Here is a 57,671-nt window from a genome sequence, read left to right as displayed (position 1 = left end):
AGATACTACACAACCAGCACCTCGTTCGCATCCAAGCATTTCCGTGGCACTTCACTCCCCACCGTCTACGGTTCATTCGGAACTAACCTCAACTGGAAAGGTCTCTCCGTGAGCGCCCTCTTCACCTATCGCCTCGGTGGCAAGACCCTCAACACCGTCTACAGCAGCATGCTCAGCCCCAGTGCCGGCAAATCACTCCACGAAGATGCCATCAGCAACTCTTGGACTCCTGACATGGCTGCCGGTATCGGTGAAAACGACGCAAACCGCATCAACCGTGGCATCCGTCCGCAGATCAACACCATCAATGCCAACAACAACAACGCGACCAGCGACCGCTTCCTCATCTCAAGCAACTATCTCGCGTTCAAGAACCTCAACATCACCTACGACATTCCACGCAAGTGGGTGGCTCCGCTCAGCCTCCGTGGTCTCAGCGCAGGTCTCTCTATCGACAACGTGAAGCTCTTCACCAAAATGCAGGGCATGAACCCCACTTACAACAACAGTGGTGGTCAGGGCGACTACTTCGTTCCATCACGCGTATATTCTTTCGAGATCACAGCTCGTTTCTAAACCCCACACAAATAAAACAGATATAAAGTATGAAAAATAGATATATTATCGGTGGTCTGGCAGTGGCACTGATGACACCGGCATTAGTTTCATGCGGCGACGACTTCCTCAACGAGGAACCTATAACAAATATCTCCTCTGTGACCGTGAATACTTCCGAGGAGGGAGCCAACGCGGCTGTAACCGGCCTTGTACGCCAGATGCAGCGCCAGTTCGACGACCTGAAGAACGGCAACCTCAACGCTTCAGGCGAAACATTCTTTGCCAATATCTACGGTGAGGCCCTCGGCCCTGACAACAACGTGGGAGAGGCTACAAACTATATGCGTACAGGCATCAAGCCTGCCAACTTCCGTTACGCGATAGGTTGGTGGCCATCATGGATGTATAAATACTGCTATTCCATAATCGGCTCGGCAAATTCCATCCTGACCAATCTTTCTGAAGACCCGACCAACGACAACGAGCTTTGGCTGAAAGCCTCCGCACTTACCATGCGTGCCCACGCCTACACTCGCCTCATGCAAGTCTATGCTCCACGCTGGATCGACTCGAACAACGGTGAGAAACATTGCATCGTGTTACGCATCAAGTCAGGCGAACCAAACGAAAAACAGTTCAGCACCTGCAACGAGGTCTATGACCAGCTCTACAGAGACCTCAACGATGCAATCGCCTACTTCGAGAAATCGTCCAAGAAACGCGGCAACCAACTCTTCTTTGTCGACGAGAATGTGGCCCGTGGTATCTACGCACGTCTCGCCCTTCTGAAAGATGACTATAAGACGGCACAGAAGATGGCTCACGACGCACGTCAGGACTACACCATCATGTCGGAAAAAGATTATCTGTCGGGCTTCTCCACTGAAAACGACGAATGGATGTGGGCCCCGGCTATGGATCCCTTAGGCATATATTACTGGGGCTTTGGTGCTCACTACGCATGCAACGGACATTATGTCAAGAGCTGGGGCTACACCAGTTCGATGCAGTATTCGCTCTACAAGCACTTCAGCGAGACCGACGTCCGCTCTCAGCTCTACTTCGGACCTCTCTGCGTAAAGCACGCTCCTGAAATAGCAGCCAAATATGGTGTCACCGAAGAAGACTTCTTCAATCCGAACAACTATTCTAATCAGACATACGGCATCTCAATCACCGGCTCTGGCTCAAGCCCCAAAGGCAAGAACAAGGCTATGTGGGATTTTATAAAGGAATACGGCAAACGTTTCGCATCACTGCGTCCCGAGGATATCAAGGGAATCTACCCCACCAACAGCAAGGGTCTCTCGATCGGTATCCAGTACAAGTTCCAAGGTCTGCCTGACGGCTATACTTCATGCTGGCCTCCCTACATGCGCGCAGGTGAAATGCTTCTCATCGAAGCCGAGGCAGCCTACCACAACAGTGATTACAGCACAACCGTAAGCTGTCTGACAGAACTGATGGCCAAACGCGACCCCAACTACACCATCCCCGCCACTTCAGGAGAGGCTCTTCTTGACGAAGTGAAACTCCAGCGCCGCCTCGAGCTCTGGGGCGAAGGCTTCAACTGGTTTGACTACAAACGCTGGAACGAGGTTATCGAATACAAAGCCTTTGACAAAGACAATATCGAGAACATGGGCAGCTATCCGACTACCGTTGCCGCCACATATCAGCCCGACTTCATGAACGGCTGGCGAGCAGCAATACCTCAGGCAGAGTTCACCTATAACAAGATGGCCGATCCAACCCTCGTAGGTCAATAATCCACACGGGCCGGCAACGGCTTCAACACTATAGTGGCTGTGTCATTTGGCACAGCCACTTTTTTTGCACTATTTTAACAGCTTAAGCCTAAGAAAATGTTTAAACCAACATAATTTACACCCCTTTTAGCATTATATTGATATTAATTTCGTAATTTTGCAGACATTTTATCATTTCATAATTTATTACACATACAAAACAGTTAGATGAACAATGATCAGATAAAGGTGATATTTGCCGAAGAGGAGCATGCAAAGTATGCCGAGCAGATTGTCACCCTCATCTATGAATCAGCCCTTCAGCGCGGTACGGGTATCGCCCGGCGCACACCGGAATACATCGCCCAGAAAATCCGCGGGGGAAAGGCTGTCGTCGCTCTCTGTGATGACCGTCTCATCGGCTTCAGTTACATTGAGAGCTGGGAACATGGTGATTATGTGGCCACTTCAGGCCTTATCGTGGACCCGGAATTCCGACGATTGGGGCTCGCCGCGCGTATTAAAACAAAGACATTCGAACTTGCGCGTCTGCGTTTCCCCTTTGCCAAACTGTTCAGTATCACGACATCACTCCCGGTCATGAAACTCAACTCCCAGATGGGCTACAAACCGGTGACTTTTTCAGAACTTACTGACGACGAGGAATTTTGGGCCGGTTGCAAGGGCTGTGTCAACTACGACATTCTCCAGCGCAACAACCGACGCATGTGCCTGTGCACAGGAATGCTCTACGATCCCAAAGCGAAACTTGAACGCCCCTCGAAACGTGCGCCCTACATGATGTGGGCCCACAACCGTATCAAAAAACTCCTTCATCTTAAATAGAGCCCGGAGTCACCCTATTCACAAAGCCAGTGGGAAACCGGCATATCACGTGCCTCTTACAGCTCCCTGAACCATTTGCCGGACTCCGGCCTTAAAAAATTACACAAACAAAAAAACATCAGTAATAATGGAAAAGAAGAAAAAAGTTGTCCTCGCCTTCAGTGGTGGCCTTGACACATCATTTGCAGCAAAATATCTCTCAGAAGACCTCGGCTATGAAGTACACACCGCCATCGCCAACACCGGCGGTTTCTCACCTGAGGAATTAAAGTCTATTGAAGAAAAAGCCATCAAGCTCGGCGCGGCCTCTCACGCCACACTCGATGTCACAAGCGACTACTACGACAAAAGCATCAAATATATGATTGCGGGCAATGTGCTCCGCAATGGCACATACCCCATCTCCGTCTCTTCAGAACGCATTTTCCAAGCAATCGCCATCATCGAATATGCAAAGAAAATCGGTGCTGACGCCGTGGCCCACGGCTCGACAGGCGCAGGAAACGATCAGGTGCGCTTCGACCTCACTTTCCAGATTCTCGCCCCGGAGATTGAAATCATCACCCCGACCCGCGACATGACGCTCACACGCGAATATGAAATAGACTATCTGAAGAAACACGGCATCGAAGCCGATTTCAAAAAGATGGAATATTCAATCAACAAGGGTCTCTGGGGCACAAGCATCGGCGGAAAAGAAACACTCCACTCCGAACAGACCCTCCCCGAAAGCGCATATCCCAGTCAGGTGACAGCGCAGGGCGAGGAGAAAATGACAATCGGTTTTGAAAAAGGCGAGATTGTCAGCGTCAACGGCAAGCGCTACGACAACAAAGTCGACGCTATCCGCGAAGTCGAGCGCCTCGGCTCTCGCTACGGCATCGGCCGCGACATGCACATCGGCGACACCATCATCGGCATCAAAGGCCGCGTAGGTTTCGAGGCCGCAGGTCCGATCCTCATCATCGCCGCCCACAAGATGCTCGAAAAGCACACTCTCACCAAGTGGCAGCAGTATTGGAAAGACCAGATCGGCACATGGTATGGCATGTTCCTCCACGAGTCGCAGTATCTCGAACCAGTGATGCGCGACATGGAAGCATTCCTCGAAAGCTCTCAGGCCAATGTGACCGGAACAGTCGAAGTGACACTCCGCCCCTACTCCTACACACTCGTTGGCGTTGATTCACCCTTCGACCTCATGAAGACCGATTTCGGTGAATACGGCGAAGTCAACAAGGCTTGGAGCGCCGACGATGTCAAGGGATTCACCAAAATCCTCGGCAATCAGATGAAGATTTACCACAACGTGCAGAAGCGCAACGGCAAGGAGTAAGCTGAAAATGGCAAAAATAGGTATCATAGGAGGCGCCGGCTATACAGCCGGCGAACTCCTCCGTCTCCTTATCAACCATCCCGAGGCGGAAATAGTGTTTGTCCACTCATCGAGCAACGCCGGAAAACCAGTCAGCGAAATCCACGAAGGACTTATCGGCGACACCGACCTGCGTTTTGCCGAGACATTTGACCTCTCGGCTATCGACGTGCTTTTCCTCTGTCAGGGCCACGGTTTCAGCCAAAAATTCTGGGAAGAAAACGAGATGCCCGAAAATCTGAAAATCGTAGACCTCGCACAGGACTACCGCGACGAAAGCTGCGGATATGTCTACGGTCTTCCCGAGGCAAAACGCGAAACAATCCGCAAAGCCACCAAGGTAGCCAATCCGGGATGCTTCGCCACCGCTCTCCAGCTGGCTCTCCTCCCGCTTGCAGCTGCCGGCAAACTTGACAGCGAGGTGCATGTGACAGCCGTTACAGGCTCGACCGGCGCAGGCGTAAAACCCGGTGCTACGACACATTTCAGCTGGCGCAACGACAATCTGTCGGTCTACAAGGCATTCGGCCATCAGCATCTTGCCGAAATCCGCCAGACCCTCGCGCAGTTGCAACCCGGATTCGACGCAGAAATCAGCTTCGTTCCCGTGCGCGGCGACTTCCCCCGCGGAATATTCGCAATGAGCTATATCGACACCGACCTCTCTATCGAGGAAGCCGTGAAGCTCTACAAGGATTTCTATGCCGACGCTCCCTTCACACATGTGTCTGACCGTCCAGTCGATCTGAAGCAGGTGGTCAACACCAACAAGGCCGTCATCTCACTCGAAAAACACGGACGTAAACTGCTCATACTCTCGGCTATCGACAATCTGCTCAAGGGAGCATCCGGTCAGGCCGTACAGAATTTCAACCTCATCTGCGGACTCCCCGAAGACATGGGTCTACGTCTAAAACCGTCAGCGTTTTAGCACTTAATGCTAAGTGCTAAGTACTAAGGATTAAGTATTAAGGATTAAGTTCTTTGCTTGAAGGATTAATCAATCCTGATTGCAAAACGTTTACACTTCACACTCTGACTTAATCCTTAATACTCAACACTTTACACTTAACACCTAATACTTAACACTTAATACTTAATACTTAATACTAAATGAATCTCTTTGACGTATATTCATTATATGATATAGAACCCGTACGCGGACTCGGCAACCACGTCTACACCGCAGACGGGACAGAATATCTTGACCTCTATGGAGGCCATGCCGTGATTTCGATCGGTCACGCCCACCACACATATGTGACAGCCATAGCCGAACAGGTATCGAAACTCGGATTCTACTCGAATTCCGTCCAGAACTCACTCCAACAGAAACTGGCCGACCGTCTTGGCCGTCTGTCAGGCTACAACGACTACGCCCTTTTCCTCTGCAACTCAGGCGCGGAGGCAAATGAAAACGCGATGAAACTTGCGTCGTTCCACACCGGCAAGAGCAAGATTCTCGCCTTCGACAAGGCGTTCCACGGACGCACATCGGGCGCAGTAGCAGCGACTGACAATCCCAAAATCCAAGCACCGTTCAACTCAACTGAAAACGTAGAGTTCGCACCCCTCAACGACATCGAAGCCGTCGAAGCCAAACTTTCGACCGGCGAATTCGCAGCTGTCATCATCGAGGGGATTCAGGGTGTAGCCGGCATACGCATGGTCGACGACAAATTCATGCAGGAACTGCGCAAACTCTGCAACAAATATGGAGTTTTGCTGATTCTTGATGAAATCCAGTCAGGCTACGGACGCACAGGCCGCTTCTTCTCCCACCAGTACACAGGCGTGCGCCCCGACATCATCACCTGCGCCAAAGGCATCGCCAACGGTTTCCCGATGGGTGCAGTCCTGATAGCACCTCACATCAAGGCTGTCAAAGGCATGCTCGGCACAACCTTCGGCGGCAACCATCTTGCCTGCGCAGCAGCAATAGCCGTGCTCGATGTGATGGAGACCGAAAACATGATAGCCAATGCCGCCGCTGTCGGTGAATACCTGCTTGAAGAGCTCCACCATCTTGCAGCCACAAATCCCGAAATCACTGAAATCCGCGGACGTGGACTGATGATCGGAATTGAAATCAAAGGCTCTGCCTCACAGCTCCGCAAAAAACTGCTTTTCGACAAGCACATCTTCACAGGTGGCGCAGGCGAACATACCGTGCGCCTTCTTCCTCCGCTGTCGCTCCCGCGTTCCCACGCCAAGCGCTTCATCGAATCGTTCAAGGAAGTCCTCGCCGAAGTGCAGGAATAATCATACCCCAAATTTAAATTCTCTTCTTAAAATCAATTTCTCCCAAACCAGCTATGCGTAACTTCACCAACGTAAAAGATATCGGTCCTCTTGACCTCGCAGTCAAAGAAGCCCTTGAAGTCAAGGCCAACCGCTTTGCCTATCAGCATCTCGGCAAAAACAAGACCCTGATGATGATTTTTTTCAACTCCAGCCTGCGCACACGCCTCAGCACACAGAAAGCAGCCATGAATCTCGGCATGAACGTAATCGTTCTCGACGTAAATCAGGGCGCTTGGAAACTCGAGACCGAACGTGGCGTCATCATGGACGGCGATAAGGCCGAACATCTCCTTGAAGCAATCCCCGTGATGGGTTCATATTGCGACGTCATCGGTGTCCGTGCATTTGCAGGACTCAAAAACAAGGCCGAGGACTACGAAGAGCGCGTCATCAACCAGTTCATCCGCTACTCAGGCCGTCCGGTGTTCAGCATGGAAGCTGCAACCCGCCATCCGCTCCAGAGCTTTGCCGACCTCATCACCATCGAGGAGTTCAAGACAAAAGAGCGTCCCAAGGTAGTCATGACATGGGCTCCCCATCCCTCAGCACTTCCTCAGGCCGTTCCCAACTCATTCGCGGAATGGATGAACGCCACTGACTATGATTTCGTCATCACACATCCCCACGGCTATGAGCTCGCACCCGAGTTCGTAGGCAAAGCCCGTGTCGAATACGACCAGCGTAAAGCTCTCGAAGGCGCAGATTTCGTTTATGCGAAAAACTGGAGTGCATTCGCCGACCCCAACTACGGCAAAATCCTCTCGAAAGACCGCGACTGGACTGTAGATACAGAGAAGATGGCTCTCACCGACAACGCATTTTTCATGCACTGTCTGCCTGTACGCCGCAACATGATCGTGACCGACGATGTGATTGAATCGGAGCGCAGCATCGTTATCCCCGAAGCTGCAAACCGCGAGATTTCAGCACAGGTGGTGCTCAAACGCATCCTCGAAAGCCTCTGATTTCCGACAGACCGATATGGAGACTATCAAAGTTATAAAAATCGGAGGCAACGTCGTCGACAATCCCGACGCACTCGCCCGTTTCGTCAATGATTTCGTCAAGCTTCCCGGCAAAAAGATTCTGGTTCACGGAGGTGGCAAGGAAGCCACCCGCATGAGCGCGCGTCTCGACATACCCACAACCATGATTGAGGGACGACGCGTCACCACACGCGAGACACTCGATGTGGTCACCATGGTCTACGCCGGACTGGTCAACAAGCGCATCGTCTCAATGCTTCAGGCAGCCGGATGCAATGCCATCGGTCTCACCGGTGCTGACGGCAACGCCATAAAAGCCACCCGCCGTAATCCCGAACCAATCGACTACGGCTTTGTGGGCGACATAAAGCCCGAGGGAGTCAATTCATCCCTCATCGCATCCCTACTCGAAGCCGGTATCACGCCTGTCTACTGCGCGATTACCCACGACGGCAACGGCACACTTCTCAACTGCAATGCCGACACCATCGCATCATCGGTGGCAATCGGCGCGTCAAGGGTCGCACCTGCCGAACTCATCTTCTGTTTCGAGCAACCGGGTGTAATGGAGGATCTCGACCGTCCCGATTCGCTCATCAGCCTGATTACACCCGAAATCTACGCTGACCTGCGAGCCAGAAATATTGTCAACAAGGGCATGATTCCGAAAATCGACAATGCCTTTGCTGCAATTGATGCCGGTGTCAGCAGTGTCACCATCAAGCACTCCGACGCTCTCACCACCGACCGTGGTACTGTGATAAGAAAATAACTTCCGCAACGATGAACCACCCCGATGCCGTAAGCCTTCTGTCAGAGCTGATAGCCACTCAGTCTCTTTCACGTCAGGAAGAAGACACAGCCGCCATTATATATGACCGACTGCAAAGCAGAGGCGCTTCGCCAATGCGCTTCCGAAACAACATATATGCCTTGTCGGACGGATTTGACAATTCCCGCCCGACGCTCATGCTCAACTCCCATCACGACACTGTGAAGCCGGCGGCAACATATACACGCGACCCCTTCACACCGTCGATTGAAGGCGACAGGCTCTATGGACTCGGAAGCAATGACGCAGGCGCATCGGCTGTGGCGCTGATGGAAGTCTTCCTTGAATTGCGTAATGCACCCCTGCCGTTCAATCTGCTTCTGGCGATTACCGCAGAGGAAGAGGTCGGAGGCGAAAACGGCATGCGTGCCTTTCTCCCTCATCTCAAAGAGCAGGGAATCACCGTCAGCTGTGCCATTGTCGGAGAGCCGACAGGGATGCAGGCGGCTATTGCCGAACGCGGCCTCGTCGTGCTCGACTGCGAGACAGCAGGTGTGACAGGTCACGCCGCGCGTGGCGAAGGCATCAATGCCATTTACCGTGCTATGTCCGATATCGAACGGATGCGCGCTTTCCGTTTCCCAAAGGAATCATCAATCCTCGGACCGATAAGCGTCAATATCACCCAGATAAACGCCGGATGGCAGCACAATGCCATCCCTGACAAATGCAATTGGGTGGTCGACATTCGCACTACAGATGCTTTCAGCAATGAGGAGACCGTCGGCCTACTGCGCGAAACGGTGGAATACTCCACCCTGACACCTCGTTCGACCCGCGTACGCGCATCAGTCATCGACGAAAGCCATCCTCTCGTCAGGGCTGCGACCGCACTCGGGTGTGAGACCTTCGTCTCACCGACTACAAGCGACATGTCGCTCATGTATGACTTCCCGTCGCTTAAAATCGGACCGGGCCAGTCATCTCGAAGCCATTCAGCCGATGAATTCGTGCTGATTTCCGAAATAGAGACAGCCATCCCGCTATACCGCCGTCTCATTGAATCACTATCATTATAATAAGAATTAAAAACATCCCCACATATATTATACAATGAAACTTTGGAGCAAGGGATTCGAACCCGATAAAATGATTGAGGAATTCACCGTCGGCAACGACCGCGAACTTGACCTCCGTCTGGCACGCTATGATGTCCAAGGCTCTATGGCACATATCAAAATGCTTGAAAGCATCGGACTCCTTTCAGCCGATGAGCTCGAAGTCCTGCTCAAGGCTCTCGGAGAAATCGCCGAAGTCATTGAGCGCGGTGAGTTCACCATCGAACCCGGAGTTGAGGATGTACATTCCCAAGTCGAATTCATGCTCACCGCCAAGTTAGGTGATGTAGGGAAAAAGATTCATTCCGGACGCTCACGCAACGATCAGGTGCTGGTCGACCTCAAACTCTTCATGCGCGACGAACTCAAGAACCTTGCCGAAGCCGTCAAAAGGCTCTTCGACCGTCTGCAGTCGCTCAGCGAGGAATATAAGGATGTACTCATGCCGGGCTACACCCATCTGCAAGTGGCAATGCCGTCGTCGTTCGGACTGTGGTTCGGCGCATATGCAGAGTCGCTCGTGGATGATATGCAGATGCTTGTGGCTGCCTACAATGTCGCCAACCAGAATCCCCTCGGTTCAGCTGCCGGCTACGGCTCGTCGTTTCCCCTCGACCGCGAGATGACAACCCGCCTGCTTGGATTCGAGACTCTCCACTACAACGTTGTTGCAGCCCAGATGTCGCGCGGAAAAACAGAGCGTGCGGCCTCGATGGCAATCAGCGCCATCGCATCGACACTCGGACATCTGGCAATGGATGTGTGCATGTGGATGTGTCAGAACTTCGGTTTTATCTCGTTCCCCGACGAGCTAACCACAGGGTCGTCAATCATGCCCCACAAGAAAAACCCCGACGTGTTTGAAATCATGCGCGGAAAATGCAACCGTCTTCAGTCAATCCAAAATGAAATCGCACTTCTGACGGCCAATCTCCCCCTCGGCTACAACCGCGATCTGCAATTGCTCAAAGACATCATCTTCCCGGCCACAACCGAGATGACACAATGTCTGGACATGGCTGATTTCATGCTCCAACACATCCGTGTGAAACGCGACATCATCGACGATCCGCGCTATGACTACCTCTTCACCGTCGAGGAAGTCAACCGTCTCGTCCTCTCCGGCATGCCATTCCGCGAAGCATACAAGAAAGTAGGGCTCGAAGTACAAAACGGTACATACAAACCTGTGCGCGATGTCCACCACACCCATGTCGGTTCAATCAACAATCTCTGCACAGCTGAAATCGCACTTAAATTCCAGAAGCTTTACGATAAGATCGGCCGATAAATACAGCTTCGTTGTAAAAAACTTTCACCTCGAGGATTTGTTTCTTACAAAAAGTCTGTATTTTTGCCTTTCGAAATTCTAACCGCATAAATCATTATTTCGTATGCTAAACACTAAAGTTCAGGATGCCATCAACGCTCAGATCAATGCTGAGTTCTGGAGCGCATATCTTTATCTCTCAATGGCCCTTCATTTTGAAGCCGAAGGTATGCCCGGCGTTGCCAACTGGTTCAAAATCCAATTTCAGGAAGAACAGGCCCATGCCACAATCTTCATGAACTATGTCAACCAGCGTGGTGGCCGTGTCGTCCTCAAACCTATTGATGCAGTACCCACCACATGGGCATCTCCTCTTGAAGCATTCAAGGCTACACTTGAACATGAGAAGAAAGTAACCGCTCTTATCAACGACCTCTATTCACTCGCTGAAGCCGAAAAGGACTACGCTACCCGCGACCGTCTCAACTGGTTCGTCAGCGAACAGGTGGAAGAGGAAGACAACTGCCGCACCCTCATCGACAAGTTCTCTCTTATCGGTGACAACGGCATGGGTCTCTATATGCTCGATCAGGAGCTTGGAGCGCGTACATATACCGCCCCGGCTGCCCTCGCCGAATAAATCGGATAAAACTACCGGCATTATAAAAGAAACGCCTCGCAGACAATCTGCAAGGCGTTTCTTTTTTATAATGCTATATGGCTATCAACCTTTGAGAGCGGCAATCGTAGCCTCGATAGACTCGATTTTAGAAGTCGCATCTGCGAGCTTCTTACGTTCGCCATCGACAACGGCTGCAGGCGCATTGTTGACAAAACGCTCATTGGAGAGCTTCTTCTCAACCGACGTGCGGAAACCGCGGAGGTAATCGAGTTCCTTGGTGAGCTTGGCAATCTCAGCCTCGACATCCATGTTATTCAGCAAGGGGATGTTGAATTCAGTCGTACCGACAAGGAATGAAGCCGCTGCAGGGTCTTTTTCCGTCACGGTCGCTATACCTGAAAGATTGCCGAGCTTAACGGCCACAGCCTCCATCGGAATTGACGAGCCGACGATGTTGAGCTGAAGAGCGTCGCGCGAAGGGATGTTGCGCTGCGCACGGACACCGCGGACACCGTTGATCACTTCCTTGACCATCTCCATATCGGCAAGAATCTTTGCGTCCGCCACACCTGCCACCGGCATCGAGGCATACATGATTGACTCACCCTCGCGACGTTCACCGAGATGCTGCCAGAGCTCTTCGGTGATAAACGGCATGTAGGGGTGGAGCAGGCGGAGGAGCGAATCGAAGAATCCGATTGTGGCCTCATAGCCGGCACGGTCGATAGGCTTCTGATAGTCCGGCTTGACCATCTCAAGATACCAAGACGAGAATTCGTCGCGGAAGAGACGATAGGTGGTCATGAGCGCCTCGGATATGCGGAACTTGTCAAACGAATCGTTGATTTCAGCCACGGCCTCCGACAACTTCGAGTTGAACCACTCGACGGCCTTGCGTGAGCTTTCGGGCTGTTCGATTGTATCGTCAACCTCCCAGCCCTTGACGAGACGGAAGGCATTCCAGATTTTGTTGCAGAAGTTACGTCCGTTCTCGCAGAGTTTCTTGTCGAAGAAAATATCGTTGCCGGCAGGAGCTGAAAGCATGATGCCCATGCGGACACCGTCAGCGCCATAGTCAGCGATGAGTTCAAGAGGATCGGGCGAATTGCCGAACTGTTTCGACATCTTACGGCCGATTTCGTCGCGGACAATACCGGTGAAGTAGACATTGTTGAACGGCTGCTTACCCATGCACTCATATCCTGCCATAATCATGCGGGCTACCCAGAAGAAGATGATGTCAGGACCGGTCACGAGGTCAGCAGTCGGATAGTAGTATTTGATTTCCTCGTTGTCAGGTTCAAGAACACCGTTGAACAGCGAGATAGGCCAGAGCCATGACGAGAACCAAGTGTCGAGGCAATCCTCGTCCTGACGGAGATCAGCAGCAGTGAGAGCCGCATCCTTTTCACGGGCAAGCGACAGAGCCTCGTCGGCGGTCTCGGCTACGACAAACGAACCGTCGGGGAGATACCAAGCGGGCACACGGTGACCCCACCAGAGCTGACGCGAGATACACCAGTCGCGGATATCGATAAGCCAGCGGTCGTAGGTGGTCTTGAATTTATCGGGCACAAACTTAATCACGCCTTCATCCACAGCCTTCAGCGCAGGCTCGGCAAGCGATTCCATCTTCAAGAACCACTGGTCGCTCAGACGCGGCTCGGTAGCGGTGTCGGGGTTGCGCTCGGAATATCCGACCTTATTCTCATATTCCTCGATTTTTTCGATAAGTCCGGCTTCTGCAAGATCCTTTGCAATCTGCTCACGCACGGCAAAACGGTCCATGCCGACATACATACCGGCAGCCTCGCTGACAGTTGCGTCATCGTTGAAGATGTCGATGGTTTCAAGACCATGTTTCTCACCGAGCATATTGTCGTTCATATCGTGGGCCGGGGTGACCTTCAGGCAGCCTGTACCGAAGTCAATCTCCACGTAATCATCCTCGATGACAGGGATTTCACGGTTGACAAGGGGCACGATGACCTTCTTGCCGCGAAGATGCTGGTTCTTCGGGTCGTTGGGGTTGATACACATTGCAGTGTCACCCATGATTGTCTCAGGGCGGGTTGTGGCCACAACGGCATATCCGTCCTCACCGACAATCCTGTAGCGGAGATAGTAGAGCTTCGAATGCTCCTCCTTATATATCACTTCGATGTCCGAAAGAGCGGTCTTGGCCTTGGGGTCCCAGTTGACCATACGCTTGCCACGATAGATGAGACCCTTGCGGTAGAGATCGACGAACACCTTGATGACGCTGCGCGAACGGATGTCGTCCATGGTGAACGCTGTGCGCTCCCAGTCACATGAAGCACCGAGCTTCTTGAGCTGTTCAAGAATGATGCCGCCGTGCTTCTCTTTCCATTCCCACGCATGGCTGAGGAACTCTTCGCGCGAAAGGTCGCTCTTCTTTATGCCTTCCTGCGCAAGCTTGTTGACCACCTTAGCCTCAGTGGCAATTGCAGCGTGGTCAGTGCCGGGAACCCACAGGGCGTTTTTGCCCATGAGACGAGCACGGCGCACAAGGATGTCCTGAATTGTATTGTTAAGCATGTGACCCATGTGGAGTATACCGGTCACATTTGGTGGTGGGATTACGATTGTATATGGTTCACGTGCATCAGGTTCGGAATGAAACAGACGGTGCTGCATCCAGTAGGCATACCATTTGTCTTCCACGGCACGAGGATCATACTTCGTAGCTAATTCTTCCATAAAAGCTTGTAATATGAAGGGTTATTTTTCAGAATAATGGTGCAAAATTACAAAAAATAGCCGAACCCACTGAGAGTTAGCATGGATTTTTTGTAATTTTGCACGCCTGACAAATGGCTCATATCAAATTCGAAATGACAGACACTGCAATTCAATATCACACTCTCCCCAACGGCATGCGCATCGTGGCATCCACAACCCGACTCCCGGTCGAACACTGCGGAGTGGTAATCAACGCCGGCAGCCGCGACGAGAGTCCTGAAATACATGGACTTGCCCATTTTGTAGAGCATACCATATTCAAAGGGACCGGCAGCCACCGCGCGGCATTCGTGCGCGACCGCATGGAGCTTGTCGGAGGAGAGCTAAACGCCTACACGACCAAAGAGGAAACAGCCATCTATTCGACCTTTCCTGCCGGACATCTTGAAAGGGCGCTGTCGCTTATTGCAGAAATGGTTATCGATGCAAATTTCCCTGAAGCGGAACTCGCAAAAGAAAAGCTTGTCGTAGGCGAAGAAATCGACACTTATCTCGACACCCCGGCCGATGCCATTTTCGATGATTTTGAAGATATAATATATGAAGGCTCATCGCTGTCACACAACATACTCGGCACACGCGAATCACTCAGCCGTTTTGACAGTTCGACCTGCAGGAAATGGCTCGAAGATCGTTTCACCCCGGGGCGGACAGTCTTTTTCTATTCAGGGCCGACCGCACCTGAGAAGGTGTTTTCACTTGCTGAAAAACATTTCAAGGGATTCACCCGCCACGACAAACCTTTAGACCGCGAAATCCCGCGCATCAACCCGACTTTCTCACGCACAAACGACAGCCGGGAATCATTTCAGGCCCACACAGTCATCGGCACACGGATACCCGGCCTTCTCTCCCCCAACCGTCTCGACCTGTCACTTCTGGCCAATATAATCGGCGGTCCGGGAATGAACTCATTGCTCAACGTAGCCTTGCGCGAACGCCACGGACTTGTCTACACGATTGACGCATCGACATCAATGATGAGCGACAACGGTTTGCTCACCATCTATTTCGGGTGTGACCCCGACGATGTGAAACGCTGCCTCCGGCTCATCGACCGTGTCATCCTTCCACTTGTCGACACACCGTTCAGCCAGCGCAAACTCGAAGCGGCCAAACGCCAGTTTATCGGCCAGCTTACGGTAGGGTCGGTCAACTCCGAGCAGGTGGCAATCTCTATGGGCCGGAACATGCTCTACCGTGGCACTACGCGCACACTTCGTGAAACCATTGAAGCCGTCCAAGCAATCACCCCTGAAAGCATCCTCGCCGCAGCCCGTCCACTTGCCGAAAGCTCACGGCTGACGCTGAAATAAGCACATGTCTCAAATCGTTATCCATCTGTAACATTCAAATCCCAAATCCCACGGGGTGTTTTCGTGTTGGAATGCCAATATATATCTTTGCATATACTTAACATCTGAAGTATTCATCACAACAACACCCATGAAAAAAATTTTGTCATGCGTTTTCGGTACGCTTCTATGCTCCGCGAATGCTTTTGGCACACCGTTCACTGTGTGCGATTTTGAGAATTACGAGATAGGACATGCTTTCCGGGTATGGAATTTCTACGGAGGCGAATCGCCATCGACGGCCATAGTGGAAGCCGACCCCGCAAATCCGGCCAACAAAGTGCTCCACATCACGCTCAAGGGCTGGAATGACTATGTCGAATTCACGCTTCCCGATGAATATGCGGGAGCACGGCTGACCGACACTTTCGCGTCAGTAAGCCTCATGGTCTATCGCGATGCCAACGACCCCTGCGAGGAATGGAAACACTTTGACGCAATCCTCGGAAACGACAAGCTCTATGAGGATGACGGATGGCCGTCCCAAGGGCCCAAGGCAACATGGATGGAAAAGAGCTATGCACTATCTGCACCCTCGGAGGGAAACACCTCGACGGCGCTAAGGCTTGGATACAATTCGGAGAACACCGACTATTATATAGACAACGTGGTACTCACGTCGAAATATGACGATTTCATAATCCATGAGAGCGGCGAGCTGAATTTCAGCGATCCATCCAGCACATCGTCAAACTACACCCGCTACTCCACCCCAATCAATATACCCAAGGACCGGCATCTCAACGTCTACACCTCGCGCTACACTTACTGGACATCCGACCTCATGGGCGAAGGCCGCCTGAATCTCCACTGCGGAGGCGAACGCTCCTATCTCGGAAACGAAAAGGGAGCGATGCACCCCGACTGGAGTGAATATACCGGTGACATACACATTTACCCTTATCCCGATGTCAACCCGTCGGTCAAGGCCGGTTTCTATGGTCTGATTCTCGCCCACGGCGGAAAGAAATTCGACTCCGACAACATCTCTGAATCAATCTCACGCAACAACATCACAACCATCTGGGAAAACAATTCGGTGACACTTCACGACGGAGCTACACTCTCGGCCGAGTCAAACAACACCGCCAGAGGCTACCGCATAGGCACTCTCACCACTGAAAAAGGCAGCAACATCACAGGATATTACAAAAACAGCTCCTATCGTGTCTATTATGCCGTCGGACACTCTGGCTATGACTCCGAACTTGCCGGACAGATTTCCGCCACAGGCAACTCCAAAGTGGGAATCATAAAGGAAGGAAAAGGGACATACACCATAACCGGAAACACCAACAATATCACCGGCGCGCTGTCGGTCATCGATGGCAAGGTCATCATCGGCAATGACGTGGACGAAGCTAAAGCCAAAGGTCTCTCAGGAGCTATCGGATGCGCGTCAAACTCGTCGGCGGCTGTCACCGTCTATCCCGGGGCATGTCTCGGAGGCTCGGGCAACATCGCCGGTTTGACTGACATCTACGGTATTCTCGCACCGGGCACAGACAACCCCGCAACACTTTACATCGCCGATTTTACAGGTGTCAACAAACCCGACCTGCGCCTGCGTCCAACATCAAGGCTAAAAATGAAAATCGAAGGCGGTGACAGTTCTGACTGCATCGACATCGCCGGAAATATAAGCTACTACAACATCACCGCTTCATTCCAGCCATCGGACAAAACTCCTGTCATCGAACTCATCGTACCTGAAAACCATTCGCTCAGACAGGGCGACAGCTTTACTCTCATAAAGGCAGCCGGAAAGACATCTCTCAACGACATCGAATGGACCTTCCGTATACAGTATCCCAAAGTGTGCAGCTGGAAAGTGGATGAGGAAATCACCGACGGAATCTACACTCTGAAAGCAACCGTCACTTCCACAAACTACTCCGGTCAGGGGGACAAGGAGATTGACGATGACAGCGAGGACAATACCGACAACACGGACTACTATGTCAACTACGAACCCGACTACAACGACCCGACTCCGCTGTGTGAATATGCACGGCAGGCCGGCAAACGTATCGGTGTGGCTGCTTCAGTGTGGCGCTACGACATCAACGATGAAAACAGCCCGAAGGTAAAGGCAATGGCCGAACAGTTCAACATGCTTGTCGCCGAGAACGAGATGAAATTCGAGACCATACAGCCAGAAAGAGGCCGCTTTGATTTCAGTGGCGCAGACCGGATTGTGGATTTTGCCGAAAAACACTCCATGTATATGCGCGGCCACACCCTCGTATGGCACTCCCAGTGCCCGAAATGGGTGTCGTCAGACGGCAAGAAGAATGACCGCAACTATTCGCGCGAGGAACTCCTTGCCATAATGGAAAACCATATCGAAACCGTGGCCGGCCACTACAAGGGACGCGTCGACGAATGGGACGTGGTCAACGAGATGCTCTCTGACGACCAGAGCGCCGTGCGCGTCGATCCGGACGCATTCACTCTGCGCACTTCCGTTTGGGAAACAGCCATCGGCAGCGATTTCATCGAAAAGGCATTCAAATACGCCCACCGGACCGATCCGGAGGCAAAGCTCTTTATCAACGAATATGGTGCGGAGTTCATGGGCGAGCCTAAATCCGAAGCCCTCTATAACCTTGCCAAATATCTACTTTCAAAGGGTGTGCCCCTCCACGGAGTCGGACTGCAATGCCATTTCACTACAGGCGAACTGAAAATCGACAAGCTCGTGGCTAATATCCGCCGCTATCAGGAGCTCGGACTTGAATGTGCCATCACCGAACTTGACATCGCGCAGGCCGACCCGAAATCTCCTGATGCAGCCAAGATTCAGGCCACAGACTTCGGTGCGCTCGTCAACGGTGCGCTCATGCAGACCAACTGTCAGTCAGTGCTTCTCTGGGGAATCTCCGACCCGGATTCATGGAGAGACAACAACCCGCTGATCTACGACGGACAGATGCGTCCCAAAGAAGCATACTATGCCGTACATGCCGCACTGCGCATGCAGTCTGAAAATAAGTCGGCAATCGAAGACATCGAGACCGGCTATGACACAGAGGTCGTAAACTGCGAATACTACAACATTCAGGGAATGCGTGTCACGGCTGACTACAAAGGGCTCGTCATCAAACGTGAACTTCACTCTGACGGCACTATCATCAATTCAAAGGAAATCCGCAGATAAAAGACCTGTCAAGTCACCCACGTAGCACCCGCGCATAAATCAGCCGTCCTGTCAGAACCACGTAAATGCCGTAGGTTCTGACAGGACGGTTGATTTGTCGGCAACACAGCTATGACAGAAATATCCCAGCCATGAACCAATACACAGCATAAATGCTAAAAAATTTCAGCCACATCGACCTTTTTATCATACAGGAAGTGGATTTTTTGCGATTTATATGTAAATTTGTAATTGCAAAATTTATTTTAATCCTAAAGATAAGAAACTCTTAATGAATCTAAAACGTCTGTTATTCGGTCTCCTTCTCCTGTTAGGCATAAGCGCAGGGGCAAAGGCAGACACATATTTCCCCTATCCGATCATCCCTGACTCCATCGGGATGTTTCAGAAACGATGCGACTATCTCGCGCGCCATTTCTGGGATTTCTGCGACCTGAAAAAGGCTTTCTCAGCCAAAGCCAAGATGGCACAGGAATTCAACGTCTACATTTCAATTCTCAAAAACGCCAACCCGGATTCGGCGATAGCCTCCGTGGTCCGTTTTAACAAAAAGCTCGAAAAGCAGCCTGCCGATCAGCTTTTCATGGCTGAATGTGCCGAAAATCTCCTTTATGGCGACACAGCAGAAATGTGGATTGACGAACTTTATCTTCCATTCGCTCACGCTGTAGCCTCCAACAAGCGAATCGACAAGGCCACAAAGGCACGTTTCGCGCATCAGGAGAAAATACTGAAAAACTCACTGGCCCGTTTCCCGGCTCCCTCGCTCCCCTACACCACCCGCGAAGGCACAGCCGGAAATCTCGACAATGACTCAGCCGATGTAGTCGTTGTGTTCTTCAATGATCCCGACTGCGACGACTGCAACCTTGCCAAACTGCGACTCGACGCAGACATCTCCACCACGCAACTCATCGCGGAGGGCAAATTAAAGGTCGTTTCAATCTCACTCTCCGAACCCACGCCGGAGTGGAAAGAAGCCGTAGCCTCCTACCCCTCGACATGGAGAGTCGGAGCGAATCCCGACGCCGACATGACAATCGACCTGCGCGCAGGGACTCCGGAATTCTATATCCTCGACCGCAACCACAACATACGCTTCAAACACCTCTCGATAGATCAGGTGCTCGATGTGACCCGGCAGCTGAAAAAGCGATAGAAACTTAAAAACCGATAAAACAATGAGCTGGTATTATTCAGCGCCCGTCAACTGGTTTGTAAAGTTATCGGGCTACACATATTCAAACCTTGCACGCCTGTTCATGAGGCTATTCGTCGGGGTGATGTTTCTCCAGTTCGGCATCCGCCATCTGGTCAACTACAGCGAGCTGTGCAATTCATTTCCGACCGTGCTCAACATGTCGTCGGAATGTTCGCTCATAATCATGATTATAATCGAACTCGTGTGCTCGCTTCTGATTATGGCCGGATTCCTGACGCGTCTTAGCGTAATCCCGCCGATATGCACCATGATTGCCGCCGAATATTATATCCTCCACAATATGCTCCCGAATCTCCCTGTCTATGGACTCGACAGCACAGATCCGGGCTACCTGCCAATCATGTTTATCGGCATTTATATCTATCTCCTCATCGCCGGTCCGGGCAAGATATCGCTCGACTACTTCATTTCGCTCTACATCATCAGCCAGAAAGGCAAGTATGAAGAAGAGGAGCTTGAAGACGTATAGATGACAAAAATTACGATAATACCGATATGAAAATAGCAGTTCTCATATCAGGCGGTGTGGACAGTGCAGTCGCTGTACACCAGCTGCTTGAACAGGGCTACGACCTACACCTATTTTATATACGCATCGGCCTTGACAACGGCGAGGGCGATTGCTCTGCAGAGGAAGACATCGAAATGTGCACCTACATCGCACGTCACTATGGACTTCCGTTTGATGTCGTGTCGCTCCATCAGGAATATTGGGACAACGTGATGGACTATGCGTTACGCACCGTCCGCGAAGGTCTGACCCCGAATCCCGACATCATGTGCAACAAAATGATAAAGTTCGGATTTTTCGAAGAACGCTGGGGACACGAATTCGACAAGACAGCGACCGGGCACTATGCCACGACTCATGAAATCGACGGCCTCGTATGGCTCGGGACAGGAGTCGACCGCGTAAAGGACCAGACAGATTTCCTGTGTCGCATTTCCTACAAGCAGCTGAGCCATCTCATCTTCCCTATCGGGACCCTCCCGAAGGCAAAAGTGCGTGAGATTGCAGTGGAGACCCGTATGCCGAACGCCTACCGTCGCGACAGCCAAGGCATCTGTTTCCTCGGAAAGATAAACTACAATGATTTCATCCGCCGTCATCTCGGCGAAAAGCCCGGCCCTATCATCGAACTCGAAACAGGGCGCAAACTCGGCGAACACCGCGGATTCTGGTTCCACACAATCGGTCAGCGGAAAGGCCTCGGCCTCAGCGGAGGTCCGTGGTATGTAGTCAAGAAAAACGTACACGACAACGTCATATACGTATCGCAGGGCTACGACACTGAAAAGCAATATGGCAAACTTCTGCATCTCGACGAGATGCACTGGATCACACGCGACCCTTGGCCGGATGATTGCCGCGAAGTCGAAATCACCTTCAAAAACCGCCACTCACCCGATTTCCTGCCCGCCCGTCTGAGCCGGGTAGAAGGCAGCGAATACATCATAGAGTCTGAAGTCCCTGTCCAAGGAATAGCGCCGGGACAGTTCGGAGTCATCTATGACCGTGATGCTAAATTATGTTACGGAAGCGGAATCATCACCGGCCGTGACGTTATGAAACTATAGTGTCTTGACATAAACACAATCCGATGGCAGAAAACGACGACAGAATAAGGCTTAAAGTCATGGGCCTGTCATACAGTCAGATTCAGACTGGGGCCTATGCGCTCATTCTCGCACAAGTCGGCGGCCCTTACCGCATCCCGGTGGTAATCGGCGCGGCCGAAGCCCAGTCCATAGCAATCAAGATGGAGAGCATCACGCCTCCCCGTCCCATGACCCACGACATATTTGTCAGTTTCGCCCATGCTTTCGGAGTGAAACTCATCGAAGTGTTCATATACCGGTTTGAGGACGGCATATTTTCATCGGAAATGACCTTCTCGGACGGAGACCGCACCATTTCCATCGACTCCCGGACAAGCGACGCCATAGCCATCGCAATGCGGACGGGCGCGCCGATTTTCACCACTCCCGAGATTCTCAACGAGACCGGTTTTGAAATGGAGCTGAAAGAGGAAGGCGACACCGACGACGATTCCGGACAGGAGACCTTAGACGAAGATTGCGTTCGAGAGCCGAAACTTGAGAATTATGCCGTCGAAGAACTGGAAAAGACTCTCCAGAAGTTGATTGACCGCGAAGAATATGAGGAAGCTGCCCGAGTGGCTGAAATACTCAAACGCAAACGTGACGAAAACCAACCCTGAAAAACTATTCCAAACATAAAAACCGCCTGCATATGCGCAGGCATCCTGAATCTAACCTCTAACAAAAAACTAAACAGACATGATTAAAATCCGACCCATAGAACTCCGCCTTGCGCTGATGAACTTTCTGGAGTTCGGTGTCTGGGGCGCATATCTAATCTCCCTCGGCAATTTTCTTTATTCCATCGGCCTTGAAAAACAAATCGGATGGTTCTACACTGTCCAAGGTATCGTATCGCTCTTCATGCCGGCTGTCATCGGCATTATTGCCGACCGCTACGTCCAAGCACAACGCATGCTGAGCCTGTGTCATCTTCTTGCAGGATGTTTCATGGCCGCCGCCGGACTCTACTGCCTCACCACATCACAGGTCGAGTTCGGTCCGCTGTTCACCCTCTACACTCTATCCGTCGCATTTTTCATGCCGACAATCGGCCTTGGCAATTCCGTGGCGTTCAACGCCCTCAACCGTGCCGGACTCGACACGATCAAACACTTTCCCCCGATACGTGTGTTCGGCACAGTCGGTTTCATCTGCTCGATGCTGTTTGTCAACTTCACACAATTCCAGACCAACGCATGGCAGCTCATAACCTCTGCCGTACTCAGTTTCATTCTTGCCGGATATGCTCTGTCACTACCGTCATGTCCGACAAAAAAAGAGGCTGCAAGCTCGATTGCAGACGTGCTCGGACTCAAAGCCTTCAAACTCTTCAAGCAGAAACGGATGGCCATATTCTTCCTGTTCAGCATGTTTCTCGGTGTATCACTTCAGATTACAAACAGCTACGGCAACACCTTCATAACCTCATTTTCTGAAATAGCCGAATATGCCGACACATGGGGCGCACACAATGCCAATGCCCTTATCTCTCTGTCGCAGATGAGCGAGACACTGTGTATACTCCTCATTCCCTTCTGTCTGAAAAAACTTGGAATCAAAGGCGTCATGCTGATGTCGATGTTCGCATGGGTGCTCCGTTTCGGATTTTTCGGACTTGGAAACACCGGTGACGGCCTTTGGCTTCTTGTCATCTCATGTATAGTCTACGGCATCGCATTCGATTTCTTCAATGTCTCAGGCGGTCTTTACGTCGATCAGGAAACCTCGACCGATATCCGCAGCAGCGCACAAGGCCTCTTCATGATCATGACCAACGGCATAGGCGCAACCATCGGCACTCTTTGCGCACAGGGAATCGTGAATCACTTCGTATTCTCCCAGACCACTCCTGAAGCACAGCATGCCGGATGGGAAACTTCATGGTTTATCTTCGCGGCATATGCCCTTGTGATAGCTATATTATTCATGTTCATTTTTAAAGACAGTAAACAACCGTCGGCCTCGGCAGTAAAAGCCAATATCGATGAGGCAAACTCGGGCGCGGACGGAATGATTGACGAATGATACAGTTTTTTGCCCCCGACATCAAGGAAACCCTTGAACTACCCGAAAGCGACTCGCGCCACGCAGTCAAAGTGCTGCGTATGCGCGAGGGCGACGAACTTCAGGTCATAGACGGACGCGGGACGGCATACACCTGCCGTCTTGCCGATGCCCACCATAAGCATGCAGCAGTCGAAATTATCTCATCAGCGCCAATGCCTCTGCCGTGGAAACAGCAGCTGGCCGTGGCCGTAGCTCCGACCAAGCACATGGACCGCATGGAATGGCTTGTCGAAAAGATGACCGAAGTAGGTGTCAACACAATCATACCTCTGCTCTGTGACCGCAGTGAAAGGCGTGAAATAAAGACCGAACGGCTCGAAAAGATTGCTGTCTCGGCTATGAAGCAGTCGCTGAAAGCCACACTACCCGCCATAATGGAAATGACCCCGTTGCGCGAAGTCATCAAAATGATGCCCGACGCGCAGAGAGTCGTGGCCTACTGCGATCCGACTCTTCCTCGCGTCGACTTCGCACAGAGCTACGAGGCCGGACGCGACACCCTAATCCTCATCGGGCCCGAGGGCGACTTCTCTCCTTCGGAAATCAGCCAGACACTTGAGGCCGGTTTCCGGCCGGTGACGCTCGGCGACAACCGTCTCCGCACAGAGACCGCAGCCCTCTATGCCCTCTCTGCATGCCACATACTCGATGCTAAAATTAATTCATAGTGAATAATTAAAGCATCGTGAATAATTCCCATAGACTTACACTTAATACTTAACACCTAATCCTTAATACTTTAACAAGAAAAATGTTTTCTTTCGAAGAATACTCATCACAGCCAATGTTTTTTCTCCTTGCCGGACCATGCGTCATCGAAGGGGAAAAAATGGCTCTCGACATAGCCGAAAAACTTGCGGAAACCACCTCGCGTCTCGGCATTCCATTCGTCTTCAAAGGCTCATACCGTAAAGCCAACCGTTCGCGCCTCGATTCATTCACCGGCATAGGCGACATTGAGGCCCTCGGCATACTCAAAAAGGTGCGCGACACGTTCGGTGTTCCCGTCGTTACCGATATCCATGCCGCCGAAGAGGCCGCTATGGCCGCAGAATTTGTCGACGTGTTGCAGATTCCCGCCTTCCTTTGCCGTCAGACCGACCTTCTCGTCGCCGCAGCCCGCACAGGACGCGCGGTAAACATCAAGAAAGGCCAGTTCCTTTCCCCCGATTCCATGCAATTCGCGCTCCAGAAGGTGCGCGATGCCGGAAACGACAACGTGGCACTGACGGAACGAGGCGTCACCTTCGGCTATCAGGATCTCGTGGTCGACTATCGCGGAATCCCTGAGATGCAAAAATTCGGAGCACCGGTGATTCTCGACATCACCCACTCATTGCAGCAGCCAAATCAGGCTGCCGGTGTGACAGGAGGACGTCCCGACCTCATCGAACCCATAGCCCGCGCCGGAGTGGCAGTCGGAGTCGACGGCCTTTTCATGGAAACTCATCCTGATCCATCCAGAGCAAAAAGCGACGGAGCCAACATGCTCCCGCTCGACCGTATGCCGGAGCTCCTGCGCCGCCTGTGCATCATCCGCGAGGCGGTCAACAATCTGTGACTCTTTCCTCGACCAACCGAATGACATAAACATTCCACCATTACAGAGATTGTAAAAATATTTTACACTTTTACATTTTGAGCGGCAAGGCAACACCCTGCTGCTCTTTATTTTACAGCCACGCCGCAAAAAACCGCGCTAACTTTGCATAGTAAACACTCACCATTATAATTTATTCTCACTGTGAAACTCTACTATGTCATCCACTCAATGCTCACTCAGAAGGCTGCCAACGCCATCAAAATCATTTCAGTTGCGGTCGGACTGCTTGTGAGCACGCTTGTATTCGGACGACTCGACTACAACTACAATTATGATACCTGCTTCCCCGACCGTGACAATCTGTATCAGATCTGGATGTCATACGACATCAACGGCGAGAAGTTCGGACCGTTTAACTCATGCCCCGGAAAACTCGCGGAATGCGCCATGGAAGCATTGGGAAACGATGTCATATCTGCTACAGCCGTCGGTAGTCACTCACTTCCTCCTCTATTTCTCGGTGACCGCCGTATCGACATTCCGAAATTGGCTGTCGATTCCATGTTTTTCAAGACTATGGGACTTGAAGTGTTAACCGGAAACCCGTCCGCTGACATGGCCGTACCCGATATAATCTATCTCAGCGAATCGACAGCCAGCAATCTTTACGGCGAAGAAAACCCTATTGGGAAGACCCTTTCTCTTGACCGCGAAACCACCGTCATGGTCAAAGGCGTGTTCAAAGATTTGCCTAAAAATGTAACTATCGAACCTTTCAAGGCCCTGCTGTCGCAACCGACATGGCGAAGCTACCAACGCTACCAAGAATGGAGCGGAGCTGACAACTGGCTTATCTATTTCAGATTAAAACCCGACAGCGAGTTAAAAGACGGAGATATAGAACGCAAACTCAATCAGACCTATCAATCACACGTTCCGGACACCGACTCGTATAGCAGCGTGGTTGCGTGCAACCCGATAAGCCGGACATACCTGCAATATGACTCTGTCAAAAGAATCAATCTTGTGATGTGGATTCTCGGTGTCTCACTGTTGTTGATGACCACTCTTAACTACGCACTTCTGACAATAGCCTCCCTGTCACGCCGCTCAAAAGCAATCGGAATACATAAATGCTCAGGCGCAGGAAACATCACTATTATGCGCATGTTTCTATGCGAAACCATCATTGTGCTCATGAGCGCATGCGTGGTGATGGTCATCCTGATATTTGCATTTGAAAAACTGATTTCAGATACTCTCTCGCTCTCTCCGGACGACATCTTCGCCACTTCTCGATTGTGGATTCCATTCTCAGTCCTGACATTTTTCTTCCTGCTCGGTGGGCTCTTGCCGGGACGGATATTTTCGAGAATACCGGTTACACAGGTGTTCCGACGTTTCACCGAACGCAATAGTGCGTGGAAACGCACACTCCTTTTCATCCAGATAGGCGGTGTGGCCTTCGTCGGGACACTGATGACTGTTGTCAGCGCACAATACGGTGAAATCACAAACCGCGACATGGGGTTCTCCATCGAACGCATGGCAAAAATCGACATCCCCTATCAGCTCGACAATGAAGCTTTGAAATCAACCCTCAAGCAACTGCCATATATAGAAAAAATGACTGCATCGGCTTCCGACCCATTATGGGGCTACAGCGGACAGCACTTATATGACGAGGCCGGAAATATCATTTTCAATACCCGTATCGAATGGATTGACGAAAACTTCCTTGATGCGATGGAAATCGGAATTGTGGCCGGCAGAGGCATCGAACGCGATGGCGAAGTCGTCATATCCGAAGAATTCGGACGGCGCATGAACCTTACCACCGATGACATCGGAAAGTTGTATTCCAACAAAGGCTTCGGGGTTTCGCTCAAACTTGTAGGCATAGCAAAAGACTATCAGTTAGGCGGATTTGTCGAGGAACTTCGTCCTATATGCCTTATCTACGGTGGTTTCTCGGGAAATTCATATCTGAAAATAAAAGAACCGTTCGACCAAAACTTCACAAAACTTGTCGATTTTCTGTCCGGGACTTTTCCTGCCTATGATTTCGCACCTGTAAAAATGCCCGAAGAAGCCATCGAAATCTACTCCGATGTGCGCATGTTCCGAAACTCGGCCCTCATCGCCTCTGTCGCATTGATTTTCATTTCACTGATGGGCCTGATTGGATTCGCACGCGACGAAGTGCAGCGACGCAGCAAAGAGATAGCCATCCGCAAAGTCAACGGAGCTGAAGCCTCCGATATTGTCAGCCTTATTATCGCCGATGTGGCTCGTATCGCCATTCCTGCCATCATTCTCGGAGTGCTATGCGCAGCCTATATCGGACATATATGGCTCAGCAACTTCTCGGTCACAGCCCCACACATCGGCCTATGGTATATACTTGCCGGTCTGACAGTCCTCATGCTCGTGGTGGCGTGTGTCATAGCCGTCACCTACCGCATCGCCAACGAAAATCCTGTCAACAGACTCAAATCAGAGTAAAATATGATGTGTGACGACGTTTCAAACTTCAACCTCCTCCCTATAATTCACCTTTTATACCCACGCTCCTTAACCATTTAAACAATAAAAAAGATGATTAAAACAACGGCTCTTTCAAAATATTTCCGCACTGACGAAATCGAAACCGTAGCGCTCAACGGAGTCAACCTCGACATCGCCCCCGGTGAATTTATCGCCATTATGGGCCCAAGCGGATGCGGAAAATCGACCCTGCTCAACATCATCGGACTCCTTGACTCACCGACAGCCGGAAGCTATAAGCTAAACGGACGTGAAGTATCAAACCTGAAGGAAAAAGAACGCGGACAGATGCGTAAAGGCCATATCGGCTTCGTGTTTCAGAGCTTCAACCTCATTGACGAAATCGACGTGGCCCACAACGTCGAACTCCCGCTCACCTATCTCGGTCTCAGCCGCAGCGAGCGCCGCAAACGCGTCGACGAAATGCTGACCAAAGTCAACATGAGCCACCGCTCCACCCATCTCCCGCAACAGCTTTCAGGCGGACAGCAGCAGCGCGTAGCCATAGCCCGCGCCCTCGTCACCCGTCCGGAGCTGATTCTCGCCGACGAACCGACCGGAAATCTCGACTCCAAAAACGGACGCGAAATAATGGAACTGCTCTCCGAACTCAACCGTGAAGGCACGACAATCGTCATGGTGACACACTCCGACCGCGACGCAGCCTACGCCTCACGCATAGTCCATCTCTTCGACGGATCTATCGTTGGCGAAGTCCATAAAAAGTAGTAGATTTGCAGTCACATAAACCCACCCAAACCTTAATACTTCGTACTTACTACTTAATACTTCATACTTAATACTTAAACAAAATGACCCTCCTCGTTGTCGACGACAACCGCTCGGTGCTTTCCGCCGTCAGACTTCTCGCAGAAATAAAGTTTGACCGGGTAGCGACCACAACCTCGCCCTCACGCATCCCACAGCTGCTGCGCGAGGAAAACCCCGACTGTGTGTTGCTCGACATGAACTTCTCATCGCCTGTGACCAACGGCAACGAAGGACTCTACTGGCTGAGCGAAATCCGCCGCCTATCGCCTGCCACACCCGTGGTACTGTTCACCGCCTACGCCGAAATAGAGCTTGCCGTGCAAGGGCTGAAAGAAGGCGCGGCCGACTTCGTCAGCAAGCCGTGGAGCAATGCACGCCTGCTCCAGACACTCATTCATGCAGCCACCCAACACCTCTCGCCGCAAAGTTCCGAAAAGGCATACGACATGCCGGAAACCTCTCGCCATTCATCCCCTATAACCCTCGAACAGATGGAGCGACAGATGATTTCCGAAGCCCTTGCCGACAACGGAGGAAACCTGTCGGCCACAGCTACGCAACTCGGCATCACACGACAGACTCTCTACAATAAGCTAAAGCGACATCACCTACAATAAGACTCTGAACAGTGACAACAGCACAGACTGTCATACTGACAATCATCGGAATTCTCCTCATTGCATGGGGGGCACACATGTCGTACCGCTACATGACCCGTACACGCCGTAGACTCAGGCTGCTGCTCGAAGCGATTGAATCGGCCGACACTTCGATACGATTCCCTGCCAATTCCGACCATGATGTCAACGCCACTCTCAACCGCATCGCACAAAGTCTTTCAGCACTCCGGGCACGAATATCCGAAACAGAGAAATACTACGAATCGATAACCGACAACGTGGCTACTGGCGTGATGGTCATCAACCAGACCGGCCACATCATCCTTGCAAACCCCGCAGCCCTCAGGCTGCTCGGACGACCGGCACTCACTCATCTGTCATCGCTCTCCGGCTCATGGCCGGAGCTGACAGAGCTGCTTTCCGGCTCACAATCAGGGATTAACACCACAATACGAAATCTCGCCGTAAAAAGTTCTGCCTTCACGCGCCACGACGGCCGGCGACTGCTCATAGTCACACTCGACGACATCTCCATACAGCTTGAAAACTCGACCGTAGAGACATGGTCGGAAATGAGCCGCGTCCTGACCCACGAAATCATGAACGGCATAGCCCCCGTAGTTTCCATAGCCGAAACCCTCAGGATGCGCTACGACGGCGACAACGACTACATGACCCGTGGACTCGATGTGATAAGCCGGTCGACACGCGGTCTGAAAGATTTCGTCGTGAACTACAGACGCATATCCACACTCCCCTTACCTGAAAAATCAATCTTCGACCTACGTCCCCTGATTGAAGACGCTATAAGCCTGTCGCGCGCAGGAGCAGAATGCAAGCCAGACATTTATCATGACGCAGCCCTCACTGCCACCCCCGGCGACATCGACTTCAGCCTGTCGCTCCCGGCCGGCAGTCTCACCGTCTATGCCGACCGCGACCAGCTCCGGCAGGTAATGGTCAATCTTCTTAAAAATGCCGTCGAAGCCGGGGCGACACTCATCACAATCCGCCTATCCATAACCGACACGACAATCCGCATCGAAATCGAGAACGACGGCCTCCCGATCGCCACCGACATCGCACCAAGGATTTTCACACCATTCTTCACCACCCGCCCACAAGGCTCAGGCATAGGACTGAGCCTCAGCCGACGTTTAATCATCGCAAATGGCGGCTCACTTTCACTAAGCTCTACCCCCGACACGATTCCGACACGATTCACACTGACACTGCCGACGAAAAACTCATGAAACAATAAGACCCATTTGGTTTCGGACAATAAGATACCCCTCTAAATCAACATCTTTTTGGTCATTTTGTCCCCTAAACGGACACAATATGACCGATTTCGGACATTTTTCTAACTTTTTAGTCTAAAACTGTTGTCCGATTCAAAAAAATTTACCTACATTTGCCATTGTTTACCAAAATTACCTTAAATAACTTTTATCGGTATTTAATCGTAGTCAATAAATTTTACACTCAATCTTATATTTAACCAGCATCATGAAAAGAAACTCCAAGGCTCCTGTGTCAGGGCTCAACGCCGTGACCGACAGGAAGTTGGCATGCACAGCGCTTGCTTTATGCCTTATGGGTGGTGCAGCTCAGACTGTTCAGGCATCTGACAGTAGGGGAAATCAACCCGCTGAAACACAACAAGTTGCAACAACACAGCGCGTTACAGGCGTGGTTCTTGACGAAAACGGCGAACCCATGATTGGCGTTTCCGTCATTGAAGAAGGAACAAAAGTCGGTGTCGCAACAGATTTCGACGGTCAGTTCACTCTCAACGTCCATCCCGGCGCAACTCTCCATTTCTCTTACATCGGCTACAAACCGCAGTCAGTCAAAGTCGACGGACGCAGCTCTATCGAAGTCAAAATGGAGCTAGACTCCAATGTCCTCGACGAAGTTGTGGCAATCGGCTACGGTACAGTAAAAAAACGTGACCTCACAGGTGCTGTTGCATCGGTGAAAAACGAAGACATAACCCTCTCACCCACAGCAAATGCCATGGACGCACTCCAAGGCAAGGTGGCAGGTCTCGACATCACACGTGCATCAGGTCAGGCAGGAGCCACACCGAAAGTTCAGCTACGAGGCAACCGTTCGTTCACAGCGTCCGGAGACCCCACTTATATCATCGATGGCATGCCCGGCGACATCAACACCATCAACCCCAATGACATCGAAAGCATCGAGGTGCTAAAAGACGCATCATCGACTGCAATCTACGGTTCGTCAGGAGCCAACGGTATTATCATCGTTACCACAAAGAGCGGCAAAGAAGGTAAGACAACAGTCAATTTCAATGCTTACGTCGGTGTCAACGGATGGTCTACCGTTCCCAAGGTCTACAACTCACGCGGATTCTACGAACTTCGCAAGCAGGCAATCACCGCCGGCGGTGGCCCGACCGATCCGACTGACATCCTCGGCAGTGCAGCATTAGCCTATCAGGGCGCGCTCGACCTCAATCCGAATCTCACAGTCGACTCTTGGCTTGGCGCTAACTCCATTGACTGGGCCGACGCGCTGCTGCAGACCGGCGTGACACAGAACTACTCTGTTTCTGTCAGTGGCGGCACAGAGAAGACCAAAGCCTACTTCTCGCTCAACTTCTCTGACGAGGAAGGACAGTACTCCAACGACAACAACAAGATTTACTCGACCAACATCCGCATCGACCACAAGGTGCGCAGCTGGCTCGACCTCGGTGTCAATCTGCAGGGCAGCTACACCTACCGCAACTCAGCCTACGCCAAACTTGACCGAATGCTCATCCAAAGCCCGATCGGTTCGCTCTACGACGAAGAAGGTAACGTGAACCGCACACCGGTAGCAGGCAGTCAGGACGCAAGCCTCCTGCTCAACAACCGCAGCAACTACCGCAACAACTACCAGCAGACACGCATCTACTTCAATCCCTACATCCGTGTCACCCCCCTCAAGGGTCTCACATGGGAGAGCCGCCTAAATGCGTCAATCCACTACAACACCCACAACTACTTCCAGGGTGAAGGCTCATATAACTACTATACCGACAGCCAATCAACCACTGTAGAAGGAACAAACGCCCACGTAAAGGCTTACGTTGACCAGGATAATTACGTCAACTACAAGTGGGAAAACATCCTCACCTATAATTTCACCCTTAATAGAGACCATAATTTCACCGTCACCGGTGTTACATCGTGGAACCACAACCGCATGTCAGGTATCTACGGCGAGGGTACAAATCTTTCATCAAACTCCTATCTGTGGCACAACCTCAGCGAAAAAGAAGCTAACATTGCAAACACTTTGGCCAAATCGGAATATGTAATGTCAAAGGGTCTCGGTTTCGTAGGTCGTATCAACTACTCATTCGCCGGCAAATATCTCGCAAGCGTATCTGTCCGCCACGACGGTTCGTCACGCCTCGCCGACGGCAACCGCTGGGACACATTCCCCGCATTCTCGCTCGGATGGCGCATCTCCGACGAACCCTTCATGAGCAAACTGCGCGACAACTGGCTTGACAACCTCAAGCTCCGCTTAGGATACGGTGTGACAGGTACAGCCTCTATCGACCCCTATTCAAGCTTCTCGTCACTCATCCCGGGTATGACCATCCTCGGTGGCGGACTCGCCAATACAAGCTACTTCACCGAGAATATCGCCAACCTCTCGCTCACATGGGAGAAGTCAAAGAGCTGGAACTTCGGTATTGACGCAAGCGTGCTCAAAGGACGCATCGACCTCACCGCCGACTACTACCGCACCAAGACCGAAGGCGTGATCTACAGCCGCCTCCTGCCTGTCAACAATGGTTCGTTCAACGCCTCGACACAGTATAAGACCAATCTCAATATCTGCGAGACCCTCAACCACGGTATCGAGCTCGCAGTGACAGGCCGTCCGTTCATCGAACGTCGTCCCGGCGACTTCTCATGGACAATCAATGGCACATTCACAGCCAACCATGAGGAAATCACACGACTCATGACCCCCGACCAGGAATACATGACCAACGGTGATGGCGGTAATGTCTACTACAAAGGACATCCGGTCAACTCATATTACCACTACAAGCTTCAGGGCACATGGAAGACTTCTGAGGCCGAAGATGCCGCCGTATTCGGTTGCAAGCCCGGCGACCTCAAGGTCTACGTCCCCGGCATGATTCATGACGGCCCCGGTCAGTTCTCGCGCTGGGAAGATGTCGAAGGCGAAAACGGAGTGATTGAGCGCAAGCTTGTGCACTACGACGCCGACAACAGATACACCGTCAGCGGCAACGACTATCAGGTACTCGGCCACAACTCACCCGACTGGACTCTCGGTCTGAAGAACACCTTCACCTACAAGAACTTCGACCTATCGGTATATATGTATATGCGTTTCGGCCAGACAATCAAATACGACATGCTCGGCTCATACGATCCCGCAGTGGCAGGAAACTTCCCGACCTACTTTGACTACTGGACTGAGGCTACCGGCGATCAGAACCACTACTTCCCCGCTCTCAACAGTAGCCGAGGAATCACCGACTATACAGGATACTACGCACTTGCGTTTGTCAACGGCTCATACTTCAAGATTAAGAACATAACCCTCGGTTACACTCTGCCTGAAAACCTCATGAAGCGTGCAGGTATCAGCAAGCTCCGCGTCTATACCACACTCACCAACCCGCTTGTAATCGCAAAGAGCGACCTGCTCAAAGACTACGATCCTGAAATGAACGGCAGCCTCAACTACCCCCTTACCAAGCAATTTGTTTTCGGTCTTAATCTCACATTCTAAAAACAACCTCAGCAACAACAATGAAAAATTTTCTCAAATATACATTAGTGGCTCTCGCGGGTTCCACTCTCGGCCTGACTTCATGCGGTCTCGACGAGTATAACCCCTCGGCCGGCAATGAGACCGTCAACTCATTCGAGACTTGGAAGGGTCTTGCCACTTACTGCTACTCACCGCTCGCCACACAGCTCTATAGCGTCTATGACTTCCTGAGCGTGGCCGAAGGCGGAACTGACATGTGGCTCTGCCCCTCGGGTAATCGCGACTATGCGAAACAGCTCATCTACTACGACGGACTCACCACCAACACCAACGCCTCCAACAAGCTCTTCAAGCAGGCATATACCACAATTCCGTCCTGTAACTCTGTGATAGCCAATGCCGACAAGGTAGTGGGTGGCACAGAGGAAGAAAAAGCCAAAATCGTGGCCGAGGCCAAGACTCTCCGCGCTTTCTACAATCTCCTTCTTGTCACCTACTACGGACCCGTGACCCTCACCAATCAGGAGGTAGGCAACATCAACACAAGCCCTGTCCGAAGCACAGTTGAGGATTTCTATAAATCCATCACAACAGACCTAAAGGAGGCTGCCGAAGCCCTCGACAATACTCCCGTCGACGGCAACTATGCCCGTGTCACCAAGAAGACCGCCCTCGGCATTCTGGCCCGTGCCTACGCACAGGGCGCTGGCGAAGGTCTTCAGGAGGACGGCAAATCATACTGGCTGCGTGCCCGTGAGGTTGCCGAGGATATCATCAACAATTCCTCTGCCTACAACGTCTATCTCTATGACAACATCGACGACCTCTGGGCGCAGGAAAACAACCGAAACAACAAGGAGGCTCTCTTCATTGCATCGGGAGCCAACGCCACGCTTTCGGAGATGAAAAACTACTATGTGAAGAACAACCTCTTCACATACACAATCTGTAACCCCAACAAGCTCACCGACCTCTACACAAGGAGCGATAAGGGTAACTACTATCTCGGACGCACAAACAACAATACATTCGCACCCTCGAAGTATTCGATTGATGTGTTCGACCCCTCATGGGACCGCCGTTGGGAAAACACTTTCATGACTGCCTTCGGCATGTTCTCCATGACAGACCCCGCCCACCAGTGGGTAGGCCCGTATGCCGGCACTTGCGTCACAATCACTCCTCCCATTGTCAAGAAGTATGGCATCAACTCCAAATTTACCGGCAAGAAAATCTATCCGTACATCGATATGAAAGTGGTCGAGGGCGGAGCCTACAACCAGTATGTACCCTCAGGCGTGTGGCCAAAGGGTGAGACCTCCGGCAACCCCGACAAGCTCTTGCAGGTCAAGAACGCCTATGTTATTGACTATCCCGTGGCTCTCGACGACAACCGTTTTGCTATCGTGATGTCAAAAGAACCCCGTACTCCCGAAGAGAAGGCCCAGAGCCAGTATTTCACTCTCAATATCGATGACCTCTACGGCAGCAGCGAATACTCGACCGAATTCAAGACCGAGCAGTTTGACGGCACAAACTCTTATCAGCTCTATCCCTCGCTGATCAAGTTCAACTGGTGCTACGACGGTTCATGGGGCAGCGCTCTCAATACAAAGAACGGCGACATGATGATTATGCGTACAGCCGAAATCTATCTGATTGCAGCAGAGGCTTGCCAGCAGCTCGGCGATCCGTCAGCGGCTGCAAGATATCTTGAGCCCCTGCGCATACGCGCTACCCGCCCCGGAGCAACCACTCCCGCACTCGGAAATGTCACCGAAGATGTCATCTTCGATGAATACGCACGCGAAATGGCCGGCGAGCTCAACCGCTGGGCACTCCTCAAGCGCCACCATGCTTTCGAAGCCCGTCTGGCTAAATATAACGAACGTGCTGCCAGATTCTTCAACCCGGACAGACACTATCTCCGCCCGATTTCGGCTGACTTCCTCAACCAGATTGACAACAAGAACCAGTACGGTGACAACGGCTACGGCACTATTCCCGGCAAAGGTTTCTAAATCCAACCAGACAACTATAAAAATCCCCGGCCTTTCGGCCGGGGACTTATAAACCGATAATAGCTTATAATTCCTAATAAAAAATTACTATGAAGAAAATTTTACTCTTCTCAGCTGCGTCAGCCTTGGCTATCGCCGCTACCGCCCAAACCGTTATTGTTCCTCCTACACTCGCTGATGCTCAGGCAGCAGGCTACGAAGCTCTCTGGGGTGACTACAAGTACGGCTATGTACTCCCCAATGAAACTCAGCTGGTTGACAACGAAGCTATCAAAGTCGTTATGAACAACGCAAGCTCAGCCAAACCCGGAGCAAATATCAGCATGTCAGGCATCAACACCACTTTGTTTGACCGTTCGTTCCAAATGGGTTCTGCCGCAGGTTATGGCTCAGCCGATCCCATCTATGCCCTTGAAGCTCTTTCTGAAGGCATCAAGCAGCCCTATGCTATCTTTACAGTAGAGGCTAAAATCGGTGGCGAACTGGCATTGTTCTCAAACCGTGGCTCGAACAAGTACACCATGTATGTATGGGATGCCACTGTTAATGAAGAAGTCGGAGCATACGTCCTCGCAAGCTCATCGCACATAACTGACACTAAGACCATTATCAGCAAGGCCACTGTCGGTCTGACCGAAGGTCACAAATACTATATTTTCGGCTCTGAGACAGGTGCTAATATCAACCTCTATGAGATGGTATATACCCCCTACTCATCAGAAAAATACTCAGTAACTGAATTTGACGCATCAAAGTTCTCAACCGTTATTGTTCCTCCGACTCTGGACGACGCTAAGGCTGCAGGCTATGAAGCACTCTGGGGTGACTATAAGTACGGCTATGTAATGCCTAACGAAACAGTGGTTGCCGACTCTGAAGACCTGAAAGTAGTGATGAACAACGCCAGCACTGCCAAGCCGGGCGCAAATGTCAGCATGACAGGTATCAATACCACACTCTTTGACAGAGCCTTCCAGATGGGTTCTGCCGCAGGTTATGGTTCTGCCGATCCCATCTACGCTATTGAGGCTCTCTCTGAAGGCATCAAGCAGCCCTATGCTATCTTTACCGTAGAAGCAAAGAAAGGTGGCGAACTGACATTGTTCTCAAACCGTGGTTCAAACAAATACACCATGTATGTGTGGGATGCCACTGTTAACGAAGAAGTCGGAGCATACGTCCTCGCAAGCTCATCGCACATAACTGACACCAAGACTCTTGTCAGCAAGGCCATTGTCGGTCTGACCGAAGGTCACAAATACTATATTTTCGGCTCTGAGACAGGCGCTAACATCAACCTCTACGCTATGGGCTATAACAACTACAGCTCACCCAACTACGGTTACAACGGCAACTCAGAGACAAGCGGAATTTCCGACGTGATTATCGACGCTAATCCTCAGTCAGATGTAATCTACAACGTTCTTGGCCAGAAAGTCGACGAAAACTACAAGGGTCTCGTCATAAAGAACGGCAAGAAATACATCCAGCGATAACAAACGGCAAGGATGAATATCTTCGGATGAAAAATCCGAATTCAGGTCTTGAAAACATCGATAAAGATGCCACACCTGAAAACTAATCAGATATCAAAATCAATTCTCTTAATATTTACATGACGTAATAATGAGTATCCCCCGCCACTGCGTGAGCAGCGACGGGGGATTTTCTTACCCTCAGGCAAGCAAAACGACAATCAATAAAAGTTTATCTCTAAAATAAGGGATAGAGTAGCCCGGATTGAAGTATGCACCCTACGTATATCCTGATTTCATCTCCTATCGCAATTCCATCGGCTCTGAATTTCTCAAAATTCAATTCATTTTTTTGTTTTTTCACCAAATTTTATCTTATAATTTGGATTTCACAAACTTTAATGACTAATTTTGCAACATAAACAATAATCACCTATAAGGTCTGAGACAATATGCAGTCCGTCACGACAACTGTTGACAGTGTGGTCATCATACCCACCTATAACGAGAGGGAAAATGTTGCCGCCATCATCGAGGCAGTCTTCAGACTGCCCCGAAAATTTGACGTTTTGATTATTGATGACAATTCGCCGGACGGCACGGCGGATATTGTCAAGGAACTACAGCTTACACACACCGGCCGTCTGCACATGATTCAGCGCAAGGGCAAACTCGGACTCGGGACTGCCTATATCGCCGGCTTCAAATGGGCGCTTGAAAACGGCTACGAATACATCTTCGAGATGGACGCCGATTTCTCCCACAACCCCGACGACCTTCTGAAACTCTACGAGGCCTGCGCCGTCAACGGTGCGGATGTCGCCGTCGGCTCACGCTATGTCACGGGGGTCAACGTGGTCAACTGGCCTATGGGCCGTGTGCTCATGTCGTTCTACGCATCGCGCTATGTCCGCATCGTCACAGGAATGCCGATCAACGACGCCACAGCCGGTTTCGTATGCTACCGCCGCAAAGTGCTCGAAACTCTCCCGCTCGACCATATACGCTTCAAAGGCTACGCATTCCAGATCGAGATGAAATTTCTCGCCTATAAATACGGATTCAAGATTGTCGAAGTTCCAATAATCTTCGTAAACCGTGTGCTCGGCACATCAAAGATGAGCTCCGGAATATTCAGCGAAGGCTTTTTCGGAGTCCTCAGACTGAAATGGTCAAGCCTATTCAACAAATACGAACGCAAGGACTGACATACTTAATACTTAATCCTTTGTACTTGATACTCTGTACTTTGTACTTGATAATTGCTCCTTAATACTTGATATCCATGGCAGCCACCCTGCTCCATAACGCCGAAATCGTCAACGAAGGCCGACGCTACAGAGGATATGTCCTTACCGACGGCCAACTTATAGTCCGCACGGGCGAAGAATCAACCCTCCCGGCCGACGGCCCGGACTCGCTCTCTGCACTCCGACAGAAAGCCGACACAGTGATCGACTGCCGTGGAGGCATGCTGCTGCCCGGAGTAATAGACACCCACGTCCATTTCCGCGATCCGGGACTTACCGAAAAAGGCGACATCGAGACCGAAAGCCGCGCAGCAGTGGCAGGAGGTGTCACATCATACATCGACATGCCCAACACGCGGCCTGCAACTGTCAGCCGCCAGGCCGTCAACGACAAAATCAGACGCGCATCGGAGGTCTCGGCCGCCAACTTCGGATTTTTCATCGGTGCGACCAACGACAACATCTCCGAGCTGCTGTCCGCCGACTACTCGCGCGTGGCAGGCGTGAAACTTTTCCTCGGCTCATCGACCGGCAATATGCTTGTCGATGATAACTCGACACTCACTGAGCTGTTCGACAAATCGCCTGCCCTCATCGCCGTCCATGCTGAAGACGAAGCCATCATCCGCGCTTCGCGCGACCGCCTGCTCGACGAATGCGGAGGCACGATTCCTGTAGAGCGCCATCCCGATGTCCGCCCGCGTCAGGCATGCATCGAAGCCACACGCAGAGCCTTCGGACTCGCACGCAAAACCGGCGCGCATCTCCACATCTGCCACATCTCCACAGCCGACGAGCTAAGCCTCATCAAAGAGGCCAAGGCTGAAGGCGTAAACGTCACAGCCGAGACCTGTCCGCAATACCTCCTATTTGACCGCAACGACTTCGACCGCCTCGGAGCACGCATCAAGTGCAACCCGGCAATCAAAGAAGCCTCCGACCGCATAGCGCTCCTGCGCGAACTCCTTCCCGGAGGATGTATCGACACCATAGCCACCGACCATGCTCCCCACCTCCTCGCGCAGAAAGAGGGCGACGCACTGACGGCCGCCTCCGGCATGCCGATGGTGCAGTTCTCACTCCGCGCCATGCTCGAACTGCTCGACACCGACCCCGAACTCGAATCCGTAGGGCCTGAACGCATCGTCGAGCTAATGAGCCACAATCCGGCACGGCTGCTCGGCATCGACCGCCGCGGATTCATCCGTGAAGGCTACTATGCCGACCTCGTAGTCCTCAACCCGGACAATCCCTCGGACCGACCTGTCAAAGTCACTGACAGCGATGTCGCAGGCCGATGTGGATGGACTCCACTCGCAGGCGTGTGCCTGAGCCGTAAAATACGCATGACCATGGTTAACGGCATCCCGGCCTACAGCGAAGGCATCTTCGCTGAGCCCCACGGACAACCACTCCGCTTTGACGGAGCGGAAAAAGACTGAGCCACGCCAAGGCTCGGGACCTACAACCGGTGATTTTTTTCAACCATGAATAACATATAGAAAACCTTGTAAATTTAACTTCACACATTATGTTAGACAAGACCAATGTCAAGACCCTCGACAAAGTTGTTGTCCGCTTCTCCGGTGACTCCGGCGACGGCATGCAGCTTGCAGGCAACATTTTCACAAATGTATCCGCAGGGTTAGGAAACAAAGTGTCAACCTTCCCCGACTATCCGGCCGAAGTACGCGCACCCCAAGGCTCACTCAGCGGTGTGTCAGGCTTTCAGGTAAGTGTCGGAGTCGATGTCCACACTCCGGGCGACCTCTGCGACGTACTTATCGCCATGAATCCTGCCGCACTCAAGCAGAACATCCGTTTCCTCAAGCCCGGCGGAGTCGTGATAGTCGACATCGACTCGTTCAAGGAGGCCGATCTCAAGAAAGCACTCTTCGAGACCCTCGACCCCTTCAAGGAACTCGACATCAAGGCTCAGGTAGTGGAAGTGCCCGTCACCTCGATGACCAAAGCCGCACTCGCCGAGTCAGGACTCGACAACAAGAGCATCCTCAAATGCCGCAACATCTTTGCGCTCGGCCTCGTCTGCTGGCTCTTTGACCGTCCGCTCGAAGGCGCACTCCGCATGCTCAAAGGCAAGTTTGCCAAGAAACCAGCCATCTATGAAGCCAACGCCAAGGTTATCGAGGCCGGCTACAACTATGGCAACAACATACACGCCACCGTCTCGACCTACCGCATCGAGACCGAAGAAGCCGTCCCCGGTGTCTACACCGACATCAACGGCAACACCGCCACCGCATGGGGCTTCATCGCCGCATCGGAGAAGAGCGGACGCCCCCTCTTCCTCGGCAGCTACCCCATCACCCCTGCGACCGACATCCTTCAGGAACTTGCAAAGCGCAAGGACCTCGGCGTGAAAGCTGTCCAGATGGAAGACGAAATCGCAGGTGTCTGCTCGGCAATCGGAGCATCGTTTGCCGGACACCTCGCCGTAACCTCCACATCAGGCCCCGGTCTCGCGCTTAAGAGCGAAGGCATCGGCCTCGCGGTGATCGCCGAACTTCCGCTGGTCATCGTCGACGTGCAGCGCGGCGGTCCCTCGACCGGCCTCCCCACCAAGACCGAGCAGACCGACCTCATGCAGGCGCTCTATGGCCGCAACGGCGAATCGCCCCTTGCAGTCGTGGCAGCCTCCACTCCGACCGACTGCTTCACCATGGCATTTGAGGCAGCCCGCATCGCCATGGAACACATGACCCCCGTCATCCTCCTCACCGACGCTTTCATCGGCAACGGCTCGAGCGCATGGCGCGTCCCCGAGGCTTCGGAACTCCCCGAAATACATCCTCCGCTGCTCGCCCCCAACGCGGTCGACGAAGCATGGCAGCCATACACCCGCAAGGACGAAGACCTCGTGCGCTACTGGGCCATCCCCGGCACTGAAGGTGCGATGCACCGCGTCGGCGGTCTTGAAAAAGACTACAACACAGGCGCAATCTCTACCGACCCCATCAACCACGAAAAGATGGTCATGGCCCGTCGCGAAAAGATTGCCCGCATCGCCAACGACATCCCCGCTCTCGAAGTCCTCGACCCGAAGAATGCCGACACCATCCTCGTCGGCTGGGGCGGAACATACGGACATCTCCGCACTGCCGCCGGCGAGCTCTGCGCCGATGGCAAGCCCGTGGCCTTCGCTCACTTCAACTACATCAACCCGCTTCCCGCCAACACCGAGGAAGTGCTCAGCAACTACAAGACCGTAATCGTAGCCGAGCTCAACACAGGCATGTTCGCCGACTATCTGCAGGCACGCTTCCTCGGTCTCAACATCAAACGCATCAACAAGATCCAAGGCCAGCCCTTCCTTGTGAGCGAAGTAGTCAAAGGTGTAACTAAAATCATGGAGGACTAATAATCATGGAACAGACACAGTATACCCCCGCCAACTATAAGAGCAGCCAGTCAGTGCGCTGGTGTCCCGGCTGCGGCGACCACGCCATCCTCAACTCACTCCACAAGGCCATGGCCACAGTGGGCGTGCCTCCCCACATGACAGCCGTCATCTCAGGTATCGGCTGTAGCTCACGTCTCCCCTACTACATGAACACCTATGGCTTCCACACCATCCACGGACGTGCGGCAGCCATCGCCACAGGCTTCAAGGTAGCGCGCCCCGACATGACCGTATGGCAGATTTCAGGCGACGGCGACGGTCTCGCAATCGGCGGTAACCACTTCATCCATGCAGTGCGCCGCAACATCGACATCAACATGCTTCTCTTCAACAACAAGATCTATGGTCTCACCAAGGGTCAGTATTCCCCGACCAGCGACCGTGGTTTTGTGTCGAAGTCTTCGCCCTATGGCACAACTGAAGATCCGTTCATCCCGGCCGAACTCGTATTCGGCGCACGCGGCAACTTCTTTGCACGCAGCATCGACGTGGAGCTTCAGATTTCGCAGGAAGTGCTCGTAGCCGCTGCCCGCCACAAGGGTGCGTCGGTTGTCGAAATCCTCCAGAACTGTGTGATTTTCAATCACGGCATCCACAACTTCATCACTGACAAGGAGCACCGTGCAGAGCGCACAATCCATCTCGTCCACGGCGAGAAGATGCTCTTCGGCAAGGATAAGGAAATGGGTCTCGTCCGCGACGGTTTCCTCCTGAAAGCAGTCAAGGTCGGTGAAGAGGGCTACACAATGGACGATGTGCTCGTGCACGACGCCCACACTCAGTCAAACTTCCTCCACCAGCAGCTTGCCATGATGGACGGTCATGACCTCCCGCTTGCACTCGGCGTAATCCGCGACGTTGACTCTCCCGCCTACGATCAGGCTGTAGAGGAACAGGTGGCCGAAGTCCGTGCCCGCAAGAACTTCAGCTCGCTCCGCGACATGGTCCTCGCCGGCGAAACTTGGACAGTGGAATAATCCGCCCATATTCCGCCCGTTAACAATCCCACTATAAACACACTCCCCGGTAGCATACTTTAAAGCTACCGGGGAGTGTGTGGTATTTATACGGATATTTTACCTGAAAAGGTGCAAGAGGCTCATTGTCAAATTCTATCGACAAGTCGAATGGTAATAGGGGACGGAGTTGCCACGTTAACATCTATTATATATTACAGGGCGATTTAGGGTTGAATTTAGTCTTTATTTGCTATATAGCGCTTTATTAAATGATTTTTCACAAATCATGTGGAATTTTTAAATAAAAATTATTTCACATTCGAAAAAATAGCAGTACTTTTGGGGGCTGAAATGCGACGCACACTTTCATCACAAACCACAGTGCGGGCATCCTAAGTCAGAAATAATTAAATATAACCTTAATAATTTACTATCAATTAGTAAGTAAACAACCATCATGACTAAATCTACTGTAAAACCCGCCAACGGTAAGCTTGGCGTACTCGTAGTAGGACTTGGAGCAGTTACCTCCACCTTCATGACCGGCGTCCTCATGGCCCGCAAAGGTCTCGCAAAACCTGTCGGCTCAATGACCCAATACGACAAGATCCGTGTCGGCAAGGGAGCAGACAAAAAATATCTCCACTATAAGGACATCGTTCCTATGGCCGATCTCAACGACATCGTGTTCGGCGCATGGGACGTTTATCCCGCCAACGCCTACCAGAGCGCTATCTATGCTAAAGTGCTTCAGGAAAAGGACATCGAACCCGTGAAGGACGAACTCGAAAAGATCGTCCCCATGAAGGCCGCTTTCGACAAGAACTATGCAAAGCGTCTCGACGGTGACAACGTGATGGGCGACAAGACCCGCTGGGAAATGGCCGAACAGCTCCGCGAAGACATCCGTAACTTCAAGAAAGAAAACGGAGTTGACCGCGTGGTTGTCCTCTGGGCCGCTTCAACCGAAGTCTATGTTCCGGTTGACGAAAAAACCCACGGCACACTCGAAGCTCTCGAAGCTGCAATGAAGGCTGACGACAAGGAACACATCGCACCTTCGATGTGCTACGCATACGCAGCCCTCAAGGAAGGCGCACCCTTCATCATGGGCGCACCCAACACCACTGTTGACATCCCCGCAATGTGGGAACTCAGCGAGCAGACCGGCATGCCTATCGCCGGCAAGGACTTCAAGACCGGCCAGACTCTCGTGAAGTCAGGTTTCGCTCCCATCATCGGCACTCGCTGCCTCGGCCTCAACGGATGGTTCTCAACCAACATCCTCGGCAACCGCGACGGTCTCGTGCTTGACGAACCCGCCAACTTCCGCACCAAGGAAGTTTCAAAGCTTTCAACCCTCGAATCAATCCTCGTACCCGAAGACCAGCCCGACCTCTACAACGCAAACTGCGGCGGTGCTGAGGAAGGCGGCCACCAAGGCTACTACCACAAGGTACGTATCAACTACTATCCCCCGCGCAACGACAGCAAGGAAGGCTGGGACAACATCGATATCTTCGGATGGATGAGCTATCCCATGCAGATCAAGATCAACTTCCTCTGCCGCGACTCAATCCTTGCAGCTCCCCTCTGTCTTGACCTCGTGCTTCTGAGCGACCTCGCAGCACGCGCCGGCCGTCACGGAATCCAGCGCTTCCTCAGCTTCTTCCTCAAGAGCCCGATGCACGACTACACCAAGGGTGAAGTGCCTGTCAACCACCTCTTCCAGCAGTATACTATGCTGAAAAACGCTATCCGCGAAATGGGTGGCTATGAGGCTGACGAAGAAATCGACTAAACATCTATTCATCCATATTTGGCAATAAAAAAGCTAAACCGTAATGAAAAAATAACGGGCTGTCGCGATGACAGTCCGTTATTTTTATATCATTTAGAAGATTACATCATTGATAATTGCTTTCAATCTCAACGAAAGAGTCAACTGTAGGAGACCCGAATTCAATGGCTCCCATTTCTTCGTTGGCATTTATGACCATATTGTATATGTAGTGGCAACCCGGAATCCAGTTTGTCAGCTTGCTTGTCGAGAGCGGGAATTTCATCAGGCCATCACGGTTTGTACTACCCTCAGAAATATTTTCAGGAGGAGTATTTTCATTAGGCCAAAGCTTGTCACCGGTCTTTGCATCATAGATTGACCCCATGACTGTAATATATGTATCATTTCCACTTCCGTTTGATCTCCATACAAGAGGCTGAGGCATCATGTATTGCGAGCCAATTCCATCGCCATGCAAAGTAATGTCAATCGGGGTACTGGTCAACTCAATAATCTCACCTTGATCCTGAGACATGTGCAAAATATAGCCCGTACGCGTATTCTGGTCTGTCCATTTCCCAATACTATTTTCCGATACAGCTCCGGGGGTAGTCGTTTCCGATGGAATTGTCTGCGAAGTAGAGACCTTTGGGAAATTAAAATTACCACGACTCATTATATTAGTCAGTACGACGTTTGTTACTTTAACCTTCAAGTTTTCATTCGTAGAACTCATTTTAACCGTCACCTTTGATAATGCATGTCGGAAATTAAATACCACTTGAGCATTGGGTGCATCTGTATTACCTGTAAGATCAGGGCTAACAGCATAGACAATATCTTCATCTCCCGGGTAATTATAATACGGGACCGGTTTTAGAGGGCCTGATTCCCCTACCCACGCAGGAGCAAAAGCGTAGAAATCCACAGTCTGATCTGCAGGCCAATACTTTATGGGCGAATAGGTCCATGTGTTATTATCGCTTTTGGAAACGGTCACATTGTCCATAAAAAGCTCGGGCACACCATCTGTCCTGGTATAGGCATATACGTAGAAGTCCTTCAGGGTGTTGGTCGTAATATCACCGGCACGGGACGCAAGCTCCGTGTTAGCGGCAAAACGGATGGCATTTGATGCTGAGACGGAGGAGTCAATGCCTGGCGCATCATTATCAGAGCAAGAGCAAAAACCTAATACGGAGATGCCCATAGCAGCCATGAGATAGAAATGTTTATTCTTCATATAAGTAAAAATTTAAATCCGATATAACAAAACCGAGAGCTACCCTCAGGCAATGACGGAATCAGTGTTAATGTCAATAATTATTTCGTGCCATCCATCGACACCGACATCAATACCGACATCGTCGTCAGATGAAGGTGGCAGATCATCGTCGGGTATCTCCAGTCCGTCTACTACAATAGTAACATTCCGAGGATTGGAACTGTTCAGCACCTGAGAGGAAACATCAAAACGCTTGGCAAAAGTCTTCCCGTCGGTGCGGGTGACGGTTACGGTCAGCCAATATTCAAACTCTCCTTTAATCGAACCGAAGCCTGTCGTGACACCGCTCATCTCAGGCTGCTGCCCGAGAGTGGATAGCTGCAAAGATTCGCCGACAGTATGGCCTGTAGATTCATTGCTGACAAGCTTCATCGCCGACGCAATACCGTCAATAGTAGCCGAGGCCGAACGGACAAGCGACATGCCGTCAATATCGCGAACAATAACATTGTAGATTGTCGATTCAAGTCTGGGGTAGCATCTTATGAGTCCTTGCGGACAATTCTTATCACAGCCCTCATAATCGAGATATTCAACTCCGCAGACTGTCACATCGACGAAATCGACCGTCGCGACATAGAGCAGCCCCGGAGCATATACCAAAGTTTTTCCGGCAAAGCGAGCATTGGCCGTGAAACCTTCATAGGAGTCTGTATCCGAATAGTCAATCCTCGGCAAGTCATTATTGAAGGCAAGAAGGCGATAAGAACCATAAGGCAACTCCACCTTGCCTCCGTCGCGCCCGGCAATGTCAAACCGCCATATACGCCCGTCGGAATTCACAGGAAAAAAATAGAGTGTCATTCCATCAGGCATAGCATCCTCGGCCTCGTCCCACATAAATTTCACATTCAACACCCGGCTTCCCCCCTCAGGACAAATTATAGCAGAATGACGGCAGGACTGCAATATCAATGAGACGACTATTGCAGCCATGACAATGCTCCCCAGGACTGACAGTCGAGGAATCAAACAGTTAGAAGCATAAGCAAGAGCCCGATAAATAATATGGCGGAAACGCGGTTTCAAAATGCAACAGTTATTTACATTTAATAAACAATGTCATCTGCAATTAAGTTTCCGACCGCTATGAGGATTATACTCATCCATATTCTGCCGCAGCGTCAAAACATGGACATGCCTTGGGTGCAAATTCATAGTGGGAATGGACTGTAGCACCGGGGAAGCGTGATTTAAGAGTGGCTATGAGGCGTTTAAGAGCAGCCTTCTGCGCCTGCGTACGTGTGTCGGCCGGAGACCCGTCGGCCGCAGAGAGCCCACCGACATAAACGACCCCGATGCTACAGGAGTTCTGACCGTAGCAATGCGCTCCGGCCTCAGACTCATCTCTCCCGACAAGAATCCGGCCGTCAAGACTGACTACATAGTGATAGCCTATGGTGCGGAATCCACGGGCTTTATGCCACAGGGTGATTTCAGCGACAGAAACTTCCCTGCCGGCATGGGTCGCGGTGCAATGAACGATGATTTTTGTGATTTTTCTCATAGTCTTCTTTTCGTAGTATCAGATTATTGCACAAAAATACGCACCTTTCCGACGCGGAAAGGTGCGATAATGCAAAATATAGCCTTAAGATTTCTATCTTACGATTTCAATACCAAGCTGCTCTATGCCCTGAAGAGTGTCGACACGCATAATATGCCGCACATCAACATGACGGGTAAGATCAATCACCGTCTGCGGACTGACCGTCACCTCCCGCTGATAGGAGGCTCCAAATCCGCTTCCCAGCCATCGGCCATAGACATCGGCAAGCCGTATGTCGAGCGTGTCACGCACAAGACGGTTATTGGCTGTATGGTATGTAAGCTCAAGCCATATATTGGAATAGCGGTAGGCATTGCTGTGGCGCAGAGCCACTTTAAGCGCGGCGTTGACAAGCGAGTCATTGTCAAGAAGGGAGGTATCGGCCGGCAAAAGGGAGACTGTATCGGCATAGACCCAGCCTTCAGGAGAGATGTTTGCCCAACGGCTGTAGTCACGCTGTCCTCCCTCACAGCCTGCAAGGAAGAGAATGACAAACGAAGCTATGCAAAATAGAAGCGAGCGCATTATTCCTTAGTGTCATTATTCTCACGGAAAGCCTTTGGAATGCGGCCGGACCGCTGGCCGGAGTCAGATGGCTGCTGAGGTTTCGGCTGCTGCGATGGCTGTTCCTTGGGTTGGCGCTGTGGCTGTCCGTTGGCGGAGCTTGAAGCATCGCGTTTGCGATCGTCGGATGGCTGTTGCGGCTGTTGCGGCTTTTTCGGCTTGTTTTTCGGACGAGGCTTACGTTCGCCACCGGCATCCTGTCCGGCTTGAGCGGACGAATTTTTGGCAGATTCCGATTTTGAAGGCTGAGCCTCTTTTGGCTGCCGCTGCTCCTTGGGTCTGTCGCCCTTAGGCTGATTGGGCTGCTGAGAGGCTTCAGGCGCAGAAGCCGATGACGATGACTTCTTTTTACGCTTTTTCTTCTTAGCTTTGTCGAAACGGGTCAGGTCGTCTTGCGATGCGAGATCAATCGGACGCCCCTTTGCTCCGGGCTTCTCGTCGCCTTCACGCATGAGAGTTTCCGGTTTCTCTCCGCGACGGTTCATATCGATTACCTCAAACGCACGCGCAGCATCAATGGTCACGAGATTGGCAGCAAGCTGCTTGTCGGTGGAATAGGTTATCTCTTTCTTGAAAATATCAGTCTTGAAATGATAATAGGTATTGTCAAGCGTTTCAAGACGTATTTCACGTCCGGGCATCTGCTTGGCGCTTTCCACATAAGTGTCCACTTCGAAATTGAGGCAGCATTTAAGCTTGGCACATTGCCCGGCAAGTTTCTGGGGATTAAGCGAGATGTCCTGATAACGGGCGGCGCTTGTGCCGACCGAAACAAAGTTGGTCATCCAGCTCGCACAACAGAGCGGACGGCCACAAGATCCGATGCCACCGATGCGTCCGGCTTCCTGACGCGCACCGATCTGCTTCATCTCGATCCTCACCTTGAATGTATCGGCGAGAACCTTGATGAGCTGACGGAAATCCACGCGCTCATCGGCTATATAGTAGAATATAGCCTTGTTGCCGTCGCCCTGATACTCCACATCGCCAATTTTCATGTTGAGATGGAGCGATTCGGCTATTTTGCGTGCACGGATCATCGTGTCGTTCTCGCGAGCCTTGGCCTCCTCATATTTATCAAGATCCGCAGGCTTGGCCTTACGGAATACACGGCGAATCTCGGCATCGGGCTTCACATTGACCCTGCGCATCTGGAGGGCGACAAGTTTGCCGGTGAGTGTCACCGTCCCGATATCGTGGCCGGGAGAAGCCTCGACAGCCACCACATCGCCCGGGGCAAGGTCGAGATTGGTCGAATTACGATAGAAACCCTTGCGGGTGTTCTTGAACTGCACTTCGACAATATCGAAGTCAGTCATGCCTCCGGGAATATCCTCCAGCCAGTTGAAGCAATGAAGCTTTCCCCGGGGGCAACGGCGGTCTTTATCTTCCATTACGCAAGCCCTCCTTACTTAGCAAAGCTGACGGAGCGGGTCTCGCGGATGACGGTGATTTTGACCTGTCCGGGATATGTCATCTCGTCCTGAATGCGGCGCGCAATCTCGCTCGAGAGTTTTTCGGTCTCGACATCATCAATCTTGTCGGCTCCTACAATCACACGCAGTTCACGACCGGCCTGAATTGCATAGGTCTTGATTACACCGGGATATGACAGAGCGAGCTGTTCAAGATCGTTAAGGCGCTTGATATAGGCCTCGACAATTTCACGGCGTGCGCCGGGACGCGCACCTGAAATGGCATCACACACCTGAACGATTGGTGCAAGAAGCGATGTCTGCTCGATTTCGTCGTGGTGAGCACCGATGGCGTTGCAAATCTCGGGTTTCTCCTTATATTTTTCGGCAAGTTTCATGCCCAGGAGTGCATGGGGCAGCTCGGGCTCTTCGTCGGGAACTTTGCCTATGTCGTGGAGCAGTCCTGCACGACGGGCCTTCTTCGGATTGAGGCCAAGCTCGGAAGCCATGATTGCACAGAGGTTTGCTGTCTCGCGCGAGTGCTGAAGAAGGTTCTGGCCGTAGCTTGAACGATATTTCATCTTGCCGACCATACGGATAAGATCGGGATGGAGGCCGTGGATACCAAGGTCGATAGCCGTACGCTTACCTGTCTCGACAATCTCTTCCTCTATCTGCTTGCGCACTTTGGCCACCACTTCTTCAATACGAGCGGGATGTATGCGGCCGTCAGCCACAAGCTGATGGAGCGCAAGGCGGGCAATCTCTCTGCGGACGGGGTCGAAACCAGACAGCACGATGGCTTCGGGGGTATCGTCTACAATAATTTCGATACCTGTAGCGGCTTCAAGAGCACGGATATTACGACCCTCGCGACCGATGATGCGGCCTTTGATCTCGTCGCTGTCGATGTGGAAAACCGTAACAGAATTTTCAATCGCCGTTTCGGTTGCAAGGCGCTGAATCGACTGGACCACAATGCGTTTCGCCTCCTTGTTGGCAGTCATCTTTGCCTCGTCCATTATATCATTGATATAGGCGCTTGCGGCAGTTTTGGCTTCGTCCTTAAGCGAATCGATGAGCTTTTCCTTTGCCTCCTCGCTTGAAAGCCCGGAGATGTGTTCAAGAGTGTCCTGAGCAGTGCGGCGCAGACGGTCAAGTTCTTCCTTGCGCTGCTCGACCACCACCATCTGGGCCTCAAGATTCTGACGGGTCTGTTCGTTTTCGTTTCGTGCACGTGCGTTTTCGCTCTGCTGCTGATTGAGCTGAGCCTGACGCTGCTTGATTTTGGACTCTTCGCTCTGTATGCGGGAAAGACGCTGATTGGCCTGCTTTTCGGCCTCAGTCTTGATTTTCAGTTCCTGCTCACGAGCTTCGAGAAGCTTGTCTTTCATGATGACCTCGGCTTCACGGTTGGCATCGTCGATTATAGTCTTGGCGCGAGAGCGGGCTGTGGCACGCTGCACAGCGACCATTATCGCAATTCCGATGGCCGCTCCGATGAGCGCCGCACAAATGTAGAATAATATATCCATAAGTTAGGAATACGGAATAAAATATGTGATAATATAAATAAAAAGCACGGCCATACACCCGGCTTCTCCCTACCGCGGCATCCCGCAGTGTGATGACAGCCTCAAAGAGTGTTGAGCGTGCGTGAATTCGTCTTTTCAGCAAGGGAACTGCCAAAACAGAATCCCCTTTTATCGTAGTTTAGGCCAACAGAGGTTACTAAGGCACTCTTGCCACATTGCCACTGTCGGGAGTGAGTTCAAAAAGCATCTTGTCGAGGCTTTTTTCCAGTCCGGATAAGGTTTTGTCAACCCTATCCGACATTTCCATCGCACTGAAATAAAGCTGGGCAAACCTGAATGTCACCATCGCAAGTATCTCAGAAGAGGACTTGTCTTTGAAATCATCCATAGCAGACCACTTCCGCCATAACTCATTGATATTGGCTTCGGCCCGTCTGACCACCTCCTCCTGACTGGCGGGAATGCGCAGCTGCATGCGAGGTTGGTCGGCTATACGGATTGATATATTAAGAATCTTATCAGTCATCAAAGGCTTAACTGGTTGATGCACTTGTCGATTTCGCGCACTAATTCAGCAAGCACGGCACGTGTGGCTTCAACGTCGCGATGGTCAGGGGTGAGAACTGACGCTACTTTCAGATATTCTATCTGCCGGTCACGTTCCTGAAGCTCCCGTTTCTGCCGGGCAATCACAGCCTCAAGGTCGTCAATGCGCTTAAGCGCATCGGCAAGAGCACCGCGCATGTGGCCGTAGCGTTCAACCATCAGGGCTGCTTTGGCCTCTATCTTATTTATTCTTTCTTGAAGGTTGGCAGCCATGCTTGTCTAAATTTTCACACAAAAGTAATAATTTATTCAGTAATCACGTTCATAGACATGCGAAAATTTAATCGGGACGAAGTTTGTTTAACATATTTTAAACATTAATTTCGCAATCGACCTCCATCTATCACGACAGGCCGAAGCGTACCCTCGACGAGTTAAATTTTTATAAAATAGTTTACTCGTAGAACTATTGTATAAAACATTGAAAATTACTATCTTTGCACCAAATTTGCATCCCTTAACGCGCAATGCAGCTATATGGGGGGTTATTTACACAACAACAACCTTATGAAAATCAAACCTTTTCTTTTTACGTTGCTTATGCTTGCCGGGGCTATGTGGGCTTCGGCGGCTATGACCGACGACCAAGTAGTTCAATATGTCAAGGCACAAATGGCCCTCGGCAAATCAGAGCAGCAGATTGGGCACGAACTCGTTGCCAAAGGTGTCACACCCGAACAGGTGAAGCGCCTCAAAGCCAAGTATGACGCCGGCACTCTTGAGACCGGCGACCAACCAGTCACAGCAGGCGAAGGCCGCTCACGCGCTCAACGCACTACCGGAGAGACAAGCGTGGTGTTCGAGGATGTAATCCAGAATCCCGAAGCAAACGCATCAGAGCCGACCAGCGTAAGCAAAATATTCGGCCACAAGGTGTTCAATTCAAGAAACCTGACCTTTGAGCCGAACGAAAACGTAGCCACACCGCAGGACTACCGCCTTGGCCCGGGCGACGAGGTCGTGATTGACATCTGGGGTGTCAGCGAGGACCACCTCCGCCGCACTATTTCACCTGAAGGAAGCATTATGATCGCCCAGCTCGGCCCGATCTACCTGAACGGCATGACAATCAATCAGGCAAACGATCATATCCGCTCGGCCTTCTCATCGAAATATTCAGGAGTTGACAACGAAGCGACCGATATCGCCGTGACACTTGGCCAGATGCGAACCATTCAGGTAAACATCATGGGTGAGGTTTCAACCCCCGGCACATATCGCCTCTCTCCGTTCTCGACAGTCTTCCATGCGCTCTATAACGCCGGCGGCATCAACGACATCGGTTCACTCCGTAACGTCGAAGTGCGCCGCAACGGCCGCAAGGTCGCAGATGTCGACATCTATGACTTCCTGTTCAACGGCAATCAGAAAGGCAACATCCGCCTGCAGGAAGGCGACATCATCATGGTTCCGCCCTATACCCAGTTGGTAAACGTAACAGGCAATGTCAAGCGTCCGATGTTCTATGAGCTAAAGCCGTCTGAAACCCTTGGCAAAGCAATCGAATTTGCCGGAGGCTTCTCAGGCGACGCTTATACTGAAATGGTACGCGTAGCCCGCCAGTCAGGAAAAGAGAAGGAACTCTACAACATCGCTCAAGCTGAATATGACAGCTACCGCCTTACAGACGGCGACATCGTAACCGTCGGAACTATCCTTGACCGCTACAGCAATCAGGTTGAACTCCGTGGTGCAGCGATGCGTCCCGGCCTCTTCTCGCTCGGTTCAGGCATCTCCACAATCCGCGACCTCATCCGCAGCGCCGATGGACTTGCCGAAGACGCTTACACCTCTCGTGCGATGCTCTATCGCGAAGCTCCCGACCTGACACTGGTCGCCGAATCAGTAGACCTCGGAGCTATCCTGAACGGAACCGCACCCGACGTGACTCTTAAGCGCAATGACGTGCTTATCATTTCAAGCGTAAGAGAAATCTTCGACCGTGGAGGATTCTCTATCAGAGGTAGCGTAGCAAACCCCGGCACATATCCCTATGCCGAAAACACCTCTATCGAGGACCTCATTCTCACAGCAGGCGGTCTTCTCGAAGGCGCATCGTATGCCAAAGTTGATGTGTCACGCCGAATTATCGACCCCATGTCGGTTACTTCTGACGCTCAAATCGCACGTACATATACATTCTCGCTGAAAGACGGCCTGCTTCTTGGCGATGACAACGAGTTTGTTCTCCAGCCTTACGACATTGTTGAAGTTCGCCGCAGCCCCAACTATGTTCCGCAGCAGTTCATTCAAATCGCAGGCGAAGTGACATTTGCCGGCGGATATGTACTTCAGGAACGCAACGAACGCATCAGCAGCTTCATAAAGCGTGCCGGCGGCCTCACTGCTGAGGCATATGTTCGTGGAGCAAGCCTCATGCGTAAGATGACCGAAGAAGAAAAAGTCGCTCGCGACGAGACACTGCGCCTTGCAAGAGGCTCGGCCGGTGAAGACTCTATCTCAATCGGTAAACTTCAGGTTTCAGATTACTACTCTGTCGGTATCGACCTTGAAAAAGCTCTTGCAAATCCCGGCAGCAACGACGACATTGTGCTCCGCGCCGATGACCGCCTATTCGTCCCGGAACAGATAAGTACAGTAAAGATTTCAGGCGATGTGATGGTTCCAAATACCGTTACCTACAAGCCGGGACTAAAAATCAAGGACTATATCAACCTTGCCGGTGGTTATGGCGACCGCGCCAATAAGAAAAGAGCCTTCATTGTATATATGAACGGTATGGTTGCACGAGCAAAAAAGAATACACCAATCGAACCCGGATGCCAGATTATCATCCCGTCGAAACCCGACAAGCAGGGATTCGACTGGACAAAGGCTCTCGCAATCGCATCGACACTCGGCTCGCTCGGCACAATGAGTGCAGCAGTCGCGACTATGTTTAAATAAAATTTCCACCTCTCATTATCCAATTATATTATGAGCAATGAAAATGATGCGCTTGTTCGCACCGATCACGACGAAGAAGAAATAGATCTCCTTGAAATCGCTGCGAAATTGTGGAAATCACGTCGTACCATATTTAAATATGCAGGAATTGGAGCTATTGTCGGACTTGTAGTAGCCTTCAGCATACCCAAAGAATACACTACGACCATCAAAATAGCGCCGGAACTTAGCGGAAACGCCACAGGAGGAGCAGGAAAACTGGGCTCCCTTGCAGCAATGGCCGGCATCAATCTCAACAGCGCAAGTGCAGGCGCAGATGCCGTTATGCCTCCGCTCTATCCTGATGTATTGTCTTCAGGTCCATTTCTTGTAGGGCTTTTTGACGTACCTGTGACAGAAAGCAAGACCGATTCCACCTATACCGTATATTCCTATATAGAGGATCACACATCCGGTACATGGTGGGGCTATCTTTTCAGCCTTCCAATTAAAGCTATCGGAGGAGTAGTTTCATTCTTCCGTGATGAAGAGGAGGGAGGAGACGGCAAAACCAATCCATTCCGCCTGACAAAAGACCAGCAGGAAGTCAAAGAAGCTCTGGCAGAACGCATCGTGTGTTCTTATGATGAAGAGACAGGCGTGAACACAATTTCTGTAACCATGCAGAATCCGCTTGTATCGGCTCTGCTTGCCGACACTGTGGCTGCACACCTTCAGGCCTTCATCACCGACTATAGAACATCAAAGGCTCGTCAGGATCTCGCATATGCCAACCAGCTTAACGAGGAGGCTCGCAAAGACTATTACGATGCTCAGCAACGCCTTGCCGACTACCTTGACCGCAACCAAGGCCTTAGCCTCCATTCGGCTCAAGTCACCCGTGAACGTCTTACAAACGAAGCTAATCTTGCGTTCAGCCTGTTCAACCAGACTTCACAGCAACTTCAGATGGCCAAGGCCAAGGTTCAGGAGACAACACCGGTTTATGCTACAGTCGAGCCGGCTACAGTCCCCATCAAACCGTCAAAGCCGTCAAAGCCAATGATTCTTATCGGATTCGTATTCCTTGGAGCGGTCATGGCTTGTGCCAAGATACTTTTCTCCGACACTATTGATTCGGTAAAGAAAATCATCACGCAATAACATCCCGCATCACACATCTATAATCGTGAACTTGAATCTTCAATCTTCACTATTACTTATCACGCTCGCAGCCACACCGGTTGCGAGCGCTGATATTGTAGTATTTGGGAATGACACCGTCGTCACCGACACCATCCCTCTCCAGCCGTCTGATTTTGACAAAATAATTTCAGCCATGACTGAATCTGTCACGCAGCAGGACACACAGGTTCTGAATACAACCCTCGACTACATGGGAAGCCTCTTTGATTCCGGCTTCATCGGCTTTAATAAAGCAGGCGCCCTATTCAGTAAAGGGAAAGCTCCTGACAGCGATGTGCATATAAACGTAAGCGAATTTGTCATGCCGGCAAGAGGTCCTATCACATCTGTTTTCGGGCCTCGCAAACGCAAACGCAAATCCAAGCGCAAGACAATCCGCATGCACAGAGGCATCGATATCGGCATCAGAAGGGGCGACATCATACGTGCCGCGTTCCCGGGCTCTGTCGCAACGACAGGCTATGACAAACGCGGATATGGCTATTATATTATAATGAGCCACCCCAACGGCCTGCAGACTTTATACGCCCATCTTGATTCTATAACAGTAGTCCCCACGACAACACTTAAAGCCGGTGACCCTATAGCCATCGGCGGATCGAGCGGAAACTCAACAGGCCCGCACCTACATTTTGAAACCCGCTATTGTGCACTCCCGATTAATCCTGAAAAAATAATCAATTTCCGGTCTGGTAAAATACATAGCGCTACATATATTTTCAATAAAGAAAAATTGCTTCAAGAGCAGGCTGCTGCCGTTGAAGCAGCTTCCCAAGCTCAACAATGAGGTCATTTTTCGGCTTTTTTCCACTTTTTTCAAAAAATATTAAAAAAAGTCTCCAAAAAATTTGCACAATCCAAAAATCATGCCTAACTTTGCAACGCTTTAAGCGAGAAAGGGCGCTTAGCTCAGCTGGTTCAGAGCGTCTGCCTTACAAGCAGAGGGTCGGGGGTTCGAATCCCTCAGCGCCCACCAAAGAAACCTATCTCGCTTTTAGATTTAAACCAATCGCGGAAGAAAGCCCTTGATTCTTCCAAAAATCATTTTTCAAGGGGCGCTTAGCTCAGCTGGTTCAGAGCGTCTGCCTTACAAGCAGAGGGTCGGGGGTTCGAATCCCTCAGCGCCCACCAAAGAAGAGGAATAGAGACAGTTCTATTCCTCTTCTTTTTTTTCATTTAATCCAAACCGGGTATAATGGGTCAGTAGAAAATCAGTGGGGATAAGCATAAAGGTTTGCAATACGGAAAAGGAAGAACTTCTTATCCATAACGCCTCTGAGATTTGCACGAAAGAGTTTTATTTTAGCATTGAAAGATTCGGCCATGGCATTTGAGGCCCTGTTATTGTAGAAGTTAAGGATCTCATCGTAATGTTCGTAGAATGTCGTGGCAATGACGTTGAAAGAATGAAAACCGGCCTCTTCGACCTTGTTGTACCATCGTGCCATGGACAGACGGGCGACATCCTTGATTGTGTTTTTCGAGAAGATCATCCTCAGGGAGTGGCAAAGTCCATATGCCTTCTTTATATCAGGATATTCCTCAAATAATATCGCTGCCCGCTGTTTCTGACGTTCAGTCCAGTTGTCGGCTGATTTAAACAGCAGATAGCGTGACCGGATAAGCAGTTCCTTTCCGGTATCTCCGTTGGGGTATCGGAAAGGGACATAGCCCTCTCCTTTCGATTT

The 57,671-nt window shown here is 51.4% G+C and carries 45 protein-coding genes and 2 tRNA genes (1 of these 47 running past the window's edge); 37 read left to right on the top strand and 10 right to left on the bottom strand.

Features of this window, described 5'->3' with window-relative positions; genetic code table 11:
- The 11 genes from QZ311_RS07690 to QZ311_RS07640 form a co-directional block, all read left to right on the top strand.
- Window positions 1-576, top strand: partial view of a SusC/RagA family TonB-linked outer membrane protein gene (locus QZ311_RS07690; RefSeq protein ID WP_297066270.1) — the 3' end only. It extends 2,766 nt beyond the left edge of the window; the window shows 576 of its 3,342 coding nt (coding positions 2,767-3,342); the start codon falls outside the window, past its left edge; the stop codon is at window positions 574-576.
- Window positions 577-605: 29 nt separating this feature from the next.
- A complete protein-coding gene (locus tag QZ311_RS07685) occupies window positions 606-2,327 on the top strand; it encodes a RagB/SusD family nutrient uptake outer membrane protein (protein WP_297066267.1) in 1,722 nt (573 codons plus the stop codon).
- Between the two features lie 207 nt (window positions 2,328-2,534).
- Window positions 2,535-3,152: a GNAT family N-acetyltransferase gene (locus tag QZ311_RS07680; RefSeq protein WP_297066264.1), complete on the top strand. Its 618-nt coding sequence runs from the start codon at window positions 2,535-2,537 to the stop codon at window positions 3,150-3,152.
- Between the two features lie 127 nt (window positions 3,153-3,279).
- On the top strand, window positions 3,280-4,488 hold the full coding sequence (argG, locus tag QZ311_RS07675; protein ID WP_297066261.1) for an argininosuccinate synthase: 1,209 nt from the start codon (window positions 3,280-3,282) through the stop codon (window positions 4,486-4,488).
- A gap of 7 nt (window positions 4,489-4,495) precedes the next feature.
- Entirely contained in the window at window positions 4,496-5,458 is a 963-nt protein-coding gene (gene argC / locus QZ311_RS07670) for an N-acetyl-gamma-glutamyl-phosphate reductase (protein WP_297066259.1), read from the top strand.
- Between the two features lie 182 nt (window positions 5,459-5,640).
- Window positions 5,641-6,789: an aminotransferase class III-fold pyridoxal phosphate-dependent enzyme gene (locus QZ311_RS07665; protein WP_297066256.1), complete on the top strand. Its 1,149-nt coding sequence runs from the start codon at window positions 5,641-5,643 to the stop codon at window positions 6,787-6,789.
- A gap of 53 nt (window positions 6,790-6,842) precedes the next feature.
- The gene (locus QZ311_RS07660) at window positions 6,843-7,796 is read left to right on the top strand and encodes an acetylornithine carbamoyltransferase (RefSeq protein ID WP_297066253.1); all 954 of its coding nucleotides are present in this window, start codon (window positions 6,843-6,845) and stop codon (window positions 7,794-7,796) included.
- A 16-nt stretch (window positions 7,797-7,812) separates the two neighbouring features.
- Window positions 7,813-8,589, top strand: coding sequence for an acetylglutamate kinase (gene argB / locus QZ311_RS07655; protein WP_297066250.1), 777 nt, complete (start codon window positions 7,813-7,815; stop codon window positions 8,587-8,589).
- 11 nt (window positions 8,590-8,600) lie between these two features.
- Window positions 8,601-9,668: a M20/M25/M40 family metallo-hydrolase gene (locus QZ311_RS07650; protein ID WP_297066247.1), complete on the top strand. Its 1,068-nt coding sequence runs from the start codon at window positions 8,601-8,603 to the stop codon at window positions 9,666-9,668.
- A 34-nt stretch (window positions 9,669-9,702) separates the two neighbouring features.
- Entirely contained in the window at window positions 9,703-10,998 is a 1,296-nt protein-coding gene (argH, locus tag QZ311_RS07645) for an argininosuccinate lyase (protein WP_297066244.1), read from the top strand.
- 103 nt (window positions 10,999-11,101) lie between these two features.
- On the top strand, window positions 11,102-11,617 hold the full coding sequence (locus QZ311_RS07640) for a ferritin (protein WP_297066241.1): 516 nt from the start codon (window positions 11,102-11,104) through the stop codon (window positions 11,615-11,617).
- Window positions 11,618-11,701: 84 nt separating this feature from the next.
- Here QZ311_RS07640 and QZ311_RS07635 read toward each other — a convergent pair whose 3' ends face one another.
- Window positions 11,702-14,320, bottom strand: coding sequence for a valine--tRNA ligase (locus tag QZ311_RS07635; RefSeq protein ID WP_297066238.1), 2,619 nt, complete (start codon window positions 14,318-14,320; stop codon window positions 11,702-11,704).
- 113 nt (window positions 14,321-14,433) lie between these two features.
- On the opposite strand from QZ311_RS07635, the gene QZ311_RS07630 reads away from it, so the two are divergent.
- From QZ311_RS07630 to QZ311_RS07530, 21 genes are all read left to right on the top strand, one after another.
- A complete protein-coding gene (locus tag QZ311_RS07630; RefSeq protein ID WP_297066235.1) occupies window positions 14,434-15,678 on the top strand; it encodes a pitrilysin family protein in 1,245 nt (414 codons plus the stop codon).
- Between the two features lie 130 nt (window positions 15,679-15,808).
- Window positions 15,809-18,877, top strand: coding sequence for an endo-1,4-beta-xylanase (locus QZ311_RS07625; RefSeq protein ID WP_297066233.1), 3,069 nt, complete (start codon window positions 15,809-15,811; stop codon window positions 18,875-18,877).
- Between the two features lie 271 nt (window positions 18,878-19,148).
- A complete protein-coding gene (locus QZ311_RS07620; protein WP_297066230.1) occupies window positions 19,149-20,036 on the top strand; it encodes a DUF5106 domain-containing protein in 888 nt (295 codons plus the stop codon).
- 22 nt (window positions 20,037-20,058) lie between these two features.
- Complete coding sequence (locus tag QZ311_RS07615) at window positions 20,059-20,568, top strand: DoxX family protein (RefSeq protein ID WP_297066227.1); 510 nt, start codon at window positions 20,059-20,061, stop codon at window positions 20,566-20,568.
- Window positions 20,569-20,594: 26 nt separating this feature from the next.
- The gene (gene mnmA, locus QZ311_RS07610; RefSeq protein ID WP_297066224.1) at window positions 20,595-21,677 is read left to right on the top strand and encodes a tRNA 2-thiouridine(34) synthase MnmA; all 1,083 of its coding nucleotides are present in this window, start codon (window positions 20,595-20,597) and stop codon (window positions 21,675-21,677) included.
- Window positions 21,678-21,700: 23 nt separating this feature from the next.
- Window positions 21,701-22,321 (top strand): bifunctional nuclease domain-containing protein, encoded by a 621-nt coding sequence (locus tag QZ311_RS07605; RefSeq protein WP_297066221.1) that lies wholly within the window; start codon window positions 21,701-21,703, stop codon window positions 22,319-22,321.
- A 79-nt stretch (window positions 22,322-22,400) separates the two neighbouring features.
- Window positions 22,401-23,729: an MFS transporter gene (locus tag QZ311_RS07600; RefSeq protein ID WP_297066218.1), complete on the top strand. Its 1,329-nt coding sequence runs from the start codon at window positions 22,401-22,403 to the stop codon at window positions 23,727-23,729.
- On the top strand, window positions 23,726-24,439 hold the full coding sequence (locus QZ311_RS07595; protein WP_297066215.1) for a 16S rRNA (uracil(1498)-N(3))-methyltransferase: 714 nt from the start codon (window positions 23,726-23,728) through the stop codon (window positions 24,437-24,439). Before QZ311_RS07600 ends, QZ311_RS07595 begins: the two co-directional genes overlap by 4 nt.
- Before the next feature lie 83 nt (window positions 24,440-24,522).
- Window positions 24,523-25,332 (top strand): 3-deoxy-8-phosphooctulonate synthase, encoded by an 810-nt coding sequence (gene kdsA, locus QZ311_RS07590; protein ID WP_297066210.1) that lies wholly within the window; start codon window positions 24,523-24,525, stop codon window positions 25,330-25,332.
- A 183-nt stretch (window positions 25,333-25,515) separates the two neighbouring features.
- Window positions 25,516-27,819, top strand: a complete 2,304-nt coding sequence (locus QZ311_RS07585) for an FtsX-like permease family protein (protein WP_297066209.1) — start codon at window positions 25,516-25,518, stop codon at window positions 27,817-27,819.
- Window positions 27,820-27,912: 93 nt separating this feature from the next.
- Window positions 27,913-28,590, top strand: a complete 678-nt coding sequence (locus tag QZ311_RS07580) for an ABC transporter ATP-binding protein (protein ID WP_297066207.1) — start codon at window positions 27,913-27,915, stop codon at window positions 28,588-28,590.
- An 83-nt stretch (window positions 28,591-28,673) separates the two neighbouring features.
- Complete coding sequence (locus tag QZ311_RS07575) at window positions 28,674-29,249, top strand: response regulator (protein WP_297066205.1); 576 nt, start codon at window positions 28,674-28,676, stop codon at window positions 29,247-29,249.
- Between the two features lie 11 nt (window positions 29,250-29,260).
- Window positions 29,261-30,505 carry an ATP-binding protein gene (locus QZ311_RS07570; RefSeq protein ID WP_297066203.1) on the top strand — a complete coding sequence of 415 codons (1,245 nt, stop codon included), beginning with the start codon at window positions 29,261-29,263 and terminating at the stop codon, window positions 30,503-30,505.
- A 256-nt stretch (window positions 30,506-30,761) separates the two neighbouring features.
- Entirely contained in the window at window positions 30,762-34,046 is a 3,285-nt protein-coding gene (locus QZ311_RS07565; RefSeq protein WP_297066201.1) for a TonB-dependent receptor, read from the top strand.
- Window positions 34,047-34,066: 20 nt separating this feature from the next.
- Window positions 34,067-36,049 carry a RagB/SusD family nutrient uptake outer membrane protein gene (locus tag QZ311_RS07560; RefSeq protein ID WP_297066200.1) on the top strand — a complete coding sequence of 661 codons (1,983 nt, stop codon included), beginning with the start codon at window positions 34,067-34,069 and terminating at the stop codon, window positions 36,047-36,049.
- A gap of 89 nt (window positions 36,050-36,138) precedes the next feature.
- Window positions 36,139-37,545 carry a hypothetical protein gene (locus QZ311_RS07555; RefSeq protein ID WP_297066199.1) on the top strand — a complete coding sequence of 469 codons (1,407 nt, stop codon included), beginning with the start codon at window positions 36,139-36,141 and terminating at the stop codon, window positions 37,543-37,545.
- A gap of 431 nt (window positions 37,546-37,976) precedes the next feature.
- Window positions 37,977-38,732 carry a polyprenol monophosphomannose synthase gene (locus tag QZ311_RS07550; RefSeq protein ID WP_297066198.1) on the top strand — a complete coding sequence of 252 codons (756 nt, stop codon included), beginning with the start codon at window positions 37,977-37,979 and terminating at the stop codon, window positions 38,730-38,732.
- Window positions 38,733-38,809: 77 nt separating this feature from the next.
- The gene (locus tag QZ311_RS07545) at window positions 38,810-40,216 is read left to right on the top strand and encodes an amidohydrolase family protein (protein WP_297066195.1); all 1,407 of its coding nucleotides are present in this window, start codon (window positions 38,810-38,812) and stop codon (window positions 40,214-40,216) included.
- A gap of 89 nt (window positions 40,217-40,305) precedes the next feature.
- A complete protein-coding gene (locus tag QZ311_RS07540) occupies window positions 40,306-42,153 on the top strand; it encodes a 2-oxoacid:acceptor oxidoreductase subunit alpha (protein WP_297066192.1) in 1,848 nt (615 codons plus the stop codon).
- Window positions 42,154-42,158: 5 nt separating this feature from the next.
- On the top strand, window positions 42,159-43,172 hold the full coding sequence (locus QZ311_RS07535) for a 2-oxoacid:ferredoxin oxidoreductase subunit beta (RefSeq protein WP_297066188.1): 1,014 nt from the start codon (window positions 42,159-42,161) through the stop codon (window positions 43,170-43,172).
- 439 nt (window positions 43,173-43,611) lie between these two features.
- Window positions 43,612-44,955 carry an inositol-3-phosphate synthase gene (locus QZ311_RS07530; RefSeq protein WP_297066187.1) on the top strand — a complete coding sequence of 448 codons (1,344 nt, stop codon included), beginning with the start codon at window positions 43,612-43,614 and terminating at the stop codon, window positions 44,953-44,955.
- Between the two features lie 106 nt (window positions 44,956-45,061).
- Here the strand turns inward: QZ311_RS07530 and QZ311_RS07525 are convergent, their stop codons facing one another.
- From QZ311_RS07525 to QZ311_RS07490, 8 genes are all read right to left on the bottom strand, one after another.
- Entirely contained in the window at window positions 45,062-46,180 is a 1,119-nt protein-coding gene (locus QZ311_RS07525) for a fimbrillin family protein (RefSeq protein ID WP_289870739.1), read from the bottom strand.
- Between the two features lie 45 nt (window positions 46,181-46,225).
- Window positions 46,226-47,158, bottom strand: a complete 933-nt coding sequence (locus tag QZ311_RS07520; protein ID WP_297066181.1) for a DUF5119 domain-containing protein — start codon at window positions 47,156-47,158, stop codon at window positions 46,226-46,228.
- A 166-nt stretch (window positions 47,159-47,324) separates the two neighbouring features.
- Window positions 47,325-47,729, bottom strand: a complete 405-nt coding sequence (locus QZ311_RS07515; protein WP_297066178.1) for an N-acetylmuramoyl-L-alanine amidase — start codon at window positions 47,727-47,729, stop codon at window positions 47,325-47,327.
- 93 nt (window positions 47,730-47,822) lie between these two features.
- The gene (locus QZ311_RS07510; protein ID WP_297066174.1) at window positions 47,823-48,296 is read right to left on the bottom strand and encodes a gliding motility lipoprotein GldH; all 474 of its coding nucleotides are present in this window, start codon (window positions 48,294-48,296) and stop codon (window positions 47,823-47,825) included.
- Window positions 48,296-49,729, bottom strand: a complete 1,434-nt coding sequence (gene ricT, locus QZ311_RS07505; RefSeq protein WP_297066171.1) for a regulatory iron-sulfur-containing complex subunit RicT — start codon at window positions 49,727-49,729, stop codon at window positions 48,296-48,298. Before ricT ends, QZ311_RS07510 begins: the two co-directional genes overlap by 1 nt.
- 14 nt (window positions 49,730-49,743) lie before the next feature.
- The gene (gene rny / locus QZ311_RS07500) at window positions 49,744-51,285 is read right to left on the bottom strand and encodes a ribonuclease Y (protein WP_297066168.1); all 1,542 of its coding nucleotides are present in this window, start codon (window positions 51,283-51,285) and stop codon (window positions 49,744-49,746) included.
- A gap of 196 nt (window positions 51,286-51,481) precedes the next feature.
- Window positions 51,482-51,811 carry a cell division protein ZapA gene (locus QZ311_RS07495; protein WP_297066165.1) on the bottom strand — a complete coding sequence of 110 codons (330 nt, stop codon included), beginning with the start codon at window positions 51,809-51,811 and terminating at the stop codon, window positions 51,482-51,484.
- Window positions 51,811-52,104: a hypothetical protein gene (locus QZ311_RS07490; protein WP_297066162.1), complete on the bottom strand. Its 294-nt coding sequence runs from the start codon at window positions 52,102-52,104 to the stop codon at window positions 51,811-51,813. Before QZ311_RS07490 ends, QZ311_RS07495 begins: the two co-directional genes overlap by 1 nt.
- Window positions 52,105-52,398: 294 nt before the next feature.
- Between QZ311_RS07490 and QZ311_RS07485 the strand changes: the two genes are divergently transcribed.
- From QZ311_RS07485 to QZ311_RS07465, 5 genes are all read left to right on the top strand, one after another.
- Complete coding sequence (locus QZ311_RS07485; RefSeq protein ID WP_297066159.1) at window positions 52,399-54,798, top strand: SLBB domain-containing protein; 2,400 nt, start codon at window positions 52,399-52,401, stop codon at window positions 54,796-54,798.
- 30 nt (window positions 54,799-54,828) lie between these two features.
- On the top strand, window positions 54,829-55,941 hold the full coding sequence (locus QZ311_RS07480) for a Wzz/FepE/Etk N-terminal domain-containing protein (RefSeq protein WP_297066156.1): 1,113 nt from the start codon (window positions 54,829-54,831) through the stop codon (window positions 55,939-55,941).
- A gap of 25 nt (window positions 55,942-55,966) precedes the next feature.
- Entirely contained in the window at window positions 55,967-56,770 is an 804-nt protein-coding gene (locus QZ311_RS07475) for a M23 family metallopeptidase (protein ID WP_297066153.1), read from the top strand.
- Window positions 56,771-56,881: 111 nt separating this feature from the next.
- Window positions 56,882-56,959: transfer RNA gene (locus tag QZ311_RS07470), tRNA-Val, on the top strand.
- Window positions 56,960-57,036: 77 nt separating this feature from the next.
- Window positions 57,037-57,114 (top strand) — tRNA-Val (locus QZ311_RS07465).
- Window positions 57,115-57,194: 80 nt separating this feature from the next.
- On the opposite strand, the gene QZ311_RS07460 is transcribed toward QZ311_RS07465, so the two are convergent.
- A partial coding sequence (locus QZ311_RS07460) for a transposase (protein ID WP_297066151.1) occupies window positions 57,195-57,671 on the bottom strand: 477 nt, incomplete at its 5' end.

It is taken from the genome of uncultured Duncaniella sp. (assembly GCF_910578445.1).
Taxonomy (GTDB): Bacteria; Bacteroidota; Bacteroidia; order Bacteroidales; family Muribaculaceae; genus Duncaniella.
Note: the sequence above shows the minus strand (reverse complement) of the source record. Positions and strands in the feature narration are given on the sequence as shown.

Excerpts from the sequence above, each read along its gene's own strand:
- QZ311_RS07685 (WP_297066267.1), top strand. The coding sequence starts at position 606 with ATGAAAAATAGATATATTATCGGTGGTCTGGCAGTGGCACTGATGACA.
- QZ311_RS07680 (WP_297066264.1), top strand. The coding sequence starts at position 2,535 with ATGAACAATGATCAGATAAAGGTGATATTTGCCGAAGAGGAGCATGCA.
- argG (WP_297066261.1), top strand. The coding sequence starts at position 3,280 with ATGGAAAAGAAGAAAAAAGTTGTCCTCGCCTTCAGTGGTGGCCTTGAC.
- argC (WP_297066259.1), top strand. The coding sequence starts at position 4,496 with ATGGCAAAAATAGGTATCATAGGAGGCGCCGGCTATACAGCCGGCGAA.
- QZ311_RS07665 (WP_297066256.1), top strand. The coding sequence starts at position 5,641 with ATGAATCTCTTTGACGTATATTCATTATATGATATAGAACCCGTACGC.
- QZ311_RS07660 (WP_297066253.1), top strand. The coding sequence starts at position 6,843 with ATGCGTAACTTCACCAACGTAAAAGATATCGGTCCTCTTGACCTCGCA.
- argB (WP_297066250.1), top strand. The coding sequence starts at position 7,813 with ATGGAGACTATCAAAGTTATAAAAATCGGAGGCAACGTCGTCGACAAT.
- QZ311_RS07650 (WP_297066247.1), top strand. The coding sequence starts at position 8,601 with ATGAACCACCCCGATGCCGTAAGCCTTCTGTCAGAGCTGATAGCCACT.
- argH (WP_297066244.1), top strand. The coding sequence starts at position 9,703 with ATGAAACTTTGGAGCAAGGGATTCGAACCCGATAAAATGATTGAGGAA.
- QZ311_RS07640 (WP_297066241.1), top strand. The coding sequence starts at position 11,102 with ATGCTAAACACTAAAGTTCAGGATGCCATCAACGCTCAGATCAATGCT.
- QZ311_RS07635 (WP_297066238.1), bottom strand. The coding sequence starts at position 14,320 with ATGGAAGAATTAGCTACGAAGTATGATCCTCGTGCCGTGGAAGACAAA.
- QZ311_RS07630 (WP_297066235.1), top strand. The coding sequence starts at position 14,434 with ATGGCTCATATCAAATTCGAAATGACAGACACTGCAATTCAATATCAC.
- QZ311_RS07625 (WP_297066233.1), top strand. The coding sequence starts at position 15,809 with ATGAAAAAAATTTTGTCATGCGTTTTCGGTACGCTTCTATGCTCCGCG.
- QZ311_RS07620 (WP_297066230.1), top strand. The coding sequence starts at position 19,149 with ATGAATCTAAAACGTCTGTTATTCGGTCTCCTTCTCCTGTTAGGCATA.
- QZ311_RS07615 (WP_297066227.1), top strand. The coding sequence starts at position 20,059 with ATGAGCTGGTATTATTCAGCGCCCGTCAACTGGTTTGTAAAGTTATCG.
- mnmA (WP_297066224.1), top strand. The coding sequence starts at position 20,595 with ATGAAAATAGCAGTTCTCATATCAGGCGGTGTGGACAGTGCAGTCGCT.
- QZ311_RS07605 (WP_297066221.1), top strand. The coding sequence starts at position 21,701 with ATGGCAGAAAACGACGACAGAATAAGGCTTAAAGTCATGGGCCTGTCA.
- QZ311_RS07600 (WP_297066218.1), top strand. The coding sequence starts at position 22,401 with ATGATTAAAATCCGACCCATAGAACTCCGCCTTGCGCTGATGAACTTT.
- QZ311_RS07595 (WP_297066215.1), top strand. The coding sequence starts at position 23,726 with ATGATACAGTTTTTTGCCCCCGACATCAAGGAAACCCTTGAACTACCC.
- kdsA (WP_297066210.1), top strand. The coding sequence starts at position 24,523 with ATGTTTTCTTTCGAAGAATACTCATCACAGCCAATGTTTTTTCTCCTT.
- QZ311_RS07580 (WP_297066207.1), top strand. The coding sequence starts at position 27,913 with ATGATTAAAACAACGGCTCTTTCAAAATATTTCCGCACTGACGAAATC.
- QZ311_RS07575 (WP_297066205.1), top strand. The coding sequence starts at position 28,674 with ATGACCCTCCTCGTTGTCGACGACAACCGCTCGGTGCTTTCCGCCGTC.
- QZ311_RS07565 (WP_297066201.1), top strand. The coding sequence starts at position 30,762 with ATGAAAAGAAACTCCAAGGCTCCTGTGTCAGGGCTCAACGCCGTGACC.
- QZ311_RS07560 (WP_297066200.1), top strand. The coding sequence starts at position 34,067 with ATGAAAAATTTTCTCAAATATACATTAGTGGCTCTCGCGGGTTCCACT.
- QZ311_RS07555 (WP_297066199.1), top strand. The coding sequence starts at position 36,139 with ATGAAGAAAATTTTACTCTTCTCAGCTGCGTCAGCCTTGGCTATCGCC.
- QZ311_RS07550 (WP_297066198.1), top strand. The coding sequence starts at position 37,977 with ATGCAGTCCGTCACGACAACTGTTGACAGTGTGGTCATCATACCCACC.
- QZ311_RS07545 (WP_297066195.1), top strand. The coding sequence starts at position 38,810 with ATGGCAGCCACCCTGCTCCATAACGCCGAAATCGTCAACGAAGGCCGA.
- QZ311_RS07540 (WP_297066192.1), top strand. The coding sequence starts at position 40,306 with ATGTTAGACAAGACCAATGTCAAGACCCTCGACAAAGTTGTTGTCCGC.
- QZ311_RS07535 (WP_297066188.1), top strand. The coding sequence starts at position 42,159 with ATGGAACAGACACAGTATACCCCCGCCAACTATAAGAGCAGCCAGTCA.
- QZ311_RS07530 (WP_297066187.1), top strand. The coding sequence starts at position 43,612 with ATGACTAAATCTACTGTAAAACCCGCCAACGGTAAGCTTGGCGTACTC.
- QZ311_RS07525 (WP_289870739.1), bottom strand. The coding sequence starts at position 46,180 with ATGAAGAATAAACATTTCTATCTCATGGCTGCTATGGGCATCTCCGTA.
- QZ311_RS07520 (WP_297066181.1), bottom strand. The coding sequence starts at position 47,158 with ATGGCTGCAATAGTCGTCTCATTGATATTGCAGTCCTGCCGTCATTCT.
- QZ311_RS07515 (WP_297066178.1), bottom strand. The coding sequence starts at position 47,729 with ATGAGAAAAATCACAAAAATCATCGTTCATTGCACCGCGACCCATGCC.
- QZ311_RS07510 (WP_297066174.1), bottom strand. The coding sequence starts at position 48,296 with ATGCGCTCGCTTCTATTTTGCATAGCTTCGTTTGTCATTCTCTTCCTT.
- ricT (WP_297066171.1), bottom strand. The coding sequence starts at position 49,729 with ATGGAAGATAAAGACCGCCGTTGCCCCCGGGGAAAGCTTCATTGCTTC.
- rny (WP_297066168.1), bottom strand. The coding sequence starts at position 51,285 with ATGGATATATTATTCTACATTTGTGCGGCGCTCATCGGAGCGGCCATC.
- QZ311_RS07495 (WP_297066165.1), bottom strand. The coding sequence starts at position 51,811 with ATGACTGATAAGATTCTTAATATATCAATCCGTATAGCCGACCAACCT.
- QZ311_RS07490 (WP_297066162.1), bottom strand. The coding sequence starts at position 52,104 with ATGGCTGCCAACCTTCAAGAAAGAATAAATAAGATAGAGGCCAAAGCA.
- QZ311_RS07485 (WP_297066159.1), top strand. The coding sequence starts at position 52,399 with ATGAAAATCAAACCTTTTCTTTTTACGTTGCTTATGCTTGCCGGGGCT.
- QZ311_RS07480 (WP_297066156.1), top strand. The coding sequence starts at position 54,829 with ATGAGCAATGAAAATGATGCGCTTGTTCGCACCGATCACGACGAAGAA.